Origin of the sequence: Bradyrhizobium sp. WYCCWR 12699, assembly GCF_032144035.1 — a bacterium.
Taxonomy (GTDB): Bacteria; Pseudomonadota; Alphaproteobacteria; order Rhizobiales; family Xanthobacteraceae; genus Bradyrhizobium.
Map to the genome: position 1 here is coordinate 766792 of NZ_JAVTJN010000032.1, position 57671 is coordinate 824462.

At 64.3% G+C, this 57671-nt stretch carries 51 protein-coding genes (1 of these 51 running past the window's edge); 23 read left to right on the plus strand and 28 right to left on the minus strand.

Annotated features, from left to right (window positions below; all coding sequences use genetic code 11):
- Positions 1–923, minus strand: a 923-nt coding sequence (locus RPS27_RS18450; RefSeq protein ID WP_313754152.1) for a DUF5939 domain-containing protein, incomplete at its 3' end; no start/stop codon positions are given.
- Positions 924–1328: 405 nt separating this feature from the next.
- On the opposite strand from RPS27_RS18450, the gene RPS27_RS18455 reads away from it, so the two are divergent.
- Both RPS27_RS18455 and RPS27_RS18460 read left to right on the plus strand, forming a co-directional pair.
- Positions 1329–2912: a hypothetical protein gene (locus RPS27_RS18455; RefSeq protein WP_212065838.1), complete on the plus strand. Its 1584-nt coding sequence runs from the start codon at positions 1329–1331 to the stop codon at positions 2910–2912.
- 16 nt (positions 2913–2928) lie between these two features.
- Positions 2929–3321, plus strand: a complete 393-nt coding sequence (locus tag RPS27_RS18460; RefSeq protein ID WP_212065837.1) for a hypothetical protein — start codon at positions 2929–2931, stop codon at positions 3319–3321.
- 362 nt (positions 3322–3683) lie between these two features.
- Here RPS27_RS18460 and RPS27_RS18465 read toward each other — a convergent pair whose 3' ends face one another.
- Complete coding sequence (locus RPS27_RS18465; RefSeq protein WP_212065836.1) at positions 3684–4421, minus strand: HugZ family protein; 738 nt, start codon at positions 4419–4421, stop codon at positions 3684–3686.
- 241 nt (positions 4422–4662) lie between these two features.
- Here RPS27_RS18465 and RPS27_RS18470 point away from each other — a divergent pair, with 241 nt between their 5' ends.
- From RPS27_RS18470 to RPS27_RS18490, 5 genes are all read left to right on the plus strand, one after another.
- Complete coding sequence (locus RPS27_RS18470; protein ID WP_008542552.1) at positions 4663–5364, plus strand: response regulator transcription factor; 702 nt, start codon at positions 4663–4665, stop codon at positions 5362–5364.
- A gap of 203 nt (positions 5365–5567) precedes the next feature.
- Positions 5568–7364: a sensor histidine kinase gene (locus RPS27_RS18475; RefSeq protein ID WP_212065835.1), complete on the plus strand. Its 1797-nt coding sequence runs from the start codon at positions 5568–5570 to the stop codon at positions 7362–7364.
- Between the two features lie 26 nt (positions 7365–7390).
- The gene (locus RPS27_RS18480; protein WP_212065989.1) at positions 7391–7915 is read left to right on the plus strand and encodes an HPr kinase/phosphorylase; all 525 of its coding nucleotides are present in this window, start codon (positions 7391–7393) and stop codon (positions 7913–7915) included.
- Positions 7916–8048: 133 nt separating this feature from the next.
- Positions 8049–8450: a PTS sugar transporter subunit IIA gene (locus RPS27_RS18485; RefSeq protein ID WP_007597752.1), complete on the plus strand. Its 402-nt coding sequence runs from the start codon at positions 8049–8051 to the stop codon at positions 8448–8450.
- Entirely contained in the window at positions 8447–8764 is a 318-nt protein-coding gene (locus RPS27_RS18490; RefSeq protein ID WP_097657200.1) for an HPr family phosphocarrier protein, read from the plus strand. Before RPS27_RS18485 ends, RPS27_RS18490 begins: the two co-directional genes overlap by 4 nt.
- Positions 8765–8840: 76 nt before the next feature.
- On the opposite strand, the gene RPS27_RS18495 is transcribed toward RPS27_RS18490, so the two are convergent.
- Complete coding sequence (locus RPS27_RS18495) at positions 8841–10478, minus strand: glycosyltransferase family 39 protein (protein ID WP_212065834.1); 1638 nt, start codon at positions 10476–10478, stop codon at positions 8841–8843.
- 114 nt (positions 10479–10592) lie between these two features.
- Between RPS27_RS18495 and lepA the strand changes: the two genes are divergently transcribed.
- Positions 10593–12404: a translation elongation factor 4 gene (gene lepA / locus RPS27_RS18500; protein WP_194405732.1), complete on the plus strand. Its 1812-nt coding sequence runs from the start codon at positions 10593–10595 to the stop codon at positions 12402–12404.
- 189 nt (positions 12405–12593) lie between these two features.
- On the opposite strand, the gene RPS27_RS18505 is transcribed toward lepA, so the two are convergent.
- The 6 genes from RPS27_RS18505 to RPS27_RS18530 are packed head-to-tail and all read right to left on the minus strand — an operon-like array spanning position 12594 to position 19090.
- On the minus strand, positions 12594–13832 hold the full coding sequence (locus RPS27_RS18505) for an efflux RND transporter periplasmic adaptor subunit (RefSeq protein ID WP_211418778.1): 1239 nt from the start codon (positions 13830–13832) through the stop codon (positions 12594–12596).
- 2 nt (positions 13833–13834) lie between these two features.
- The gene (locus RPS27_RS18510; RefSeq protein ID WP_211418779.1) at positions 13835–16198 is read right to left on the minus strand and encodes an ABC transporter permease; all 2364 of its coding nucleotides are present in this window, start codon (positions 16196–16198) and stop codon (positions 13835–13837) included.
- 4 nt (positions 16199–16202) lie between these two features.
- On the minus strand, positions 16203–16910 hold the full coding sequence (locus RPS27_RS18515; RefSeq protein ID WP_211418780.1) for an ABC transporter ATP-binding protein: 708 nt from the start codon (positions 16908–16910) through the stop codon (positions 16203–16205).
- A gap of 29 nt (positions 16911–16939) precedes the next feature.
- Positions 16940–18130 (minus strand): OpgC family protein, encoded by a 1191-nt coding sequence (locus tag RPS27_RS18520; RefSeq protein WP_259215414.1) that lies wholly within the window; start codon positions 18128–18130, stop codon positions 16940–16942.
- A 31-nt stretch (positions 18131–18161) separates the two neighbouring features.
- Complete coding sequence (locus RPS27_RS18525; RefSeq protein ID WP_212065832.1) at positions 18162–18836, minus strand: methyltransferase family protein; 675 nt, start codon at positions 18834–18836, stop codon at positions 18162–18164.
- On the minus strand, positions 18836–19090 hold the full coding sequence (locus tag RPS27_RS18530) for a DUF2933 domain-containing protein (RefSeq protein WP_259215411.1): 255 nt from the start codon (positions 19088–19090) through the stop codon (positions 18836–18838). Before RPS27_RS18530 ends, RPS27_RS18525 begins: the two co-directional genes overlap by 1 nt.
- A 163-nt stretch (positions 19091–19253) precedes the next feature.
- Between RPS27_RS18530 and RPS27_RS18535 the strand changes: the two genes are divergently transcribed.
- Complete coding sequence (locus RPS27_RS18535) at positions 19254–19502, plus strand: hypothetical protein (protein WP_212065830.1); 249 nt, start codon at positions 19254–19256, stop codon at positions 19500–19502.
- A 117-nt stretch (positions 19503–19619) separates the two neighbouring features.
- Here the strand turns inward: RPS27_RS18535 and RPS27_RS18540 are convergent, their stop codons facing one another.
- Entirely contained in the window at positions 19620–20030 is a 411-nt protein-coding gene (locus RPS27_RS18540; protein WP_212065829.1) for an SRPBCC family protein, read from the minus strand.
- 157 nt (positions 20031–20187) lie between these two features.
- Positions 20188–21441, minus strand: coding sequence for a serine hydrolase domain-containing protein (locus RPS27_RS18545; RefSeq protein ID WP_249131570.1), 1254 nt, complete (start codon positions 21439–21441; stop codon positions 20188–20190).
- A 233-nt stretch (positions 21442–21674) separates the two neighbouring features.
- On the opposite strand from RPS27_RS18545, the gene RPS27_RS18550 reads away from it, so the two are divergent.
- Complete coding sequence (locus RPS27_RS18550; RefSeq protein WP_211418784.1) at positions 21675–22904, plus strand: MFS transporter; 1230 nt, start codon at positions 21675–21677, stop codon at positions 22902–22904.
- Positions 22905–22915: 11 nt separating this feature from the next.
- On the opposite strand, the gene RPS27_RS18555 is transcribed toward RPS27_RS18550, so the two are convergent.
- Positions 22916–24697 (minus strand): alkaline phosphatase D family protein, encoded by a 1782-nt coding sequence (locus RPS27_RS18555; RefSeq protein WP_212065827.1) that lies wholly within the window; start codon positions 24695–24697, stop codon positions 22916–22918.
- Between the two features lie 218 nt (positions 24698–24915).
- Between RPS27_RS18555 and RPS27_RS18560 the strand changes: the two genes are divergently transcribed.
- Entirely contained in the window at positions 24916–26082 is a 1167-nt protein-coding gene (locus tag RPS27_RS18560; RefSeq protein ID WP_313754153.1) for an acyl-CoA dehydrogenase family protein, read from the plus strand.
- A gap of 6 nt (positions 26083–26088) precedes the next feature.
- On the opposite strand, the gene RPS27_RS18565 is transcribed toward RPS27_RS18560, so the two are convergent.
- Together RPS27_RS18565 and RPS27_RS18570 are read right to left on the minus strand one after the other, a co-directional pair.
- Positions 26089–26814, minus strand: a complete 726-nt coding sequence (locus RPS27_RS18565) for an RDD family protein (protein WP_212065825.1) — start codon at positions 26812–26814, stop codon at positions 26089–26091.
- A gap of 77 nt (positions 26815–26891) precedes the next feature.
- Complete coding sequence (locus RPS27_RS18570; RefSeq protein ID WP_212065824.1) at positions 26892–29054, minus strand: bifunctional diguanylate cyclase/phosphodiesterase; 2163 nt, start codon at positions 29052–29054, stop codon at positions 26892–26894.
- A 446-nt stretch (positions 29055–29500) separates the two neighbouring features.
- Between RPS27_RS18570 and mepA the strand changes: the two genes are divergently transcribed.
- From mepA to modC, 4 genes are all read left to right on the plus strand, one after another.
- Positions 29501–30445: a penicillin-insensitive murein endopeptidase gene (gene mepA, locus RPS27_RS18575; protein WP_212065823.1), complete on the plus strand. Its 945-nt coding sequence runs from the start codon at positions 29501–29503 to the stop codon at positions 30443–30445.
- A 188-nt stretch (positions 30446–30633) separates the two neighbouring features.
- Positions 30634–31419, plus strand: a complete 786-nt coding sequence (gene modA, locus RPS27_RS18580) for a molybdate ABC transporter substrate-binding protein (protein WP_212065822.1) — start codon at positions 30634–30636, stop codon at positions 31417–31419.
- A gap of 13 nt (positions 31420–31432) precedes the next feature.
- The gene (modB, locus tag RPS27_RS18585; protein WP_212065821.1) at positions 31433–32128 is read left to right on the plus strand and encodes a molybdate ABC transporter permease subunit; all 696 of its coding nucleotides are present in this window, start codon (positions 31433–31435) and stop codon (positions 32126–32128) included.
- 2 nt (positions 32129–32130) lie between these two features.
- On the plus strand, positions 32131–32793 hold the full coding sequence (gene modC, locus RPS27_RS18590) for a molybdenum ABC transporter ATP-binding protein (protein WP_212065820.1): 663 nt from the start codon (positions 32131–32133) through the stop codon (positions 32791–32793).
- Between the two features lie 118 nt (positions 32794–32911).
- Here modC and RPS27_RS18595 read toward each other — a convergent pair whose 3' ends face one another.
- A complete protein-coding gene (locus tag RPS27_RS18595) occupies positions 32912–34705 on the minus strand; it encodes a potassium/proton antiporter (protein ID WP_211418792.1) in 1794 nt (597 codons plus the stop codon).
- A 206-nt stretch (positions 34706–34911) separates the two neighbouring features.
- Here RPS27_RS18595 and RPS27_RS18600 point away from each other — a divergent pair, with 206 nt between their 5' ends.
- Both RPS27_RS18600 and map read left to right on the plus strand, forming a co-directional pair.
- On the plus strand, positions 34912–36228 hold the full coding sequence (locus tag RPS27_RS18600) for a mechanosensitive ion channel family protein (protein ID WP_211418793.1): 1317 nt from the start codon (positions 34912–34914) through the stop codon (positions 36226–36228).
- A 122-nt stretch (positions 36229–36350) separates the two neighbouring features.
- Positions 36351–37172 carry a type I methionyl aminopeptidase gene (gene map / locus RPS27_RS18605; protein WP_212065819.1) on the plus strand — a complete coding sequence of 274 codons (822 nt, stop codon included), beginning with the start codon at positions 36351–36353 and terminating at the stop codon, positions 37170–37172.
- 74 nt (positions 37173–37246) lie between these two features.
- On the opposite strand, the gene RPS27_RS18610 is transcribed toward map, so the two are convergent.
- Positions 37247–38305, minus strand: coding sequence for a hypothetical protein (locus tag RPS27_RS18610; RefSeq protein WP_212065818.1), 1059 nt, complete (start codon positions 38303–38305; stop codon positions 37247–37249).
- 48 nt (positions 38306–38353) lie between these two features.
- Entirely contained in the window at positions 38354–39340 is a 987-nt protein-coding gene (locus tag RPS27_RS18615) for a hypothetical protein (RefSeq protein WP_212065817.1), read from the minus strand.
- A gap of 192 nt (positions 39341–39532) precedes the next feature.
- Between RPS27_RS18615 and radC the strand changes: the two genes are divergently transcribed.
- The gene (gene radC / locus RPS27_RS18620; RefSeq protein WP_212065816.1) at positions 39533–40246 is read left to right on the plus strand and encodes a RadC family protein; all 714 of its coding nucleotides are present in this window, start codon (positions 39533–39535) and stop codon (positions 40244–40246) included.
- A gap of 15 nt (positions 40247–40261) precedes the next feature.
- Here the strand turns inward: radC and RPS27_RS18625 are convergent, their stop codons facing one another.
- The 6 genes from RPS27_RS18625 to RPS27_RS18650 form a co-directional block, all read right to left on the minus strand.
- Positions 40262–40636 carry a hypothetical protein gene (locus RPS27_RS18625; protein WP_211418802.1) on the minus strand — a complete coding sequence of 125 codons (375 nt, stop codon included), beginning with the start codon at positions 40634–40636 and terminating at the stop codon, positions 40262–40264.
- Positions 40637–40734: 98 nt separating this feature from the next.
- Complete coding sequence (locus tag RPS27_RS18630) at positions 40735–41427, minus strand: AprI/Inh family metalloprotease inhibitor (protein ID WP_211418803.1); 693 nt, start codon at positions 41425–41427, stop codon at positions 40735–40737.
- Positions 41427–42416 carry a 2-hydroxyacid dehydrogenase gene (locus tag RPS27_RS18635; protein ID WP_194405707.1) on the minus strand — a complete coding sequence of 330 codons (990 nt, stop codon included), beginning with the start codon at positions 42414–42416 and terminating at the stop codon, positions 41427–41429. Before RPS27_RS18635 ends, RPS27_RS18630 begins: the two co-directional genes overlap by 1 nt.
- Complete coding sequence (locus RPS27_RS18640; protein WP_212065815.1) at positions 42416–43225, minus strand: ABC transporter permease; 810 nt, start codon at positions 43223–43225, stop codon at positions 42416–42418. Before RPS27_RS18640 ends, RPS27_RS18635 begins: the two co-directional genes overlap by 1 nt.
- Positions 43222–44037: an ABC transporter ATP-binding protein gene (locus RPS27_RS18645; protein WP_212065814.1), complete on the minus strand. Its 816-nt coding sequence runs from the start codon at positions 44035–44037 to the stop codon at positions 43222–43224. The genes RPS27_RS18640 and RPS27_RS18645 overlap by 4 nt, the downstream gene beginning before the upstream one ends.
- Positions 44038–44047: 10 nt before the next feature.
- Positions 44048–45070, minus strand: coding sequence for an ABC transporter substrate-binding protein (locus RPS27_RS18650; protein WP_212065813.1), 1023 nt, complete (start codon positions 45068–45070; stop codon positions 44048–44050).
- 153 nt (positions 45071–45223) lie between these two features.
- Between RPS27_RS18650 and RPS27_RS18655 the strand changes: the two genes are divergently transcribed.
- From RPS27_RS18655 to RPS27_RS18665, 3 genes are all read left to right on the plus strand, one after another.
- Positions 45224–46030 (plus strand): creatininase family protein, encoded by an 807-nt coding sequence (locus RPS27_RS18655; protein WP_212065812.1) that lies wholly within the window; start codon positions 45224–45226, stop codon positions 46028–46030.
- Positions 46031–46170: 140 nt separating this feature from the next.
- Complete coding sequence (locus tag RPS27_RS18660; protein ID WP_194405702.1) at positions 46171–46434, plus strand: hypothetical protein; 264 nt, start codon at positions 46171–46173, stop codon at positions 46432–46434.
- 399 nt (positions 46435–46833) lie between these two features.
- Entirely contained in the window at positions 46834–48804 is a 1971-nt protein-coding gene (locus tag RPS27_RS18665) for a carbohydrate porin (RefSeq protein ID WP_313754154.1), read from the plus strand.
- Between the two features lie 107 nt (positions 48805–48911).
- On the opposite strand, the gene RPS27_RS18670 is transcribed toward RPS27_RS18665, so the two are convergent.
- Positions 48912–50987, minus strand: a complete 2076-nt coding sequence (locus RPS27_RS18670) for a methyl-accepting chemotaxis protein (RefSeq protein WP_212065810.1) — start codon at positions 50985–50987, stop codon at positions 48912–48914.
- 241 nt (positions 50988–51228) lie between these two features.
- On the opposite strand from RPS27_RS18670, the gene RPS27_RS18675 reads away from it, so the two are divergent.
- Entirely contained in the window at positions 51229–52524 is a 1296-nt protein-coding gene (locus RPS27_RS18675; RefSeq protein WP_212065809.1) for a hemolysin family protein, read from the plus strand.
- A gap of 36 nt (positions 52525–52560) precedes the next feature.
- On the opposite strand, the gene RPS27_RS18680 is transcribed toward RPS27_RS18675, so the two are convergent.
- The 3 genes from RPS27_RS18680 to RPS27_RS18690 form a co-directional block, all read right to left on the minus strand.
- Positions 52561–52800 (minus strand): PilZ domain-containing protein, encoded by a 240-nt coding sequence (locus RPS27_RS18680; protein WP_194405698.1) that lies wholly within the window; start codon positions 52798–52800, stop codon positions 52561–52563.
- Between the two features lie 100 nt (positions 52801–52900).
- Positions 52901–54619, minus strand: a complete 1719-nt coding sequence (locus tag RPS27_RS18685; RefSeq protein WP_212065808.1) for an FMN-binding glutamate synthase family protein — start codon at positions 54617–54619, stop codon at positions 52901–52903.
- Positions 54620–54900: 281 nt separating this feature from the next.
- Positions 54901–55674 carry a ferredoxin--NADP reductase gene (locus tag RPS27_RS18690; RefSeq protein WP_194405696.1) on the minus strand — a complete coding sequence of 258 codons (774 nt, stop codon included), beginning with the start codon at positions 55672–55674 and terminating at the stop codon, positions 54901–54903.
- A gap of 385 nt (positions 55675–56059) precedes the next feature.
- Here RPS27_RS18690 and RPS27_RS18695 point away from each other — a divergent pair, with 385 nt between their 5' ends.
- Positions 56060–56860: a RimK family alpha-L-glutamate ligase gene (locus tag RPS27_RS18695; RefSeq protein ID WP_212065807.1), complete on the plus strand. Its 801-nt coding sequence runs from the start codon at positions 56060–56062 to the stop codon at positions 56858–56860.
- Positions 56861–57059: 199 nt separating this feature from the next.
- Here RPS27_RS18695 and RPS27_RS18700 read toward each other — a convergent pair whose 3' ends face one another.
- Positions 57060–57671: the 3' portion of an amino acid ABC transporter substrate-binding protein gene (locus RPS27_RS18700; RefSeq protein ID WP_212065806.1), read on the minus strand. The gene runs 342 nt beyond the window's last position; the window shows 612 of its 954 coding nt (coding positions 343–954); its start codon lies beyond the right edge, outside the window; the stop codon is at positions 57060–57062.

Sequence of the window (57671 nt, forward strand, 5' to 3'; positions counted from 1 at the left end):
GCTTCATCGACGCGCTCCGAACGGAAGAGCTTGCGGAACGTCTGGCGCGTCAGCAGCATGCCACCCGAGACGTAGGGATCGAATTGGAGCGTCGGCTTTTCAGGCATCGCTAGGATTTCAGGCGGCCAGTTGATCAGGAGCAGCGAACCGCGCCTGGGACCGGTGTTGCTGATCTCGAAGAGCACGGGGCCCGAAGGGAGGGCCGAAACAGCTGGCGTGAACCGTTGCCCGTCATAGGCGATGCGAACGACCGTTTGAGTCTTCGGAACCTGCTCGGCAGAGGGAGCGAGCACGACCGGAAGCATGAAGCCCGCCTGCGTCTGGACGTTGACGCCGGAGAGTGCGCCCGGCTCGATCTCGGCCTGCAGCGTCGTCGTCAGGCCGGATGGCAGATAAGTCATTCCGCGGAGGAGGCCGCGCAGGAAATCGACAAATCGGGTTTGTCCGCCAGGCAGACGCCCGCTGTTGGCGAACATGAGCTTCCAGTGCAGATCTTCAATCGAAAGATTATCGATGTCATACAAAGCGAGGGGTCGGACTTGCGGCGAGACGGAGAAGGAAACCTCGATGAAGTCGTCCAGCTCCGTCTCGCCCTCGATATCGCACAGCCCGCAGACAAAATGGCTCCGAAGCGCACGGAGCCTCCCAAAACTCTCCAGCACCAGGCCCGAGTGGGGGCAGAGAATGTCCCAATGCATGTCGACCAGCCCGACACGAGCGGCGTGAAGAAATAGATCGATCGACTCCGGCTCAGCCACGCTGCGATCGCGGGCGAACGCCAGCGGATTGGCACGGTACAGGCTGACCTCGTCACCGCTACGGATCAGCGTTTCGAACTTGGAGATGACCCGCGGGCTCCAACTGCGGGCCTGCTCGATCTGGGTCATCTTGCTTTCGAGAAGCCGTTCGTCAATCAATGTCATTGATCGGCTCCTGGTGATGCAATCTGCGCCGGGCCGTCCTGAGCAACCGCTGCCCACGGGACATTGTATGGCAAGACTTTCAATCCTTCCATGTCGCTTATGGGTCAGAATGCGAAGAACTCAGGTTGAGCAAATCTAGTCCGCCGAGCACCAATGAGCGGACCTCCATTAGATGAGGCGCGACTTCGCTGATGGGCCACCTTCGGACGTGGCGCGGCGGAGGCGCTAATATCGGTCTTGATCGTCTCGGCTTCTGAGCACAACAAGCGTAAATCTCGCTGACATGCCTTGGAGTCCAAGTAGACATGGAGAGTGCCAGGTAGAAAAGGGTAGCTGGCCTCATGAAATCGGCATAACCTTTCAGTTCGCTCTGTTGGAATTCGAATGCTGCCATGGAGCTGGATCATGAAAAACAAATCATTCGCGGTTGCCGCCATAGCGGCGGCTGGACTTTCGCTCCCGCAACCAGCAATGGGACAATCGGACGACAAGCTCGGTACGGTGAATTTCGAAACATCGTGCAAACCGGAAGCGCAGAAGCTTTTTAGCCAGGGAATGTTGTACCAGCACTCGTTCTGGTACCGCGCCTCGCAAAAGGTTTTCGAAGATGCACTTAAGGCCGATCCCGAATGCGGCATTGCCTATTGGGGCATCGCGCTCAGCCTGTTGTGGAATCCGCATGTGCCGACGCCTGCGAAGAACCTCGCCGAGGGCGGGGCCATAATCGCGAAAGGAAAGAGTGTCGGCGCCAAGACTCAGCGCGAGCGCGACTACCTCGATGCGCTGGGCGTTATGTATGCCGACTACGACAAGGTCGATCACCGTACGCGCATGCAAGCTTACGCCAAGGCCATGGAGCAATTAGCACAGCGCTACCCCAATGATGACGAAGTGCAGATCTACTATGCGCTTGCCCTAAACACCTCGGCTTCGCCGGCCGACAAAACCTACGCCAACCAGCTCAAGGGCGCGGCAATCCTAGAGCCGATCGCAATACGCCAGCCGCAACATCCTGGCGTGGCGCATTACTTGATTCACCTTTACGATTATCCGCCGATCGCCGAGAAAGGCCTTGATGCCGCCCGACGCTACGCCAAGGTCGCGCCAGCGTCAGCTCATGCCCAGCACATGCCATCACACATCTTTACGCGCGTCGGTTACTGGAAGGAGTCGATTGCCTCCAACGTCGAATCATCGCGTGTCGCCAGCGCGGACAACGAGGGCCATGATCAGCTGCACGCTATGGATTATTTGGTCTACGCCTATCTACAACTTGGGCAGGATGAGAAAGCCGCAGCCATTATCGACGACATGAACGCGGTCACCGGCTTCACCGAGACTTTCATCGCCGGGCCATACGCGCTGGCAGCTTCGCCGGCACGCTACGCAGTGGAGCGCGGCGATTGGAAGGCTGCGGCGGCGCTTCAGGTTCGCCCTAGTCCGCTGGCTCACGTCCAGGCGATCACTCATTTCGCGCGAGCGCTAGGCGCAGCCCGGTCGGGCAATCCTGAAGCCGCCAAGGCTGACATCGCAAAGCTCGCTGAGCTGCGCGATAAGTTGCGCGATGCCAAGGACGCATATTGGTCGCAACAAGTCGACATTCAGCGGCAGGTCGCCACCGCCTGGCTGCTCTACGCCGAAGGCAACCGCGACGATGCGCTGAAGGCGATGAGTGCCGCTGCTGATGCCGAGGACAAGACCGAGAAGCATCCAGTGACGCCAGGCGTGCTCAGACCGGCGCGCGAACTCTATGGAGCCATGCTGCTCGAGAGCGGCAATGCCAATGAAGCACTTGCCGCCTTTGAGGCAACCCTGAGGAAGGAGCCAAACCGACTCGGCGCCTATGTGGGCGCGGCCAAGGCCGCAGAAAAGTCCGGTGACTCCGCCAAGGCCCGGGACTACTACGGCCAGGTCGTTGCGATCGCCGATGCTGCCGATAGCACCCGGATCGAGCTTGCCGAGGCGCGTGCGTTCCTGACGAAGCGCTGAGAAGCCGGCGAAAGCCATGAAACACACCGTGAGAGCAGCCCTTCTGCCGATCGTTCTGGGCATCCTTGCGAGCCCGGCCAGCGCTCAATCGCTTCAGGTCGTAGGATATTCTGGCCATTTGGGCGAGTGGGAGTTGACCGCCACCGTCACCGAAACGGTTTCCGGCCACACGAAGGAATACTCCGGGCCATTAACGATGAAGCACATCGGGGTGTGCACTCAGGATGGCCCGGAGGAGAAGACCGGTGAAATGCGTTTTCAGGTATCGGACTCATCATCCCAATTGAACGCGACATTCTCGGTTGCCGGCGTCGAATGCACCTACAGTGGACGACTGTCAGGCTCCTATACGGGCACCATGAAATGCCCCGATCGTCAGGCGGTTCCGCTCAAGCTGTGGCTGAGATAATTGCCTGCCAAGAAACATTCTCCTGGATAACAAGCGCCGAGAGCTGCGGACCATAAGCGAGCCAAACGAGATCTTGTGGGCGCCGGGTCCGTTCAGTCCGCATCAGCGGATACGCGCTAACGTTGGCACGTCAGTTTGCCGCCTGTCGCAGACAATTGCAGCGCGGCTCCGGCGGAGCGGATGACAGGAACGGTCGCGCGTTTAACGGCGCTCTCGCGCAGTCCCGTCCACATGGCGAATGACGGCGTCACATGTTGCGAGCGCTGCGACTTCCGGTCCGGGTCATCAGCAGTACTGCTCCACCCAATCAGAAAACTTCCGCTCGGCGCTCAGAGCCGACCTCGATTTCGGGAGTACACGCCCTAGTCGCCCACCTTGCCGCGCGCTTCGCCAGCGAGACGCACCAGCATCTTGCGCAGCGAGGTGCCGTCCGTGACCCGCTCCGGAAAGTCGAGCCGCAGCGCGATCTGGCCGTCCTGCATGTCGAGACCATCAGGATCGCAGCCGGTGCAGCGCCAGTCGCCCGCGGCCGCGCCCAGCAGCTTGGTCGCGTAGAGGCCCATGGCCTCGCGATGGTCGGCATTCATGTGGTCGACAGCGCCCTCCTCCGCCGCCAGCAGATCCTCGGCGCCGGTGAGGTCCGTGAGGAATCGCTCGGGCTTGAGGTCGACGATCCTGCCGAAACCGGCGACCAGATGGGTTCCCGTGGGGCGGATCCGGAAAAAGGAGAAATCCTTAAAAGAAACAAAGCCTTCCGCAGACGGATGGGCATTGAGATACCGCCGCTGCAGCAGTTTCCTTTCTGAATCCGCCTGCTCCGCCCGGCCGGACAGCATGATTCGCGCGCCTTCCAGCGGATCGCCTGCCGCTCGCTCGTCCAGCATCAGCGAGACCCGGCTGTCCGCCAGGATGTTCCTGGTGTGCACGGCAAGGCCCGAGATCAGCAAAATGGGCGAGCCGTCGGGGTGGCTGGCCAGATTGACCAGGGAACAATAGGGGTCGCCGCTGCCGGCCATCAGGGTTGCCAGCGCCCCCTGCCGCGATCGCCGCAGCAGGGATTTGGCGAGCTTTGAGGGGTCGAAATCAGGGGTCGGTTGCATCGGCTTTCTCGGCTCAGGTGGTTGCAAGGGGGGCCTTTTTTCGGGTAAACGGGGGCCTGGTTATGGGTCGACATGCGGCGAATCTGCTGCATTTCGTGGAACTTGGTCACACTTCAGCCCAGCTTGCATTGCTCGGTGACAAGGTTCGAACGCCGACTTCGGCACCCATGTATGCGGCGCATCAGTGGATTGCTCGCCGTTTCAAGCCACGACCCAAACGGACAGCAGAAAGCAGAGGCTCATGCCCACAATCGCTTTGGTCGACGACGACCGCAACATTCTCACATCCGTCTCGATCGCGCTGGAAGCCGAAGGCTACCGCATCATGACCTACACCGACGGCGCCAGCGCGCTTGACGGTTTCCGTACCACCCAGCCCGACCTCGCCATCCTCGACATCAAGATGCCGCGCATGGACGGCATGGAGACGCTGCGCCGCCTCAGGCAGAAGTCCGACCTGCCGGTGATCTTCCTGACCTCCAAGGACGAGGAGATCGACGAGCTGTTCGGCCTCAAGATGGGCGCCGACGACTTCATCCGCAAACCGTTCTCGCAGCGCCTTTTGGTCGAGCGCGTCAAGGCGGTGCTGCGCCGCTCGGCACCGAAGGACCCGACCGTCGCGCCGAAGGAGAACGACGCCAAGGCGCTCGACCGCGGCCTGCTGCGCATGGATCCGGAACGGCATACCTGCACCTGGAAGAACGAGCCGGTGACGCTGACCGTCACCGAATTCCTGATCCTGCAGGCGCTGGCGACCCGTCCCGGCGTGGTGAAGAGCCGCAACGCGCTGATGGACGCCGCCTATGACGACCAGGTCTATGTCGACGACCGCACCATCGACAGCCACATCAAGCGGCTGCGCAAGAAGTTCAAGGTGGTCGACAACGAGTTCGAGATGATCGAGACGCTCTACGGCGTCGGCTACCGTTTCAAGGAAGCCTGAGGCGGCGGGCGCCTTCGCAAAACACTTACGAGCATCTCCGGTTCTCGTTCCATCGGGACCGGGATTGCTCCAAGCGCGATGAGATCATCGCACGTTGGATTATTTCTTGAGCATGATCCTTCGGAAAACCGCTGCACACTTTTCCGGATCATGCTCTAGGATGCAGGGACCCTCAAAGAGCTGTCCTAACGCAGGCGTAAGCATTGCTGGACCGAACGCAGCCTGATCCAAACCGGAGCGCCGGGGATGTCACATCCGACGGCGTTCAGCAGCAATTTGCCGAAGACAAGCCGCAGGGCTTCCGGCCGCTGAACTGGCTGAAGCGCGCCGGTCAGTTCTTCTTCGCGCTGTCCTTCTCCAGCCTGACCCGCCGTATCGTCTCGCTCAACCTTGCCGGCCTCGTCGCGCTGGTCGCCAGCATCCTCTATCTGTCGCAATTCCGCGCCGGCCTGATCGACGCGCGGGCGCAGAGCCTGTTGGTACAGGCCGAGATCATCGCCGGCGCGATCGCGGCCTCGGCCACGGTGCAGACCAACGCCATCACCATCGATCCCGACCGGCTGCTCGACCTCAAGCCGGGCGAGACCTATGGCGGCTCGGACGAATATTCGCCGCTGGACTTCCCGATCAATCCGGAGCGGGTCGCGCCGGTGCTGCGCACGCTGATCTCGCCGACCAAGACGCGGGCCCGCATCTACGATCCGAACGGCAGCCTGCTGGTCGACAGCCGCAACCTCGAAAACGTACTGCGCTACAATCTGCCGCCGCCGGCCGAAAAGCCCGGCATCGTCGAACGCGGCATGGTCGCGGTGCGCACCTGGCTGAACCGCGGCGACCTGCCGCTCTATCGCGAGCTCGGGCCCGAGAACGGCAACGGCTATGCGGAGGTGAGCGATGCGCTGCAGGGCCAGAAGCGCTCGATGGTGCGGGTCAATGTGCGCGGCGAGGTGATCGTCTCGGTCGCGGTCCCCGTGCTGCGCTCGCGCGCGATCCATGGCGCCTTGATGCTGTCGACGCAAGGCGACGACATCGACCAGATGGTCACCGCCGAGCGCCTCGCCATCCTGAAGGTCGGCGGCGTCGCCGCCACCGTCATGATCATGCTGTCGCTGCTGCTCGCGAGCACGATCGCCGGGCCCGTGCGCCGGCTCGCCGACAGCGCCGAGCGCGTCCGCCGCCGCATCAAGGCCCGCATCGAGATTCCCGATTTCACCCGCCGCCGCGACGAGATCGGCCATCTCTCGGGCGCATTGCGCGACATGACGAGCGCGCTCTACAGCCGCATCGAGGCGATCGAGATGTTCGCCGCCGACGTTGCGCATGAGCTGAAGAACCCGCTGACCTCGCTGCGCTCGGCGGTCGAGACGCTGCCGCTGGCCCGCAACGAAAACAGCCGCGCCCGCCTGCTCGAGGTTATCGAGCACGACGTCAAGCGGCTCGACCGCCTGATCTCCGACATCTCCGACGCCAGCCGCCTCGATGCCGAATTGCAGCGCCAGGATGCGATCCCGGTCGATCTGCGCCGCCTGCTGACGACACTGGTGTCCGTTGCCAATGAAACCAAGCTCGGCCACGACGTCGCGGTCGAGACCCGCTTCGAAGGCCGCAGCCCGACCGACACCTTCGCCGTGACCGGCCACGATTCACGGCTTGGGCAGGTGGTCTCCAACCTGCTCTCCAACGCGCAGTCGTTTTCCGAGCGCGGCAACAAGGTGCGCCTCACCTGCCGCCGTGTGCGCGGAGAGATCGAGATCGTGGTCGACGACGACGGCCCCGGCATTCGCGACGACGCGCTGGAGCGCATCTTCGAGCGCTTCTACACCGATCGTCCGCATCAGGGCTTTGGCCAGAACTCCGGCCTCGGCCTCTCGATCTCCAAGCAGATCATCGACGCCCATGGCGGACGGATCTGGGCCGAGAATCGCGCCGGCCCGCCGGATGACGAGGGCGTGCCCACAGTTGCCGGCGCGCGCTTCGTGGTGAGACTGCCGGCGCTATGAGCCAAGGTAGCTTGAACGAAGGCAGCTTGAACGATGGCGCGCCCAGCGTGCACGCCACCGCGGTCAAGGTCGGGCCTCTGGCGGTGCTGATCCGCGGGCCCTCGGGCTCCGGCAAGTCGCGCCTTGCCTTTGATTTGATCATGGCGGGACGTTCGGGCGTGGTCGACAGGGCCGTTCTGGTCGGGGATGACCGTGTCCATCTGGCGACAGTCGGCGATGAAATTGAGGTCCGCCCCGCGCCCCGTCTTGAGGGCCTGATCGAGATCCGGGGTCTCGGGATCCGCCGCTGCGACTTCGTGGAGCATGCGACCGTCGGTCTCGTGGTCGATCTCGACGCCGCGGACGCCGAGCGCCTGCCGCCGCCGGAATCCCTAAAAATCAGCATTTCCGGTGTCGAAATACCGCGAATCCCTGTCGGCCGCGACACTTCACCCCTCCCCCTGGTTGTTGCGGCCTTGACCACTACCAAGAGTTCATCTTCCGTTAACCCTTCAGGCGATTGTTTGAAGGGAAATGGTAACCATATGAACCCCACTATCGCGACCGAATAGACCGGCGCAGCTCCCCTCATCCATCCGTCTAGATTCAGGGAGATACGCAACATCCCCTCTTGCGCAGGGGCTCTGGATGGTCAAAGTGGCGCGTTCGTGCGGTGCACCAAAAGCGCCCGCGAGGAGTTTTCCGATGATTGGTCTAGTACTTGTGACCCACGGGCGCCTTGCCGACGAATTCAAGGCAGCGCTTGAACATGTCATGGGCCCACAAAAGCAAATCGAAGCGATCACGATCGGCGCCGAAGATGATTCCGATCTCTGTCGAAGCGACATCATCGAGGCGGTTAACCGCGTCGATTCCGGCGATGGCGTTGCGATCCTCACCGACATGTTCGGCGGCACACCGTCGAACCTTGCAATATCCTGCATGAGCCGGCCCAAGGTCGAAGTGCTCGCAGGCATCAACCTTCCCATGCTGGTGAAGCTCGCCAAGGTCCGCGAGGAGCGTCCCCTGCCGGACGCGATCGCGATGGCCCAGGAAGCGGGCCGCAAATACGTCACCATCGCCAGCCGGGTGCTCGCCGGCAAATGAGCGACGACGCGCCACAAGCGGGGACAGGCGTGCCCGCGGGCGCGATCTCCAAGGATCTCCTGATCATCAACAAGCGCGGCCTGCATGCGCGCGCCTCGGCGAAGTTCGTCCAGGCCGTCGAGCGCTTCGACGCGCAAGTCTGGGTGACGCGCGGCGGCGAGACCGTGGGCGGCACCTCGATCATGGGCTTGATGATGCTCGCCGCGGGACCTGGCACCACCATCACCGTCGCCGCCGCCGGCACCGACGCCGAGGCCGCGCTCGCGGCGATCACCGAGCTCGTTGAAAGCAAGTTCAACGAGGAAGGGATTTAGCTGCCCGTTGTCATTCCGGGTCGATGCGCAGCATCGAACCCGTTCACGCTTGGCGTGCCCCGGAACGACGACAACCTCACTTCCCCGGCGGCGCGATGTAGATGTTCCAGCTCATCGACGGGCCGGCTTTGCCGTGGGTAAAGCGGCGGGTCGTCATCACGATGCGCTCGGCGTTGGGCGCGGTCTCCGACACCCATTTCTCGAATGCAGGCAGACGGCCGTCGGTCGGATCGAACACGCCGATGAAGCCGTACTTCTTGGCATCGTCGCGCGAGGTCAATCCGGAATCCCAGGCCTCCAGCGGCAGCAATGCCGACGGATGATCAGGACTGTAGAAGACCAGCGGCTGGATCTGCTCCATCGTGCCGGCAACGACGGCCCAGCGCGAGGCGAAGCGGCTGTGCCAGGCTTGCGTCAATTGGCGCGCGAGCTCCGAGCGCGCGCCGTAGATCTGCGCGTTGCCGGCATTGGCCGCCATCTCGCGCGCGGCGATCCAGGGCGAGGCGGCGAGCGTCGCGACGCTGAGCACGAGCCAGATCGCGGTGATGTTGAACAACACTGCGCTCTGCACCCGCAGCGCCGGAATCGCGACCAGTGCCAAGGGCACCAGGAAAAACAGCGAGATGCCCCAATCCGTCTTCATGTAGATGCTGAAGGCGAGTGCACCGAGCGGCGGGCCGACCGCAACGATGACCTGCACGATCCAGACATTCAGCGCCTGCGAAAGGTTGACGCCCGGATTGGCGCCGCGCGCCCAGGCGCGCGTGACGATGCGCGAGGGCGCGCGCAGCAGCAGCTTGAACCACGGCGGCACCCACGCCATCGCCAGCGCGGCGAGCGCCACCGGCAACGCCAGCAGCGCAATGTTATGCAGGGCATAGCCGGCCACGAGCTGATGCAGAAGACGGTCGTCATGGAGACTGTAGGTGTCGCCGGCATAGGTCAGCGGCACGAAATGCGCCTCCGCCAGCCAGACGATGTGCGGGATCATCGCCGCGACCATCGTCGCGATCGCCACCCACGGCGCCGGCGAGGCGAGGAATTTCAGCCGCTCCGGATGGATCAGCGCGGCAAGGCCGATGGCGCCGATCATGGTCAGCACCCAATATTTGGTCATCAGCGCCAGCGCGCCGGCAAGGCCGAGCCAGAGGCCCGATTGCCAGCTGCGCTTCTCGAACGCGTTGAGATAGGCGAGCACGAGCAGCGGCAGCGTGACGAGCTGCAGCAGGTCCGGATTGTACTTGAAGCCCTTGAAGTTGAAGATCGGATAGAGCGCGACCATCACCACGGCCAGGAACGCGCGCCGCGCATCCACGACGCGCAAGGCCACCAGCCAGCAGATCACCATGCCGAGGCCGACGGTCGCCATCGCCAGCGCGTAGGTCGCCCAATCCGTCGCCGGGAACGCCGTGAACCAGAGGCCGGCGACCCAGCCCGACAGCGGCGGATGCTTGCCGTAACCCCAGAGGAATTTCTGGCCCCAGCCCCAGGCTTCCGCGACGTCCATGTGAACGTCCTGCGCGGCCTTGAGATTGATCAGGATGAAGGTCCAGAGCACCGCATGCAGGATGGCGAGCTCAATCACCAGCCACAATCTCGCCTCGGGGCGGATTGCGCAGGCGACCAGCCAGGCCCGGAAGCGGTCGAAGCTCAGGCGGGTTTTCGCGCGTGCCTTGGGACGTGCCTTGGCGGTGGGGAGAGACGTGGTCGACATAGGCCGTTGCCTAGCGCGTTTTGGGCGATGGTGGAATCAGCTTGGCGTGAACAAAGGCCCTGAAATTACAGCAATATGGTTGCCGCACGGGGATGTGAGTGGTATCCCGCGCCCATGACGACCGTCCCCATTTCGAACATCCGCAATTTCTCCATCGTCGCCCATATCGACCATGGCAAATCGACGCTGGCCGACCGCCTGATCCAGATGACCGGCGGCCTCTCCGACCGCGAAATGGCGGGCAAGGAGCAGGTGCTCGATTCCATGGACATCGAGCGCGAGCGCGGCATCACGATCAAGGCGCAGACGGTGCGCCTCGCCTACCGCGCCAAGGACGGCAAGGACTACATCTTCAACCTGATGGACACGCCCGGCCATGTCGACTTCGCCTACGAAGTCTCGCGGTCGCTGGCGGCCTGCGAGGGTTCCCTGCTGGTGGTCGACGCCAGCCAGGGCGTCGAGGCGCAGACGCTCGCCAACGTCTACCAGGCGCTCGACAACAATCACGAGATCGTCCCGGTCCTGAACAAGGTCGACCTGCCCGCGGCCGAGCCCGAGAAGATCAGGCAGCAGATCGAGGACGTCATCGGTATCGACGCTTCCGACGCGGTGATGATCTCGGCCAAGACCGGTCTCGGCATCCCAGACGTGCTGGAAGCCATCGTCACCCGCCTGCCGCCGCCGAAGGGCGACCGCGACGCGACCTTGAAGGCGCTGCTGGTCGACAGCTGGTATGACGTCTATCTCGGCGTCGTCGTTCTCATCCGCGTCGTCGACGGCGTCATGAAGAAGGGCAGCCGCGTGCGCATGATGGGCACCGGCGCTGCCTACGACGTCGAGCGCGTCGGCTTCTTCACGCCGAAGATGCAGCAAGTCGACGAGCTCGGCCCCGGCGAGATCGGCTTCATCACCGCCGCAATCAAGGAAGTCGCCGACACCCGCGTCGGCGACACCATCACCGACGACAGGAAGCCGGTCACCGAGATGCTGCCGGGCTTCAAGCCGGCGATCCCCGTCGTGTTCTGCGGCCTGTTCCCGGTCGACGCCGACGACTTCGAGACGCTGCGCGCGGCGATGGGCAAGCTGCGGCTCAACGACGCCAGCTTCTCCTTCGAGATGGAAACGTCGGCCGCGCTCGGCTTCGGCTTCCGCTGCGGCTTCCTCGGACTTCTGCACCTCGAGATCATCCAGGAGCGGCTGTCGCGCGAGTTCGACCTCAATTTGATCGCGACCGCGCCGAGCGTCATCTACAAGATGAAGCTCACCGACGGCACCGAGCTCGAGATCCACAATCCCGTCGACATGCCCGACGTGGTCAAGATCGAGGAGATCCAGGAGCCCTGGATCGAGGCGACGATCATGACGCCGGACGAATATCTCGGCAGCGTGTTGAAGCTGTGCCAGGACCGCCGCGGCTCGCAGAAGGAGCTCACTTATGTCGGCTCCCGCGCAATGGTGAAATACGATCTGCCGCTCAACGAGGTCGTGTTCGACTTCTACGACCGCCTGAAGTCGGTCTCCAAGGGCTATGCCTCGTTCGACTATCATCTGACCGACTACAAGCCGGCCGATCTCGTCAAGATGCAGATCCTCGTCAATGCCGAGCCGGTCGATGCGCTCTCCATGCTCGTGCATCGCACCCGCGCGGAAGGGCGCGGCCGCGCCATGGTCGAGAAGATGAAGGAGCTGATCCCGCCGCACATGTTCCAGATCCCGATCCAGGCGGCGATCGGCGGCAAGGTGATCGCGCGCGAGACGGTGCGCGCGCTGCGCAAGGACGTCACCGCGAAATGCTACGGCGGCGACATCACGCGCAAGCGCAAGCTTCTGGAGAAGCAGAAGGAAGGCAAGAAGAAGATGCGGCAGTTCGGCAAGGTCGACATCCCGCAGGAAGCTTTCATTGCCGCGCTGAAGGTGGATAGCTGAGGCGGGGCTGGCGACGCGCCGGCCCGACCTCAGTACCCGGCCAAACAAAAAACACGAAAACAACCCCATGCACAGTAGCCGCCCCCTTGGCGGCATTGGGTTTTTTCGATTGCTTTACGAAGCCGGATTGCCCCGTCGGGCAAAACAGGGGCATGATGCGACCATCGAATAGCGTTGGATAGGGACCGCCTAATCTTCACCCCTCTGCGCGATCCTGACCCCATCGCTGATCCGGTCGCTCGGATGCAGCACGACCCTGGCACCGGCGGCGAGGCCAGAGACGATCTCGGCGACGCGGTTGTTGCGGTGGCCGATCTTAACGAGAGTCGTCTTGGCGCGACCGTTTTCGTCGACAAAGACAGCCCATTGGTCGCCTTTCCGGAACAAGGCGCTCACCGGCACGGTCAAGGCGTCTTGTGCACTCCAGGTGGTGACGTGAACGACCACACGATAGTCGTGTCCGAGTGAGGCCCACGCTTCGGGCGGATCGCTGAAGTCGATGGTCACGCGGACCCGCTGCTCCTCGATGCCGAGCGCGGAGACTTTCAGGAAGCCGGCGGGGTCCACGCGTACCACCTTGCCCTTGATGGGCTGTCCGCCCCAGCCGTCGATCCGGACCGGCGCGCCAACCTTGATTTGGACGGCGTCCGTCGAGAGCAAGTCGGCGACGACCTCGAGATCGGTGGGATGCCCGATGTCGATCAGCGGCGCCCCGGGCGCAACGGTGGCCTCGCTGTCCTGAATGATCCTGAGCACCCGTCCGCTCGCCGGCGCAAGCACCCGGACGCAGCATGTCGGCTCCGCCGACGAGGCGGCGTTGGCGGGGTCCATCAGACGCGCGGCCAGACTGGTGCGCACCGCGCGACGCATGTCGATCTGAGCCTTCGCGCTCGCCAAGGCGGCCTCGTTGGTGGCGACTTCGAACTTCGCCTTATCGAACGCCTGAGCGGAAACGGATTGCGTACGCAGCAACGTCTGCGCCCTCTGGAATTCGGTCCGAGCAAAGTCCAGCGCGGCTTCGATCCGCTTCACCTCGGCTTCCTGTTGCTGGATGGCAGCATCCGCAGCCAGGACTTCGGCCTGGAGCTGGTCGCGCGAGCGAACGTCGATGAAGCCCGGCAGCGTCGGCTGCATCAGGGCGATGACGGTCTGGTTGGCTGCGACCTCGTCGCCGACGTGGAGCGAGGGCCCGTGCTCGCCGAGCGGATGCGAAATCCTCAGCACTTTGCCGGCGATCGGCGCCGACACGGTGTAGACGTGGCGAACGTGGGTCTTGCCGTCGTCGTCGGCCGTGACTTCTATCGGCCCCTTCGCGATCGTTGCGAGATCCACCAGGACCGGCCGCGGCCAGGCGAACCAGGCCAGTCCTGCCGCGATCGCCCCCAAGGCCGCGGCACCGATGATACGTTTGGTCCAGTTTCCCGGCATGGCTAATCCCGCGTCTTGAGGACCGCGACGAGGTCCAGTCTGTCGATTCGCTCGCGAATGACGAAAGCTGAGGCGATGGCGGCCAGAACCACCACGGCGGTGGCAACCACGTAGGTCGAATGTTCGACGACGAGGCGAACGCGCATCAGTTCGCCGGCGAGGTTCGTCTTCATGACCCACGCCAGCCCATATCCCATCAGCCAACCGGGCGGCTGCGCGATCAGCGTCAGGATGGCGAGCTCCAGCAGCAATATCCGCAGGACTTCGCCGCGCGTGAAGCCAAGCACCCGCAGGCTGGCCAGTTCGCGCGCGCGTTCGGAGAGCGAAATCCTGGCGTTGTTGTAAACGACGCCGAACGCAATCACGGCGGCGAGCCCGGTGTAGATGCTCGCCATTGTGGTGACGATCAGCGCCACGGTCTTGCGGAAATTTGCCAACGACACGCGCTGCAGCGCCACGCCGCCGACCGTCGGCATGGACTTCACTGCGGCGTAGAAGTCCTCCTTGCGGGTCTGGTCGAGGCTGAGATTCACGCTGTTCACGACGGGCGCCTCGCGCATCAGCTTCCGAAGCGCCTCGATGTCCATCATTCCCCGGATGCCGAAGTAGTCCTCGACGGTGGCCACGATCGGCATCGTCACGGTGCGCCGGGCTCCCTCGAGCAGATCGAGCTCGACGGTGTCGCCGGCTCCCACCCCGAGAATCTGACCGAGCATGCTGGAGATCGCGAGGCCCGTCTCCGGAAGCACGACGGGCCGGAGGTCGGCGTCGATGATGCGCCGGAGATCGGCACCCGCGGGCCGGCCGCTGATCGCAATGCGCCGTTCGACGTTGCCATGGCGGATCCGGACAGGCACCTCGCGGAATGGCTCGGCCGCAAGAACGCCCGGCAGCCGATTCACTTGCTGCACCACGTTCTCGATCCGCTTTTCGGCGAAGCCAATGGTCGCGTCCTGCCGGTCCGCGAGGAAGTAGGTTACGTCGATCAGGTGCTCCATCGAGTCTCGCGTGAACAACGAGACGACCAGGATGGCGGTCGCCAGCGCCATCCCAAGCGCCGTAAACGCGGCGCGGACCGGGTGCCGCGCGATGTTGCGGATCATCATCAGCGTCGGCTGCGACACGATCTGGTCGAGCTCGATGCTCGCCGGCAGCAGCCGCCGGTAGACCGGCGGGGCCGGCGGTTGCATGGCGACGGCCGGCGGTAGCTTTACCACTTCGCGCAGCGCCCGGAACGCGCCGACGGACGCAGCGGCCGCGCTAAGCGCGCCCGCGGTGACGTACAGATCCGGAGCCTTCGCGAACACCAGGAACGGGAAGTGGAAGAAGTCCCCGAACAGCGCGGTGACGCGCAAGCCGAGCCAGGTGCCGGCGATGCCCCCGATGATGATGCCGAGCGCGACGATCAGGGCGACGAACTTGAAATAGTGCAGCACGATGCTGCCTTCCGCATAGCCCAACGCCTTCAGGAGACCGATCTGCTCGCGTTCGAGCGCGACCAGGCGGGTCAGGGTGAGATTGACCAGGAATGCGGCCACCAGCAGGAAAATCGGCGGCAGCGTGCGGCTCATGTTGTTGAGCATGTCGAGCTCATGATCGAGCCAGGCGTGCGAGGTCTGATCCTTGCGGCCGTGGGCCGCCTGCCCGCCAAAGGGATCGAGCAAGGCGTCGAGCCGAGCGATCACCTCGCGCTCGGAAGCGCCCGGCTGCAGCTTGACCGACACGGCCGAGAATGCGCCGTCGAGATCGTAGACACCGGCGAGCGCCTTTTCCGACATCCAGACGATGGCGTAGCGGCGATCATCCGGCATCAGGTCGCCGGGGGCGACGGTGTAGACGAACTCGGGCGACAGCGCCGTACCGACGATGACCAGCTCGCGCTTCTTGCCGTTCAGAATGGCCGAGAACCGCGCACCTTCCGCAAAGCCGTGGGCGCGGGCGAACGGCTCGTTGACGATCACTTCCTCCGTCCGCCCCGGCTCGGGAAGTCGCCCTGATCGCACATAGAGCCGATTGAGGTGCGGCTCGCCGTTGTCGGGCAGCGATACGAAATGGGCGCTGGCCGGCTCGGAGAAGCCGGGAATGTCGAGCAGCGCCGGCTTGGCGATGCGGGTATCGACCGCAGCGACGCCGGGTATTTCGCCGATCCTGCCGGCGAGCGCCTTGGGTGCCCGCTTCGCTTGGGCGAAGACGTCGGCAAAGCCGTAGCGTTCGTAATACGCGATCCTGGTCTCCTCCAGCGATCGGTGCGAGCCGACCGCGAGCACGAGCGTCGCGACGCCGCCACCGACCACCAGCGCGACGGCGAGCACCTGCGCCCAGAGCCGCCTGACGTCCCGGAACAGCTTGATGTCGAGCGCTGTCATGCCGTCACCAAGTGAGCTCGGCGGCTTGCCGCCGGCTTTCGTTGTTGCGGATGCGGGAGATCCGGCCGTCGGCAAAGAACAGCACGCGATCGGCGACCTCTTGGATGCCGGCGTTGTGCGTGATGATCACGGTGGTCGTGCCGAGCTGACGGTTGACGCCAAGCAACGCCTCGATGACGCGAATGCCGGTCTTCGAGTCCAATGCTCCCGTCGGCTCGTCGCACAGCAGCACCGCCGGGCGCTTGGCGATCGCGCGCGCGATGGCGACGCGCTGTTGCTCGCCGCCCGACAGTTGCGCAGGAAAGTGATGCATCCGCTCTTCGAGCCCGACGAGTGCAAGGGCCTCGGCCGGCCGCATCGGGTTCTTCGCGACCTCGGTGACCAGCGCGACGTTTTCGAAAGCCGTGAGGCTCGGCACCAGATTGTAGAACTGGAAGACGAAGCCGACATGGTCGCGTCGGTACTTCGTCAGCTCACGATCTCCGAGATTGGTCAGATCGAGATCTCGGAACAACAGCCTGCCGCTGGACGGCCGGTCGAGACCGCCCATGATGTTGAGCAACGTCGTCTTGCCGCTGCCGGAAGGGCCGAGCAACACGACGACCTCCTTCTCGGCGATGTCGAGATCGACCTCGTTGAGGGCATGCACCACCACCTCGCCGGAGACGTAGGTCTTGGTCAATCCCTTCGCGGTGAATACGGCATCTCTCATGGAATTTGCCTGCGCATTCGCGTTCAAAATTACAACGGCCGAAGGTTAGGAAGCACGCCGCGATCGATAGCGGCGAGCAATATCGCTATCGCGCTCAGCAGGCCGAGGCCCACGAGCGTGATCACCGTCTGCGATGCCATTCCGCTCCAGCCCAGGCTGAGCACCGCATGAGCCGCAAAGGACAGCAAGACACCGATACAATAGGTCGCAAGCGAGTATTCGCCGCATCTGATCAGCGGAAGCAGTGCTCTGGTCTTCAAAATGGCGGCATTGCTCGGCAGAAGGCGCCAACAGAGCAGTGCAAGCGCGACAAAATGCAACAGCCGCAAGACGTCGAGATTGGTCTTGTCGATCGGATAGATCAGCCGCGACAACCATCCCGGCACGTAATCTTCAATGGCGTGGATCTGCCAGCCCAAGGTGATCACGAACGAGAACAGGACGAAGCTCGCCGCCAGCACGGCAAGCGCCCGGGATTTGAGAATAGCAAGCTGCCAATCGCCGCGGTTCGCACCCCACCAGACGCCGATGACGAACAGCAACTGCCAGTTCAGCGGATTGAAATAGAGTTGCCCTTTTGGATAGGCCGGAATGTACCAGTCAAACAGATGGGCGAGAACGTAGATAGCAACGGATCCGGTCAACGCCAGCGGCCAGGCGCCTATCGCGAGCGGCAGGATCAGGACGAGCGCGAAGTGCAGGATGACCATCAACAACAGAGGGTCCAGGTTGACCGGAGAATAGCGCAGCATGGCCGCCTGAAGTAGTGTTTCTCCGGGCTGTTGCAGCAGGATGGCCAGGTTGGCGTGATCGAACATGTCGGGCTGCCATGTCGCGATGTAGGACACTTCCGCCAGCAACAGGACGACCGTCAGGATTTGCGCGATATAGATCTCGCACGAACGCCTCAGCATGCGTAAGCTCGCAACCCCAAAGCCGGAGCGGCGAAACAGGTCGCCGTAGACGATACCGGACGCCAAGCCCGACAAGAACACGAGAATCTCTGCCGCGTCGCTGAAGCCGAAATTCTTGGGCGTGAACCTGTTCAGATAGCTTTCTGGGATGTGATTGATGAAGATCCACCACAGGGAAAACCCACGGAACAGGTCGATCCGGAGATCGCGCTTCATCAAAGCGGGCGGTATGGTCGCAATCGGTTTCACTCTTGCGCGCTGTCTCTCCTGATGGGTGCACCTCCTTGCATTGGCAAAGTGCTTCACGGACCGACTCCTGTGAGCTGATCGTCCGGAATCAGCCGCGACGATAGATGCCGGCCGAGCCCTGTCGGAGGATTCGGCTCAGGCGCGGTATGAAACCGGGGACATCAGCAGCGTACTTCGCATAGGCCTCGCCGAATTCCACCCTGGCATCCCTCTGCTCGTCCCTGGCGAGCTTCACGTACATGACGGTCAAGACCGGAAACATCGCCAGCGTGAGGATAGTGGGCCATTGCAACACGAAGCCGAGCATCACCAGGATGAAGCCGACATATTGCGGATGCCGGACGTAGCTGTAAGGCCCGGTGGTTGCGAGGCTGCGGATCTGCTGCGCGTCGTACCACACCCTCCAGGCCGCTGAGATCAGGATGAACCCTGCACCGATGAAGATGAAGCTCAGAATGTGGAACGGACCCCCGTGCGGATTGGTCTTCCAGCCGAACATCATCTCGAGCAGGTGGCCGGCGTCGTGCGAGAACCAGTCGATGTTCGGGTAGCGTGACTGCAGCCAGCCGGACAGGAAGTAGATGGTCAGCGGGAAGCCGTACATCTCCACGAACAGCGCTACCAGAAAGGCGCTGAAGGCGCCGAACGAACGCCAGTCGCGCGACGTCTGCGGCTTGAAGAAGCTGTAGGCGAACAGGATGAACACCGCCGAGTTGACGATGACGAGGCTCCACAGACCATAGGCGGCCGCCGTGTCGTGCATCACACGCTCCCGGGATCGTTCGGCCGGCCGCCGCCGTGGTGGTGGTGACCGTGTCCGTGCATAAAGAAGTGCATCAGGGGACAGGCCAAGAGCGGCAGCCAGACAAACAGTCCGAGAACATGAGCCCTGTGCTCGGTGAACAAAAGTATGCCGGCGATGACGAGGAAGCCGGCCAGAACCAGGCCAGCCTTGGCTTTGGTCGACATATCCGACTGCAGGCGCTCTCCATCCCGGGCATCGTGCGCTACGGACATCGGCACGCTCCTATGATCGTTGCAGCATAGGAGGGCCGCTGCCATCGCTGTTGAGGTAGATCAACGACTCTCTGGCCGCGCGGCGGAGCCTCTTGACATGTATCAAAGCCGGCATGGGGCGGACGGCTGAGATCAAACTTCCGCAAGGTCCGGAGATTTGAACATGACCACCAAAATGCTCCTCGCCACCATCGGCGTCGTGTCCCTGCTGGCCGCTCCCGCGATGGCCCAATCGACCGACAAAGAGCAGAACGGCCATCACTACAGCGGCGGCCCGAAGACCGAGGTCCCGCACCACATGGGCAAGAAAGAGACGACCGGCCGCTCAACGAAAGCTGCGTCGGGCGGACATCATTACACCGGCGGACCCAACTCGTCCGCGCCGCACCACATGGGTGACAAGACCAAGTGAAGCGCGACGTCCGCCGGCCAAGGCGTCCGGCGGATCATCATTGTGCGAGCTGTTGAAGCACGGCGAGCCACAGCGCAAGCGGCGCCTTGAGGGTTGTTGGTCGCGATCCCTGATCGATCACGCCTTCTTCGCCGCGACGTACCGTGCGAAATTGTCGAGGATCGCCTGCCAGCCGCCGCGCTGCTGCTCCTCCGAGTGCGTGGTTTCGCCATCGAACGCGACGCGGACGACAACGCCGTTCGGACCGGGCACGAACTCCACCTCGGCCTTGCGATCGCCGAAAGCGTATTCGATCCGCTTGTGCTCGACGATCTTGGTGTAGGTGCCGGCGAAGTCGAAGCCCATGCTGCCGTCCTTGGCTTCCATCCGCGACGAGAAGGCGCCGCCTTCGCGCAAATCGACCGTCGCCCTGGTCGTGTGCCAATCGTCGGACGCCGCATTCCACTTCACGATATCGGCAGGCGTCGTATAGGCCTGCCAGACCTGGTCGATTGGGGCGGCGACGCTGGTTTCGACGGTGATCCTCATGGGCATTGCTCCAGTTCATTCCTGCAGTCGAGGTGCGACATCACATCCCGCGTGCCGGGCCATCCGAGGCAGTTTCCGGGATCTGTGACCCAAGGACGATCGCCCCCCGTCCGAGCCGACATGGTCCTCGCAAATATTTTACGGCGACGTCAGGCCCTCATTGTCCGAGCTGCTGAAGCACGGCGAACCACAATGCGAGCGGCTCCCTGAGGGCGCCCGGCTCGGACGGCTTCTGGCGAACGGCGGTGTGCACCATGACGAGCTTGGAGGCTGGATCGACGAGGATGACCTGACCGCGGATGCCGAGCAGCGCAAATCTGCGCGGCTCACCGGGCAGCAGCCAGACCTGATAGCCGTAGCCGAAATAGGATGTGGCGACGCCCGGCGCGAGATGGCCATCGCCTGGTCTGACGGTCGTGGCATCGAGCAGCCATTGCCGGGGGATCAATTGGCGGCCTTCCCAGGCGCCGTCATGTGCGAGCAACCGGGCCAGGCGCGCATAATCGCGCAAGGTCGCGTTGAAGCAGCAAAAGGCAATCTCCTGCCCGCTGCCGTCGATCGCCCAAGACGCATCGGCCTCTGCGCCGATGGGGTCCCAGATCCGGTCGTGAAGATAGTCGGCAACCGGCGTGCCCGTGGCGGCGCGCAGGACCATGCCGAGGATCTCGGTTTCAACGCTTGCATAGTGCCATTTGGTGCCCGGCGGCGCGCTTCGGGTGTTGAATTGCGCGACGATTGCCGCGGGGTCCTTCGGCTCATCGACGAACAGCGCCCGCCCAAGCCGGGCGATGTCGTCGTTGCCATCGTAGACTTCCGAGAATTCGACGCCCGACGACATGTTCAGCAAGGCGCGGATGGACGTGTTTCCATATTCCGTCCCTGCAAGACCGGGGACGTAGGTCGAGACGAGGTCGTCGATCGACTTGATCCGTCCCTCCGAGACCGCGATGCCGACCAGCATGGCCACCAGCGTCTTCGCCATGGATTGCGAGACAAAGCGATCGCGGTCGGTCCGCGCATATTGATAGTGCTCGTACAGGATGGTGTCGTCCCTGGCGATCAGAAGTCCCGTCGCCGGGTTGCGCTTGAGGTAGTCCGCGATGCTCAGTCGCTCGTTACCGAAACTGTAGGCAATCGACGGCTCCGGCGCGCGCTTGAATTGCCATGGCGCCGCCGCGCGACCGATCGCGCGCGAGCGGTATAGCTCGTCGAAATGGCTGTAGACCCCGACCAGCTTGTCGATCTGGGGGGCGCCGCCCCGCGTGCCGACCGGGTAACCCTGAGCCGCGCCATAGAGTTCGGCATCGGGGCCGCTCTCGGAAAAGACCGGCCCCGGATCGCCGGAGGAGCTTTTGCCGTCCTGTGCGTATGCTGGCGGTGCCGCGACCGCGGCAGCAAAAATGATGGACAAGACAAGCCAGCGGCAACCGCGCGGCCTGCAGAGTGCTCCCCATGTCATTGAACTTGCCTCCTCACACGTTCCTGTGTGTGCGCTTGCGAACGCGGGCCAGTGACGAGCGTCATGCTATCATGACGGGCAGACGGTGTCAGCGTGCGGTCGCAGCCTGCCTTGCCCTTCACCGCCCAATGGGCCACCATCGCCGCGCGCAGCATCAACAAAACCAAGAGCGCCGAGGAAACGCAATGAGCAAGCCATCACGCTTCGACTATGGCTGGGTCGTCGTCGCAGCGGGAGCGCTGATGACCTGTGTCGGGTTCGGCACGATGCTGTCGCTGGCGGTGTTCCTGCAGCCGATCTCGGATGCGATGGGCTGGTCGCGCGCCGGCGTGTCGGCGGCGGCGACACTGGATTTCCTCTGCATGGGATTTGCCGCGTTCCTCTGGGGCGCGCTGTCGGACCGGTTCGGCACCCGCATCGTGGTGCTCGCGGGAAGCCTCTTGCTGGGCCTCGGCCTGGTCACCGCGAGCCAGGCGACGAGCCTGTGGCAATTCCAGCTTTGCTTCGGCGTGCTGATCGGCATTGCCGCCGGCAGTTTCTACGCACCGATGATGGCGCTGGCGAGCGCGTGGATCGAAAAGAACCGCAGCCTCGCGGTGGCGCTGGTCTCGGCCGGCATGGGCGTCTCGCCGGTGACGATCGCGCCGACCGCGAGCTGGCTGATCACCGCCTATGACTGGCGCACCGCGATGCTGGTGATCGGCTGTGCTGCCTGGGTGCTCCTGATACCCGCCTGCTTCCTGGTGCGCCCGGCGCCGGCGGCGGCAGGCGCCACGAATGCAGACGCTCCGCCTGATGTCGAGCTGACCGCGGCGCAGGCGTTGCGCACGCCGCAATTCGTCGCGCTGGCGGCCGCGCATTTCGCCTGCTGCGCCGCGCATTCCGGCCCGATCTTCCACATGGTGTCCTATGCCATGGTGTGCGGCATCGCCCCGCTCACGGCGGTGACGGTCTACAGCGTCGCCGGCGTTTCGGGCCTCGGCGGCCGCCTGCTGCTGGGTGCGCTCGCCGACCGTATCGGTGCAAAGCCCGTGCTGGTCGGCGGCCTCTTCGTGCAGGCAATGTGCATCGCGACCTATCTTGCGGTCGCCCAGCTCGGCGAGTTCTACGCGCTCTCGGTGGTGTTCGGCCTCGCCTATGGCGGCGTGATGCCGCTCTATGCGGTGCTGGTCCGCGAGTTCTTCGGCGCGCGCATCATGGGCACCGTGTTCGGCGCGGTGTCGGCCTTCGCCAGCCTCGGCATGGCACTCGGGCCGTGGGCCGGCGGGCTCGTGTTCGACAATTTCCAGCAATACACCTGGCTGCATGCCGGATCCTTCGCGATCGGCCTCGCCGCCGTCGCGGTGGCATTGAGCTTTCCGACCAAACGACGCGAGCCCATGGATCTCGGCCGCGGCGCGGCCGTCGCACGGTGAGATTTCCGTGGCTAAGTCCAGGGCTCCAGTTGCAGGTCGGTCTCCAGCGGAACGTTCTTGCCTGAAGCGACCTCGGTGTTCACGACCGGTTTGCCGTTGCGATCGAACACGCGAACCTTGAGCTGCGATTTCGTCCTGTCGATCTCGAGGCGCGCGAAATTGTCGTCCTGGGTAAAGCCCCATGATTTGTAGTGCATGCGCGTCTTGCCGTCCTTGAGCGGAAACGCGTCCCATTGCTCGGGCAAGCGGGAATCGTGCACATACCCGTTCGGGTCTCCATCGGCGAACGGAAACGGCCAATAGAACGCCGATGACGTGACCGCGAATGCCCTGAGAGGCAGGACTCTCTTCCTCTGGCCCTGATCCCGCTCGAAGGAGATTTCGGCGACGTTCGAGCAGTGAATGTCGCCGGAGAGGAAGACGACATTCTGAATGGCTTCGTCGACGATGTGGTCGAGCAGTTCCTTGCGCGTCTGCGGAAATGCCGGCCAGCTGTCGCTGTCGTCGCGATTGTTTCCGTTGACGTCGAACAGCAGGGTATCGAGACCTTTCTTCGTCCGGTCGTCGATCCGTTCGTCCATCGCATTCGGAACGAACACGCTGGATGAGACGATGAACTTCGGGACGTTGTTGCGATCCTTCTGCATCTGCGAAAGCCAGTCTTTCAGCCTGCGCATTTGTCCGGGATGATGCTCGTCGATGGTGGGATAGCCGAGCATGTAATTGTCGCGCAGTCCGTTATCCAACGCGCGGTCGTTGTTGTTCTTGTAACGCTGCGTGCGGGTGTCGAGAACGAAGAACGGATAGCCGCCGCAATCGAACGTATAGTATAGCAGACGCCCCCAGGTGCGCGGACTGTGGCTCCATTGGTAGTTCATGTAAGCGGTGACCGCGTAGTTGAACACCATGTGCTTGCCGGGATCGCCCCTCAGCCGGTCCTGGGTCCAGTTATCCTCGATCTCGTGGTCGTCGAGGATCATGTAGGTGCTCGATCGCTGCAGCAGATTGCGCAGGTTCTGCGCCGAATAGGCCGTCGTATAGCGCTCCTGAAATTCGTCGTACCGCTCGGCTCGCAGGATCGGAACGAAGCGATTGAGCATGTCGGCGTAGATCTGATCGCCGCACATCATGGTGAAGGAAGCCGCCGGGCCGATCGGGCTATCCTTGAAGTGCTGGGACATCGGCCCGAAGATCTGGTCGGCCTCCTTGATCTTCCAAAGCAGCCCCGGATAGCGGCACGACCCGAGCAGGAATGCGAGAGTGTCGGCGATCTGCCCCGCAGGCGGGAAGGTGCGGAACGTCGCTTCGCATTTCGACCGGTCGAGCCTCAATAGATCGTTCTTGATGATGTCGATATCAGGCAGGATCGCGATGAGATTCAGATCCGACGTCCGGGACGTGTTCGGCGTGGGATCGTCGACCGTAAGCACGCCGACCAGAACGGTGTATGCCGTATTCGGCGTGAGCGGCTTTGCCGGCACGTTTTTGTTCAGGTTTACCGCGACTGCGACTTCTTCCACGCTGTCGAGGTCGATCGAGTCATAGTATCCGAGCTGGACGTCCGAGCCGAGGACGAAGGTCCCCGTGCGGTCAAATTCCCGGTTGAGCCGGAAGTACCAAGCGAAATTGATCTTGCCGTCTTCCAGGATCCCGATCACGCCAATGGTGCGGCGATTTTCGTCGAGCTGCGCCCTGTCATCCGCGGGATCCGAGGCGCGGACCCAAATCCTGGCCGTCGTATCAGTGGTGTGACCGACAATCGGTCCCAGTCCCGGCTCGCGCAAACTGACCATGAAAATCTCCCCGTGCTGAAAACGGTCAGTAAAGTTCAGGACGGATAATAATGCAACCGGAAGGTGTTTGCGACGGTGAGGCCGGATGCCGCGATGGCGCTAGCATCCTGCACGCGGCTGATTTTCGCCGCGGGCGCGGAATTCTTGATCGGACCCGACGAATGGGTCACCATCCGCCCGCCCACCGAACAGCAATCAAGAGGGGCACGGGAAGAGACATGACAAAGGCCTCGACCATCGACCTCGTCGAACGGGCCCGCGCCATTGCGCCGCTGATTGCGCGCGAGGCGGACGAGATCGAGCGGACGCGGCGGTTGACGCCGGCGGTCGTCGCCGCGCTGATCGAGAACGGGCTCTATCGCGCCCTCCTCCCGCAAAGTCTCGGCGGCACCGAGGCCCCGATCGAGATCTTCATGCAGATGCTGGAGGAGATCGCGAAGGCTGACGCCTCGACCGCCTGGTGTCTCGGCCAGTGCAGCGTCTGCGCGATGATCGCGGCGTCGCTCGACCCCGACACCGCGCAGGAGATCTTCAATACACCGCCCGGCATCCTGGCCTGGGGTGCGATCGCGCATGAGGCGCGCAGTGTCGAGGGCGGCTATCGCGTCACGGCGCGGTGGGATTTCGCCTCGGGCTCGCGGCAGGCGAGCTGGCTCGGGGCCCATGTGCGCATCCTCGGGGCCGACGGCAGCCCGCGGAAGAATGCCGATGGCTCGCCGGAGATGCGCACCATCCTGTTCCCCGCCGCGAGCGCGGTGTTGCACGACGTGTGGCAGGCGATCGGCCTTGCCGGCACCGGCACGGATTCCTACGAGGTGGCCGACCTCTTCATCCCCGAGCGCTTCACGGCCTTTCGCGACGTGGCCTCGGCGCTGCGCGAGACGGGCCCGCTCCACAAAATCGGCACCGGCTCTGCCTTCAGCCTCGGCTTTGCCGCGGTCTCGCTCGGCATCGCACGCGCCACGCTGGATGCCGCCATCGCGCTGGCGCGCGCAAAGCACCCCTCACTGGCAGGCGGCGCCATGCGCGACAATCAGGCTGTCCAGGGGCTGATCGGCCGCACCGAAGGCGATTTGCGCGCGGCCCGCGCCTATCTCTATGCCACCGCGCATGCGATGTGGCACGATCTCTGCGTCGCGGGCGAATTCAGCGCGGCCCATCGCAGCGCGGTCCGCCTGGCGGCGACCTGGACCATCCATCAATCGGGACGCGTGGTCGACGCCGCCTATCACATGGCGGGCGCGACCGCGGTGTTCCGAAAGCATCCGTTCGAGCGACGGTTTCGCGACATGCACGCCATCGCGCAGCAGATCCAGGCGCGGGACAGCCATTATGAGGATGTGGGCAAGGCGATCCTGGCGGAGGGCTCCGGCGCCAAGGGCTGAATTCGCCTACGCCTTGCGAGCACCGAGCAGCCGGCCGCGCCAGCCCATGACGATAACCAGGGCAATCATCAGCAGGAGGGCCACAGCGGCGGCGGAGTCGACGATGTGGTCGCTTCCGTTGCAAACGTCCTGGTAGAGGCACGCGCGCGACAGGACGCCGGCGCGGACCAGGACCGCGAGCACACCGAGATAGAGGAAGACACCGAGCGCCAGATATACCATTGTCACGAGCGCACGCCGCAGGCGCGAGGGCATGGTTGGATCGTCCTCGCGCCGCTCCGTGACGAACTGGCCGGGCTTCGCCTTGGCGGGATCGCGGATCTGGACGGTCGAATGCGTCAGCAGATCGTGCACCGCCTGGTTACGGCGCGTGGCAGCCAGGATCACGAACGAATACCAGCCCAGAATGCTCTTGACGGCAAAGCGCGCCAACGCCTTGGCGAAGCTCAGAATGCCGCCGTGGTCGTCGACGACGCGCAAATTGGTCCAGATATGCCCGAGCGTGCCGCCGGCGCGCCAGACCAGCACCGGCTCGTAGAGCAGCAGGATGACGACGACCGCGACGCCGAGACTGCGGCTGAGTCCATCGCTCGCGACATTGCTGGCAACCGCCAGGGCGCCGAACAGCAGGGCCGTCGCCACCATCCAGTCCAGCAGGACGGCCTTGAACCGGCGCGAGAAGCGGGCATAGCGCGGGCCAGGCAGCGGCAGCGGAGGCGCATCAGAGATCATGGGGCCGCATCCGTTCGATCGATCCAATCATGAGACGCCGGCAGCGCGCGGCAGGTTCGATTGCCCCGCGGCAGCGCCTACGCCACCAGCGCGGCCTCGCCGCCGTCGATGCCGCGCTGGGCGGCGAGCAGGCTGACGATCTCGATATTGGGCCGGGCCTTGCTGAACAGAAAGCCCTGGCCTTCGTCGCAGCCTTCGGCCCTGAGGCAGCTCAGCTCGGCTTCGGTCTCGACGCCTTCGGCGGTGATGGTGACCCCCAAGCCCTTGCCGAGGCTGACGATGGAGCGAATGATCGCCTGCGCCTCGCGGTTGGCGCCGAGATCGCGGACGAAGGACTGGTCGATCTTGATCTTGTCGAAGGGGAAGCTGCGCAAATAGCTGAGGCTGGAATAGCCGGTGCCGAAATCGTCCATCGAGATGCGCACACCCAGCGCGCGCAAGGCATGCAGCGTCGCCAGCACCTGCGCGCTCTTCTCCAGCAGCAGCGTCTCGGTGATCTCTAGCTCGAGCCGGCGCGGCGGCAGGCCGGAAGCTTTAAGCGCCTCCGTCACCATCGAGAGCAGATTGCCGCTGCGAAACTGCAGCGGCGACAAATTGACGGCGACGCGGACGTCGTCCGGCCAGGTCGCGGCATCGAGGCAGGCCCGGCGCAGCATCAGCCGGCCGAGCGGATTGATCAGGCCGGTGTCCTCGGCCACCGGAATGAACTCGGCCGGCGAGACCATGCCGCGCTCGGCGTGCGGCCAGCGCACCAGCGCCTCGAAGCCGGTAATGCGGCCGCTCTGGAGATCGATCAGCGGCTGGTAATACGGGCGCAGCACGTCGTGCTGGATCGCATCGCGCAGCTCGACCTCGATCTTGCGGCGGCTCTGCGCCCTGGCGTCGAGCGCGGCCTCGAAGAACGCGAAGCTGCCGCGCGCATCCTGCTTGGCGCGCGACAACGCCATGTCGGCGCTCTTGAGCAGCTTCTCGGACTCATCGCCGTCGCCCGGCGCCATGGCGATGCCGATCGAGGCGCCGATCACCACGGAATGACCGTCGAGCAGATAGGGATCGGCGATGGCCTCGAGCAGGCGTTTTGCCAGGCCCACCGCGTCCTCGGGCCGCGTCAAGCCGCTCTGCAAGATCGCGAATTCGTCGGAATTGAGCCGCGCCAGCGCGTCTTCCTCGCGCAGCGTCGAGCGCAGCCGCTTGGCGACGCCGCGCAGCAGCTTGTCGCCGACCGCGTGCCCCAGCGTGTCGTTGACCGCCTTGAAATTGTCGAGCCCCAGCATCAAGAGCGCGACCTTCTCGGCGCTGCGCCGCGTGTGCAGCAGCATCTCGTCCATCTGCTGGCGCAGCAGGGTGCGGTTGGGCAGGCCGGTCAGGGCGTCATGCTGGGCCATGAAGGCGAGCCGCGCCTCGGCGCGCTTGCGCTCGGTGATGTCCATCAGCGCAAGCAGCACCGCCGGCCGCTCGGCATAGGTCAGTTCGCGGAAATAGATCGCAAGGTCGATCAGCGCGCCGTCGGCCTTGACGTGCTTCCAGGTGCGGCCGGCCTGCTCCTCGCTCGAACGGTCGGCGATCCAGGGCGGCTCGCTGTCGAAGGCCTGCAGGGCGCGGATCGTCAGCCGCTCGAACTCGGCGCGGCTGTAACCGTAATGTGCGACCGCGGCATCGTTGACGCCGAGGATGCGCTCGTCTTCCAGCGCGCAGACGATCATGGGGACGGGATTGCCGTCGAACAGCAGGCGGAACGAGGCCTCGCGCTGCTTCAACTCGGTGATGTCGACGCGGAGGCCAACCACGCCGCCGTCATCGGTCAGGCGCTCGTCGATCAGGATGACGCGGCCGTCCGACAGCTTCTGCTCGTGGCGCGCGCCGGGCTGATAGAGCCGTCGCAGACGCGCGGCGATCCACTCGTCCTCGTGGCCCGCCGCCTCCGGGTAGTCGCCGCGGGCAACACCGATGCGCAGCGTGTCTTCGAGGCGCGCGCCCTCTTCGAACAGATCGGCGGTCTTGCTGTAGATCTCGGCGTATTTCTTGTTCCAGAGCACGTAGCGGCCTTCGGCATCGAGAAACACGATGCCCTGCGGCAGGATGTCGACGGCCTGGCGCAGGCGCTCATGGGATTTGCGCGCGTCCGCGATCGCGGCTTCCGCCTCGGCGCGGCTGCGCAGGACTTCGTCGCGTCCGGAAAGGGCCTGCTGCCTGCGCGCGAAGCGCAGCTTGCGCGGCGATTGGCCGGTCCGGACACGCACGCCTCTGTTTCGCTTTGTTGCTTTTCGAGACTTCAAACCCAACTTCACTCGTCCCAATCGCGCCCCGCGGCGCAAGTCTTGAGGCAAGTGTCTGAAAGAAAAGTAATCTTGGGCGGCCGCGGTCCGCGCCCGGCGGAGCTTGCTGCCTGTTTGCGTGGCGCCGTTGCGGCGGCCGGCGCCGTCAGACTGGGCCCAGCGCCGCAATCGATGATCGATTTGCCGCAAAATTGCGCGCACGCTTGAATCAGTTCCGAAATCTCGTGCGATTGCATGCGACCCGCGGATTTTTCTCACCCCGCGCACGAATTTTGGTCAATGCAGGATACGGTTATTGCCCCCTTAAGAAACGCCGTTCGAGACACGATTTGGCGAGCCGCGTGAGCCGGTGGCCGGGCCCAGGCCTCATTCTTAACCCTGATGTAGCATTGGGCTATAAGGACATCTTCATGAGTCGCCGCTGCATTGTCCTCCTCCTGCTTGTCATGACGTTCCTGTCCGCCGGCGACGCGCCGGCCCAGGACAAGGGCAGCGTGAATCCGAAGCCGCTGCCGCCGCTCGTCAACCCGAACGACCCGGACCTCGCCGCGAAGGAACTATTCGCGCGAAAGCTGCTGCCGTCGAAGGGACCGGCGCATGTCATCGGCTCCTACACCAAGGGCTGCATCGGCGGCGCGGATCAGATGCCGGTCAACGGCGATCATTGGCAGGTGATGCGGCTGTCGCGCAACCGCAGCTATGGCCACCCCGAGATGATCGCGCTGATCAAGCGGCTCGCGGCCAGGGCGCACAAGGACGCGGGATGGCCGGGCATCCTGGTCGGAGACATCGCCCAGCCGCGCGGCGGCCCGGCGCTGTCGGGCCATGCCAGCCACCAGATCGGTCTCGATGCCGACATCTGGCTGACGCCGATGCCGGACCGCCGCCTTTCGCGCGAGGAGCGCGAAGACATGTCGGCGGTGATGATGGTGCGCCAGGACCGGCTCGACATCGACCCCCGCGTGTTCACGCCCGGCCATGTGCTGGTGCTGCGCGATGCGGCGCGGGAGCCGGCGGTGCAGCGCATCTTCGTCAACGCCGCGATCAAGAAGGCGCTTTGCCGCGAGGCCAAGGGCGACCGCGCCTGGCTCTCGAAGATCCGCCCCTGGTGGGGCCACGACTACCATTTTCACATCCGCATGCGCTGCCCGGCCGGTGCCGGCGAGTGCGAGGGCCAGCCGTCGCAGTCCGAGGACGAAGGCTGCAAGCCCGCCGATCTCGCCTATTGGTTCTCCGACGCGGTGCTGCACCCCAAGCCGCCGCCGGAGCCGCCTAAGCCGAAGCCGCCCATGACGCTGGCGCAGATGCCGGCGGCCTGCAAGGCCGTGCTGCATGCGGTGGATGCGAAGCCGTAAGCCTTGGTCAGCACGCCGCCCTTTGACCTCCGGCGTCAGCCTGCTATCTTCGCAATTGCGATATCCCAGCCGGCCGTAAGCCGCCGCCGGGTCCCGTGGAGCAGCGCTTCCACCCGTCGCTAACGACCCCACCAACGCCAGTCCTGTGCGCGCATCCTGCGCGCGCGGATTCGCAGGGAGCGCTGCCCATGTTACGCATTTCAGGACTTTTCGCCGCCTTCGTGATCCTCGCGGGCGCAAGCCTTTCGCCGGCCGCCGCCGAGGACAAGACCATCACCGTGTTCGCCGCCGCCTCGATGAAGAACGCGCTCGACGAGGTCGACGCGGCCTACACCGCCAAGACCGGCATCGGGTTCTCGGTCAGCTATGCCGCGAGCTCCGTGCTGGCGAGGCAGATCGAGCAGGGCGCGCCGGCCGACGTGTTCGTCTCGGCCGACACCGACTGGATGGACTATGCGATCGCCAAGAAGACCATCTACGAGGCGTCCAGGGTCAACCTGCTCGGCAACAGCATCGTGCTGATCGCGCCGAAGGATTCCAAGGTCGACAACGTCACCATCGCGCAAGGTTTTGACCTCGCCAAGCTCGCCGGCGACGGCAGGATCGCGACGGGCGACGTCAAGTCGGTCCCCGTCGGCAAATACGCCAAGGCGGCGCTGGAGAAGCTCGGCGCCTGGCAGGCAGCGGAGCCGAAATTCGCCATGGCCGAGAGCGTGCGCGCCGCGCTGACGCTGGTCGCCCGCGGCGAGGCCGCGCTCGGCATCGTCTATTCCACCGACGCCAAGGTCGATCCCTCCGTCAAGATCGTCGGCACCTTCCCGGCGGACTCGCATCCCGCGATCATCTATCCGGTTGCGGCGACTACGACCGCCAAGGCCGGGACCAGCGACTATCTCGCCTTCCTGCGCTCCTCGGCCGCCAAGACCATCTTTGAAAAATACGGCTTCAAGTTCCTGGTCAGCCCGACAATCTGATATTGACGACTTGATGTTCGATATCTCTCCCGCCGAATGGACGGCGATCCTGCTCTCGCTCAGGGTCGCGATCATCGCAACGCTGGTGGCGACGCCGTTCGGCATCGCGCTGGCTTGGCTGCTGGCGCGGCGCGATTTCTGGGGCAAGTCGGTGCTGGATGCCGTCGTGCATCTGCCGCTGGTGCTGCCGCCGGTCGTCACCGGCTATCTGCTGCTCCTCAGCTTCGGCCGGCGCGGCCTCGTCGGAGGATTTCTCGCCGATTATCTCGGCATCGTGTTCTCGTTCCGCTGGACCGGCGCGGCGCTCGCCTGCGGGGTGATGGCGTTTCCGCTCCTGGTGCGGCCGATGCGGCTGTCGATCGAGGCGATCGACCGCCGGCTCGAGCAGGCCGCCGAGACGCTTGGCGCGGCACCGTGGAAAGTGTTCTTCACGGTGACGCTGCCGCTGGCGCTGCCCGGCGTGCTCGCCGGCATGGTGCTGGGCTTTGCCAAGGCGATCGGCGAGTTCGGCGCCACCATCACCTTCGTCTCCAACATTCCCGGCGAGACCCAGACGATTTCGTCGGCGATCTATTCGTTGATCCAGACACCGGATGGCGATGCCGCAGCCGGCCGGCTCGTGATCGTCTCGATCGTGCTGGCGCTGGGCGCGCTGATCGCTGCCGAATGGTTCGCCCGCCGCGCCACGCAGCGCCTGCACGGGAACTGACCATGCTGCGGGTCGACATCGAAAAGCAGCTCGGCGAGTTCTCGCTGTCCGCGTCCTTCGCCAGCGAGGGTCGCGTCATCGGCCTGTTCGGCGCGTCGGGCGCCGGCAAGACGTCGCTGGTCAACATGATCGCAGGCCTGTTGCAGCCCGACCGGGGCACCATCGTGATCGATGGTGAGACCGTCGACGACATTGCGGCCGGCATTCACGTGCCGACGTATCGCCGCCGCATCGGCTATGTGTTCCAGGACGCGCGACTGTTCCCGCATTTCAATGTCGCGCAGAACCTGGACTATGGACGGCGGATGAACAGCCTTGCGCCCGATCCGGCGCAACACAAGCGCGTCATCGATCTGCTCGATATCGGCGCCCTGCTCGACCGCCGACCCGGAAAGCTCTCCGGCGGCGAGCGTCAGCGCGTCGCGCTCGGACGCGCGCTGCTGTCACGGCCGCGCCTGTTGCTGCTCGACGAGCCGCTCGGCGCGCTCGACGAGGGCCGCAAGCTCGAGATCCTGCCCTATCTGGTGCGGCTGCGCGACGAAGCCAATGTCCCCATGGTCTATGTCAGCCACGACGCTGCCGAGCTGCGCCAGCTCGCCACGCAGATCGTGATGCTGAAGCAGGGCCGCGTGACGAGTTTTGGTGGGGTGAAGGTGCTGGCGTGAGGGACCCGCACAGCTCTCTCCGCGGTCATTGCGAGCGTAGCGAAGCAATCCAGACTGCCTCCGCAGTGGCAATCTGGATAGCTTCGTCGCAAGAGCTCCTCGCAATGATGAGGAAGCACTAAACCCCCGCCACCGAGGCCCACACATCCGAAAACTTCTTGCGCAGCGCCTGGGCGCGCGTCAGCGGCGGCGGCGTCTCGTCGTCTTCCGGCAGGCGCAGGCCGACGACGTTGACGCGTCCGCCGGAGATGCTGCGCGCGACCAGCACGATCTCGTCGAGGGCGAGCTCGGCGCCCTCCTTCGGCGCGCGGTCGAGATGGACGTCGAAATAATCGGCGAGCGTCAGCTTGCTCTCGTCCTCGCCGACCTTCACGCCGTAGATCTCGGCGAGCTCGGCGAGCGTGTGCTCGCCGGAGACCATGAAATCGCCGAGCAGATGCGGATCCGGCGCCGAGCTCGGCTGCATGTCGACGAAGAAGCGGTCGAGCGATTCGGCCTTTTCCGGCGGCGCCAGCAGATAGATGTAGTCGCCGGGCGCGATCGGATCGGCCTCCAGCGGCGTCAGGATGTTCTCGTTGCGGATCACCAGCGTCGGCTTGGACCAGGACGGGATCAGCCCGCGGCGAAAATAAAGGCTCTTGGGCCGCACCGGATAGCCGACCAGCTGCTGCTCGAGCTGGCCGGGCAGATCCAGCTCGACACGCCGCGGACCACGCTCGGCGCGCGGCAGCGCCACATGCAGTTTTCGCGCGGCCGGCGCCAGGGTCCACCCCTGCAGCAGCAACGAGATGATGACGACGACGAAGGCGACATCGAAATAGAGATAGGCCTTGGACAGACCGACCAGCATCGGGATCGACGCCAGGAAGATCGCGACCGCGCCGCGCAGGCCGGTCCAGGCGATGAAGATCTTCTCACGCCAGTTGAAGCGGAACGGCGCCAGGCACACGAAGACGGCGATCGGCCGTGCCACCAGCATCAGCACGAAGGCAACGCCGACCGCCGGCAGCACGCTGGTGCCGAGCCGGCTCGGCGAGACCAGGAGGCCGAGCAGCACGAACATCACGATCTGCGCCAGCCAGGTCGCGGCATCGAGGAAGGCCACCACCTGGTTATGCGCGCGCGTCGGCCGGTTGCCGATGATGATGCCGGCGAGATAGACCGCGAGGAAGCCGGAGGCGTGCATCATCTGCGAGCCGCCGAAGATCACCAGCGCGGCCGTGGTCACGAACGGCGCGTGCAGGCCCTGCGGCAGCGCCACCTTGTTGAGCGCCATGACGACGAGACGTCCGCCGATGACGCCGACGATGGCGCCCAGCACCGATTCCTGCACGAACTCCATCAGCACGTGGCCGGGCGAGCTCGAGCCGATCGAGATGTACTCGACCAGCATCAAGGTGAGGAAGATCGCGAAGGGGTCGTTGGTGCCGGATTCCGCCTCCAGCGTCGCGCCGACGCGCGGGCGCAGGCGCAGGCCCTGGGTGTGCACCAAGAGGAACACGGCGGCCGCATCGGTCGAGGCCACCACGGCGCCGACCAGCAGCGATTCCGTCCAATTGAGGTCGAGCGCATATTTGGCGAACGGCGCCGTGATCAGCGCGGTCAAGAGCACGCCGGCGGTGGCCAGCACCACGGACGGCGCAAGCACGGTGCGGATGCTGGCAAAGCGTGTCCTGAGGCCGCCATCGAACAGGATCAGGGCCAGCGCCACCGAGCCGACCAGATAGGTGGTGCGGACGTCGTCGAACTGGAGCTGGCCGGGACCGGAATCGCCGGCGAGCATGCCGACCGCAAGGAAGACGAGCAGCAAGGGCGCACCGAAGCGGAGCGCAAGCAGGCTCGACAGGATGCCGGCCATGACGAGGACGGCGCCGAGCAATATGGCGAGGCTGACGGAGTCGAGAGAGGCCATCCACCTTCCGGGTCAAAGCAGCGGGAAAGGCATCCTTATCGTCGGCAGACTCGCGCGCCAACCCATTTTCGCCTCTCGCGGCAATCTGCCCGTATTATACGGCCTTAACCTCCATCACTTAGCGGTGTATCGATGGCCCGGCCGCGTCCCTTGTGGGATTCTGCGGCTCCCTCGAATCAATTCCTCCCCGCTTGCCGACGAGACCGATGGACATGGACCTCAAGGACTTCATGGAGTTCGTGCAGACCACCGCGCGCAGCGTCGGGGCGGAAATCTCCTCGCCCTGGTTCTACCTGCAATTCGGCCTCATTCTGGCCGCGGCCGGCATCGCCTATGCGGCGGAGGCCGCCGTCCGCAACCGGGTCGACATGACCTCGCTGGCGATGCGCTGGCCGCTGCCGCTCCGGCACTTCGCCCGGGTGATGGTCTCCAGCGCCTCGACGGCGGTGTTCACGCTGTCCGTGATCCTCTCGCGCGTCGTGATGTACCACGCGACCTGGCCGAGCCGCTCCTACCTGCTGATGGTCGCCGCCAAGCTCGGGCTGGCCTGGCTCGCGATCCGGCTCGTGACCTCGGTGCTGCGTAATGCCTTCATCGTCAAGCTGGTGTCGATCACGGCGTGGTTCGTCGCCGCGCTGTCCATTCTCGGCCAGCTCGACGCGACCGTCGACCTGCTCGATGCCTACGCGATCGTGCTCGGCGGCCTCCGCCTGACCCCGCTGCTGGCGCTCAAGGCCGGTGCGCTCCTCCTCATCGCGCTCTGGGCGACCAACATCGCCAGCAATTTTGCCGAGAGCCGGATCAATGCCACCAGCGACCTGACGCCGTCGGTGCAGGTGCTGCTGGTCAAGATCATCCGCATCGGGCTTCTCGCGGTCGCCATCGTGATCGCGCTCGGCGCGGTCGGCATCGACCTGTCGGCGCTCGCGGTGTTCTCCGGCGCGGTCGGCGTCGGCATCGGTATCGGCCTGCAGAAGATCGTCGCCAATTTCATCTCGGGCATCATCCTGCTCGCCGACAAGTCGGTGAAGCCCGGCGACCTCGTCACCATCGGCGACAATACCGGCCGCATCAGCGCGATGAAGACGCGTTATATTTCCGTCGCCGCCGGCGACGGCCGCGAGTTCCTGGTGCCGAACGAGGATCTGGTGACGCAGAAGGTCGTCAACTGGACCTATACCGACAAGAACACGCTGGTGAAGATCGCCTTCGGCACCAATTACGACGCCGACCCGAAACTGGTCTGCAAGCTCGCGGCCGAGACCGCGGAAGCCCATCCGCGCGCGCAGAAGGGCAAGCCGCCGACCTGCATCCTGACCGAGTTCGCCGAAGCCGGCATGAAGTTCTCGCTGACCTTCTGGATCGCCGACCCTGATGGCATGGACAAGGTCAAGAGCGACGTGATGCTGGCGCTGTGGGACGCCTTCAAGCGGGAGGGCATCCGGGTTCCCTACCCCGTCCGCGAAATCCGCATCCGCGGCGGCGCGCTGCCGGTGGAAACCACCGTAGAAGTCCCGAATTAGGCCGCTTTCGGACACGAGGGCGGAAGGCTCGGCTTGCATGAATGCCGGCAATCATTAAATTAGGGCCTGAAATCAAGCCTTTCCGCCGACAATCGCGATCAGCCCGAAAAGACCGCACAAGCATGAGCTACGTCGAAGCCACCGATACCTCGCTGCGCAAGACCGGACAGATCAAGCTGCATGGGCCGGCCGCCTTCGCCGGCATGCGCAAGGCGGGCGCGCTGGTGGCGAAGTGCCTGGACGAGCTCACCGACATCGTCGGACCGGGCGTTCCGACCGAGCGCATCGACCAGTTCGTCCGCGACTTCGCCTTCAGCCATGGCGCCTATCCGGCGACGCTGATGTATCGCGGCTATCGCTACTCGACCTGCACCTCGCTCAACCACGTGGTCTGCCACGGCATGCCCGGCGACCGTCCGCTCAAGGAAGGCGACATCGTCAATATCGACGTCACCTTCATCGTCGACGGCTGGTACGGCGATTCCAGCCGGATGTATGCGATCGGCCCGATCGCCCGCAAGGCCGAGCGGCTGATCGAGGTGACGTATGAAGCGATGATGCGCGGCATCGCCGCGGTGAAGCCCGGCGCCACCACCGGCGACATCGGTCATGCCATCCAGAGCTTCGTCGAGCCGCAGGGCATGAGCGTGGTGCGCGATTTCTGCGGCCATGGTCTCGGCCGCATGTTCCACGACGAGCCGAACATCATCCATATCGGCCGCCCCGGCGAAGGCGTGCAGCTCAAGCCCGGCATGTTCTTCACCATCGAGCCGATGATCAATCTCGGCAAGCCGCACGTGAAGATCCTCTCCGACGGCTGGACCGCCGTCACCCGCGACCGCTCGCTCTCGGCACAATTCGAGCACTCCGTCGGCGTCACCGCCACGGGTGTCGAGATCTTCACGCTGTCGGAACGGCACGGCGAGAAGCAGGTCGGGGCCTGATCTACGACCGTTGGGCGGTCCCCAAAGATGCCTGAACTGACGGTCGGCGTTCCCTGTTCCGCGACGAGCGGAGCTCAGCGTCCTCCCGAGACGCCACTTTCACGATTGCGCATCGCAGGACCATAGGACGTTCGCGGCGGGGCAGTGTAGGACGGGCCCCCGCCGCCCCCACTGCTGCCCGCGATGGCTCCCGCGACGCCAATCGCAGCACCCAAGAGTTCGGCGGCATTGATCGAGCTGGTCGGACTGGCGTGTCCAGAGCCACCCGACGAGCGGGTAGGAACGCCGGTAATGTCGTGCGCATGGACTTGTCTGCTGCCGCATGCGGCACAACAATCGGAGCATGACGCCCTGTTGTGCATCCCGACGCCCCATTGATCCGTCGAACTCAAGGACCACGCTCCCACACAGATCGTTTCGCCCGGCCGGCAAGACAGTCGATACTTCCTGACCGTTCGCTCGACCCCATAGGCCTTGCTGCCGCCGGGCCAGGCCCGGTCGGCGCCTTGTGCATAAAACGAGGCCTGCACCTCGTAGGGGAAGCTGTTCCTCAGCGCGAAAACCACCACGTCGGGCCCGAACTCGCTACGCGCCCGCTCGGCTTCTTCGCGCCGTTGCCGCGCGCTTTCCTTCTCGAGCCGATCTGCCTCTTCCTTCTTGCGCTTCTGCTCGTTCCACTGGCCCTCCAGCCGATCGAGTTCACTGCTCAATCGCGCGATCTTGGCGTCGTAATCCCGGGCCTTCGCTGAACTCCCACCATCGTCGCTGAGGCGGTTGCCGTCACGCGTGTCCAACATCATCGAGATGCATCGTTCGATGTCCGGAGGGTTCGCGCGGTCACAATATTCCTTCATGCGCTCGAACCATTTCTGCCGGCCTTCAACGACATTCTTCCGGTCCTCCGGCGTCAGCGACGCCAGGATTGGTAGCATTCTCCCGTCGAGCAGATCGAGACGCGCCTTCAGCCGCGCATTGGAGCAGATCGCGTTCTCGACCGTGCCGTTGGCCTGACCGCAATCGAAGGGACGGTAGCCAGCCGCCAATGCCATGCCGAGATGGTCCTCGGCCGCGGAAGCGGGGGTGAATTGCGCCGCGCCAAGAGCGACAGCAGCGGCCAGAAACCACCGCGACATAACCCTCTGCCCTGGACACCGGAGAGCCCAAGAAGGTGCCAGCATGGATTACTCCTCGCAGTATTTGGATTTGGCATCACACCGGATATTTGCGAGAGCCTCTTCGTAGCTGTCGTAAATCCGGCAGGACGTTGCCGACTGGAGGCGATGCTCGCGCACCACGCGGAGCAGGTCCTCATTCATCCAGATCATTCGATCGCGGCGGGAATAGCCGGTCAATTCGCAACTGTTCCTCGAGCGGATCATGAATTGGAGGGACGCTGAGCGTATTTGAACGCCCTTATAGTAGATGGTTTCTTCGCGCAGGAGACTCACCGTGTTGCCGTCGGTTCGGCAAGTCAGCGTCGCGACGCCGTCTGTCGCGCTCTTGTCGAAATGGGGGGCATATGTCTTGCCGTTCTTCTTGCAGTCCAGATTGTCGAAGCGATAACCGCCCCTGAGGATGGAGACTAGCGCAAAATGGTCCGCGCACCGTTCCGTGGGCGAGGACTCCGACAGCGTCAGCAACGAACATCTGACCATCTTGAGCAAGATCGCCTTCCCGGCCATGTCGTTTGACGCATTTGCGGATCGCGCATCGTCTTTCGGAGACGATTGATCGGCGCTGTCGGACGGATTTCGGCTGTCGCTCTTCGCAATGACGGCAACATTTCCCTTGGCGAGGGTCGTCAGATAGGACTGACGCTCCTCGAACTTGCGGCGGATGCACTTGTCAACTTCATCAGACAGTGATCGCTCGCAATCGGTTCGCAACCGGCTGCGCCATTCCTTTCTTGCCGCAACGGATTGGGTTTGGGCTTGCTTATCCAGTCTTTCAGCGATCTTCACCCACTGATCTTCGAGCTTCTGATCCATGTCCCTCAGCTTCGGCAGCGTGCAGAGCATGGTTTCAGCAGCGCCGGAAACCTTCTTGCAATCCGGGGAAGGCCCGTACGCAACCAGCTCGGCAATCCCATACGGATCTCCGCCGAAACATGGGCTGCCCGCTGACAGCACAAATGAGACAGCGATCACGAGCGCTTTGGACAGTCGCATGGAAAGTCGGCCCCTCAACCTGGCATTCGAACATGGCAAATCAGCCGACAGGAACCATGACCCAAATGAGCTATGCGGCAACCCCATCCTAGCTCGCCCAGCGGCCGCGGACGGGCGCAATCTTCTCCACGCAGCGGGGGAGCAGCACGATTTTGGGTTGCAAAATTCCGCTCGCACGGCACATTTGAGCCGATGCCCGAGAAGACAGCCCCCAAGGACGGCTCCGCTGCCGAAACGCCGCACTATCACGGCCACCGCGAACGGCTGCGCGAGCGCTTCTACAATGCCGGAGCGGATGCGCTGAGCGACTACGAACTCTTGGAGATGGCGCTGTTTCCGGCGCTGCCGCGACGCGACACGAAACCTCTCGCAAAGACGCTGATCAAGATTTTCGGCTCGTTCGCCGAGGTCGTGCATGCGCCGGTGGCGCGGCTGCGCGAGGTCGACGGCATCGGCGAAGCCGCGATCAACCAGCTCAAGCTGATCGCGGCCGCCGCGAGCCGCGTGACCAGGGGCGAGGTCAACAGCCGCAACGCGCTGTCGTCCTGGAACGAGGTGATCGACTATTGCCGCTCCAGCATGGCGTTCGCCGACAAGGAGCAATTTCGCCTGCTCTTCCTGGACAAGCGCAACCAGCTCATCGCCGACGAGGTGCAGCAGACCGGCACGGTCGACCACACCCCGGTCTATCCGCGCGAGGTGATCAAGCGCGCGCTGGAATTATCGGCGACCGCGTTGATCCTGGTGCACAACCACCCCTCCGGCGATCCCTCGCCCTCGCAGGCCGACATCCAGATGACGAAGGCTATCATCGACATCGCAAAACCGCTCGGGATTGCGGTGCACGACCACATCATCGTTGGCAAAGGCGGACATGCGAGCCTGCGCGGGATGCGGTTGATTTAGGGGCCACGACCTCTCTCACGGCTCCACCCAGCGCTGCACCGCTTCGGCGGTGTCGGCGGGCGTGGTGTTGAAGCAGATCGCTGCATCCGGCGCCAGGCGGTGGACGAGGTTGAGCACTTTCTCGAACAGCAGCAGGCGCTCCTTCGGCTCGCGCAGGCCAGCGCCGATCACGATGCAGTCGAAGTGCTCGTCGCGGAAGGCCGCGGTGACGGCGGCCTCGGCCGTCGCATCGAGATCGATCAGGCAGCTCGTGACCTCGAAGCCGAGGCCGCGCAGACGCAGCAGCTGGGCCTCGATGTAGCTGCGGACATGTTCGGGCGTGAGCTGCGGGAACGCGCTGTAATCGGCATTGCCGGGCTCGATGCCGATCGCGAGGATGCGTTTGGCCATGCCGGACCTCCAGAATCACCTCATCCGTCAACGGAATGCCCTGTCGGCGGGTTCCGCCTGGGAGCGTCGCCGTTCGGCAGCGGTGACTGCGCGGATGCCTATTGACGCAGCATGATCAGGGGATCGGCGGTGTCGGGGACGCGCCGCCATTGCGCGTTATCGTCGGCCTCGAACTGCCAGGCCGCGCCCGATTTCGACATCAGGACGATCTGGCCGCGTTCGAGCCGCCATTGCGTCGGGTTGAACTGCGCGATGGTCGCGTCGCATTTCGGCTTGAGGAAGACCTGGAAATTGTCGGGGCTCGCCTCGGTGTTGGTCAGCGTCAGCGCGCACACCGGCTGGCCGTTGCCGCGCACCATCGACCAGTCGCCGATCATCTGGTCCATCGACTTCGCCATCGAACGGGCGGCGGCGAGATCCTGCAGGATATAGACGCCCTCACCCTGGCGAAGGCCTTCGAAGATGCCGGCCTCGACCTCGGTGAAGTCGATCACGGCTTCACCGGTCGCGTCCTGCAGGCGAACGATATCGAGGCCCCTGACGCTCCAGGCGACGATATCCTTGGTGAAGGGCAGCGCCGTCTTGCAGGCCGGCTCCAGCTCCAGCTTGAAAGCCTGGCCTGCGGCGTCGGCCTTCATCGTGACGACGCAGGTCTTGCTGCGCTCGGTGGTCGAGAGCTCCCACTGGCCGGGCATCGACTTCTTCAGGCTCGTTGCATCCTGCGCATGCGCAGCGCCGATCGCGGCCAGCGAGGCCGCGACGGCGAATGCAACGACCTGAAGGCTTCTCATCAGCGCCCCCTAAACGGCGTTTCGGCAACCGGCGTCAACGGCGCCTTGCCTGAGAACCATGATTTGAGGTTGTCGACGACGAGCTGGTCCATCGCGTTGCGCGTCACCACCGAGGCCGAGCCGATATGCGGCAGCAGCACGACGTTCTGCATGGTCTTGAGCTCGTCCGGCACCGTCGGCTCGGCCGCGAACACGTCGAGGCCGGCGGCGAGGATCGTGCCGGATTTCAGCGCCTGCACCAGCGCCGGCTCGTCGACTACCGAGCCGCGCGCCACGTTGATCAAAACGCCGCGGGGACCGAGGGCCTTGAAGACCTCGGCATTGATCATCTTGTTGGTCGAGGCACCGCCGGGCACGATCACCATCAGCGTGTCCACCGCCTTCGCCATCTCGATCAGGTCAGGATAGTGCTTGTAGGAGACGTCCTTGGACGGATTGCGCGAGTGATAGACCACCGGCACCAGCGAGGCATCGAGCCGGCGTGCGATGGCCTGGCCGATCCGGCCCATGCCGACGATGCCGACCTTGCGGTCGCGCAGCGAGCCGACGCTGAGCGGATAGTTCTGGGTCTGCCAGAGCCCGGAGCGCACATAGCGATCGGCCTTGATGAACTCGCGCAGCGTGGAGATCAGAAGGCCCATCGCGACGTCGGCGACCTCCTCGGTCAGCACGTCGGGCGTGTTGGTGACGATGATGTTGTGCTCGGCGGCATATTTGGCGTCGATATGGTCGTAGCCGACGCCGAAGCTCGCCACCATCTCGATCTTGGGCAGTTGCGACAGCGAGTCCTTGTCGGCGCGCACCGTGTGATAGGTCACGGCGACGCCGCGAATCTTCTCGCGGATCGCCGGCGTCAGCCGCTCGAGGTCGCCGCGCGTCTCGGCCTTGTGCACGACGAAATGATCGGAAAACCCGTTCTCGAGGATCGGCCGCACCGGCCCATAGATCAGAAGGTCGATCTTTTCGGACGAAATCGAACCGGCAGCCATCAGTTTTCCTTTCCAAGCGCGCTCTCGTGCCAGCGCCGTAAAACGAGGTGCGAAACTAGCGCCAGCACCCCATAGATGACAATCCCGGCGAGCGACAACAAAAGCAGCGCTGCGAACATGCGGGGTATGTTCAATCGATAGCCTGATTCCGCGATCCTGTAGGCGAGCCCGGAGCCGGCGCCCGCCGTTCCCGCAGCGATCTCGGCCACGACCGCGCCGATCAGCGACAGGCCGCCGGCGATGCGCAGGCCGCCGAGAATATAGGGCAGTGCGGCGGGCAGCTTCAAAAACCGCAGGGTCTGGGGCTTTGATGCGCCATAGAGCTGGAACAGGCCGGTGAGGTTGCGATCGACCGAATTGAGCCCGAGCGTGGTGTTGGACAGCACCGGGAAAAAGGCGACGATGAAGGCACAGACCACGACCGCCGTCTGCTGTTCCAAATAGATCAGCAGGAGCGGCGCAATTGCGATCACCGGGGTGACCTGGAGGACGATCGCGTAGGGAAACAGCGAGTATTCCACCCATTTCGACTGGTTGAACAACAGCGCCAGCGCGATGCCGCCGATGCTGGCCGCGATAAAACCTTCGAGTGTGGTCAGGAGCGTGGTGACAAGCGATTGCGACAGCACGGCCCAGTCCTTGATCAGCGTCAGGACGATGATCGAGGGCGCCGGCAGCACGTAAGGCGGGATCTCCTTGACGCGGACCACCAGTTCCCAGGCGATGAGACCGGCGGCGAACACGATGACGGGCAACACCAGGCGCAGCGCGCCTTGCGGCTTCGCGGTGACGGGGGCTTGCGCGCTCATAGCAGCGACTGCCCCGAATAGGACGGCGCCAGCGCGCCCGAGACCTTGCGGCAGTAGTCGCCGTAAGCAGTCGACGTGCGAAACTCTTCGCCCCGCGGCTCGACCGTCTCGATGCGGATGTCGGCCTGGATGCGGCCCGGCCGCGCCGTCATCACCACCACGCGCTGCGACAGGTAGACGGATTCGAACACCGAATGGGTGACGAAGATGACGGTCTTGCCGAGGGCTCGCCACAGCGCGAGCAGGTCGTTGTTGAGGCGGAAGCGCGTGATCTCGTCGAGCGCGGCGAACGGCTCGTCCATCAGCAGGATGTCGGGATCGGTGACGAGCGCGCGCGCCAGCGACACCCGCATCTTCATGCCGCCGGAGAGCTCGCGCGGAAAGCTATCTGCGAAATCGGCGAGCCCGACGCTGGCCAGCGCAGCGTCCGCACGCGCGCGTCCCTCGGACTTCGGCACACCGCCAAGCCTCAGCGGCAGCCGCACGTTCTCGCGCACGCTGGCCCAGGGCATCAGGGTCGGCTCCTGAAACACGAAGCCGATGCCGTGCCCCGGCTGCGCCTCGCCCTCGTGGCGCGCCACCCGCACGATCCCGGAGGACGGCGCGCTGAGCTCCGCGATCAGCCGCAGCACCGTCGACTTGCCGCAACCGGACGGGCCCAGCAGCGAGATGAACTCGCCCTTGCGGACCGTGAGGTCGAACGGGCCGAGCGCCGTGATGCCGTTGTCATAGGTCTTCGTCACGCCGCGCAGGCTGACGGCGAGATGCGACAGGCCGGTCTCGACGGCGGACGAGGTCTTGACTGAAGACATCGACCTTGCGCTACGGCTTGTTCGGACGCAGCTCGACGCCGACGCCCTTGTTGACGAAGCGCAGCGTGTAGGACTTGCGGAAGTCGAGATCCGCCTTCACGACGCCGGCCTTGACCATCTTGTTGAAGAAGGAGGAGTAGCGCTCGTCGCTCATCGCACCGATGCCGTTCTTCAAGCTGTCGCCGGAATCGACGATGCCGTGCTCCTTCATCTTGGCGACGGAATAGGCCAGCAGATCGTCGGTCATCTCCGGATTGAGCTTCTTGATCATGGCGTTGCCGGCGGAATTGTCGCGATAGATGTAGTTGTACCAGCCGACCATGGAGGCATCGACGAAGCGCTGGACGAGATCGGGCTTCTTCTCGACGATGTCGCGGCGCGTCTCGATCAGGGTCGAATAGGTGTTGAAGCCATAGTCGGCCAGCAGCAGCACGTTGGGCTTGAAGCCCGCCGCTTTTTCCACCGCGAACGGCTCGGAGGTGACATAGCCCTGCATGCCGCTCTTGGGATTGGCGATGAAGGGCTGCGGATTGAAATTATAGGGGCGGACGTTCTTCTCGCTGAAGCCGTATTCGGACTTCAGCCACTGGAAATAGCTGCCCATGCCCTCCTTGGAGACGAACAGCGTCAGCGGCTTGAGGTCCTCGAGCTTCGCAACCTTGGCATCCGGCTGCGTCAGCATCACCTGCGGATCCTTCTGGAAGATCGCGGCGATGGTCACGACGGGAACGTTGTTGGCGACCGCGTCGAACGACATCAGCGTGTTCGCGGCCATGAAGAAATCGATCTTGCCGGCGATCAGCAGCATCCGGTTGTTCTCGTTGGGGCCGCCGGGAACGATGGTGACGTCGAGCCCGTATTTCTTGTAGGTGCCGTCGGCCACCGCCTGGAAGAAGCCGCCGTGCTCGGCCTCGGCGACCCAATTGGTGCCGAAGGTGACCTTGTCCAGCGTCTCCGCGCGCGCCGGGATGCTGCAGACGAAAGCGGCCAAGAGGCCCGCAATGAGCGTTCGCCGCATGTGAATGGGGGGCATAATGGCACTCCGTCGATCGCTTAAAACCCAATCGCATCTGGCTCATATGAACGCAACGCGATAGAACCGCATGACATCAGGGGACGCGAACCAGCCGGGTCCGCATCCCCTGATAGCGCAAATTACGTGACAAATTCGGGCAAAGAAACCTTGATGACGCCGTCCCGCGACTGGACCGCAATCCGCTGGGCCGATGCGCCCGCCGCGGAGACGGCACGCTGGATCGCGGTGCTGCCGCTGGCGGCGACCGAACAGCATGGCCCCCATCTGCCGCTCACGACGGACGTGCTGATCGCTGACGCCTATCTGGCGCGCGTGCGCGAGCTGTTGCCGGGAAGCGTTCCAGCGACGTTCCTGCCGGTTGAACCGGTCGGGATCTCCACCGAGCATATCGACTATCCGGGCACGCAGACGCTGCCGACCGAAGCGGCGCTGAAGCGATGGACCGGGATCGGCGAGGACATCGCGCGGCGCGGCGTGAAGAAGCTCGTCATCATCACCAGCCATGGCGGCAACAGCGCGGCGATGATGCTGGTCGCGCAGGATCTGCGCGCGCATCACAAGCTGTTCGTGGTGACGACATCGTGGTCACGGCTGTCGGGCGCGGATCAATTGTTCCCGGCCGAGGAAGTGCGTCACGGCATTCACGGCGGCGCGATCGAGACCTCGATCATGCTGGCGCGCTATCCCGATCAGGTGCGGAAAGATGCGATCGCGGATTTTCCCGCGAGCAGCGTCGCGATGGCGAAGCAATATCGCTGGCTGTCGACGCAACGGCCCGCGCCCTTTGCCTGGCAGGCGCAGGATCTCAACGCCAGCGGCGCAATCGGCAACGCGACATTGGCTGAGCCTGCGAAAGGCGAGCGGTTGCTCGACCAGGGCGCGACGGCCTTTTGCGAATTGCTGAGCGAGGTCGATAACTTCGACGTGAACAGGCTCGCCAAGGGGCCTCTCGGCTAGCCCATATCCTGCTGGAATCATTCGAGAAAGTTCACAGATCCGGCAGCGGATTTGCCGCATTCGAACCGGACGCGAGGAGCCTCCGTCAAACTGGGCACGCGGGCCACAACGGACCGCCTCAACCTCGGATGGAGTTTCACATGTCGATCAAGACCAAGATTGCCGCCGTCGCTCTCGCTGCCCTCGCCGTCACCGGCAGCATCGTGTCCACCACCTCCTCGGCCGAAGCCAAGCAGCCCGGTTGGGTCTGGGGTGTCGGTGCCGGCATCGCCACTGCCGCCGTCGTCGGCTCCGCGATCGCCGCCAGCAACGACCCCTATTACTACGGCTATCACCGCTGCGGCTGGGTCGCCCAGTACAACGCCTTCGGCCAGTACGTCGGCCGCGTTCGTACCTGCTACTGATTTGAGTACCTGAGGCCGATCTCTCGTGGATCCTGCGTCCGACACGGGCGCCTCATCCACCCCGTGTCGTGCCCCCGACCCCGCCCGGCTGTCCCCCCGGGCGGGGTCATTCATTTGTGGCACTTGCCGGAATCGTTGCAGCCCCGTCACACAGCGGTGCGAACCATCCTCTGCGGCAATGCGCACCAGTTGCTATTGCGAATTAATCGCAATAAGATCTCGGTCAAGCTGAGGGGCTGGGAAGAACCCGCGTCGAGCCGAGATCATCTCGGCGGTGCGCAGGCACTTTAAGTCCTGATGACAGAGGCGCCGCGAATCGGCAGGGATATCGCGGCGGATGGGATTCATTCGCGTTTGGGGGCGTGCGTTTTGGCGTTGAGAGATCACAGACACCGTTGCTTGCGAACGGCCGCGGCGATTGCCGCGGGCGTGCTGGCTTTTCCCGCCGCCGGCCGCGCGGCCGATCTGCCGCTGAAAGCTCCGGCCCTGAAAGCGGTCTACGACTGGACCGGCCTCTATATCGGTGCGCATGCCGGCTATGGCCGCGGCTCGTCGCACTTTGCGCTCAACGACGGCACGGCGATCAACGACAGCGGCGTCTTCAGCGGCATGATCGGCGGCGTGCAGGCCGGCTACAATTACCGGCTCAACTCGGGCTGGCTGGTCGGTGTCGAAGGCGATTTCACGTTTCCCAACTACATCACCTCGAACTCGATCGTCTCGTTCCTGACGACACCCGGCAACACCGTCACGCAGCAATGGGACTACACCGCGAGCCTGCGCGGCCGCGTCGGCTACGCCAGCGGGCCATGGCTGCTCTACGCCACCGGCGGCTTTGCCTGGATGGGCGAGCGCTATTTCGACGCGCCGGCCTCGGGCGCTGAAATCCCGAAAATCCTGAACACGCGGCCCGGCTGGATCGCAGGCGCCGGCGTCGAGTACGGCTTCGCGCCGCATTGGAGCGCGCGGCTCGAATATCTCTACAGCCGGTTCGACGGCGCCAACGTCGCTTTCTCGACGGGGGCCCAATACACCTCCTCGTCGCTCGACTTCCAGCAGGTCAGGCTCGGCCTCAACCGCAAGGTCGATTGGCCGGGGATGCCGAGCTATGATCCGAAGAGCTCGCTGATCGACACGGAATCGGATCGCTGGGAGATCCACGGCCAGAGCACCTATCTGCCGCAAGGTTATCCGTCGTTCCCCGCGCTCTACACCGGGCCGAACTCGCTCACGCCGTCGCGGCAAGCCAAGGCGACGTGGAGCAACAGCCTGTTCCTGAACGCACGGCTGTGGGACGGCGGCGAGGTCTATTACAATCCCGAACTGCTGCAGGGCTTTGGACTGAGCGACACGGTGGGCGCGGCCGGCTTCCCGAACGGCGAAGCGCAGAAGTCGAACTTCCCCTATCCGCATTACAACACCTCGCGCCTGTTCGTGCGCCAGACCTTCGGCTTCGGCGGCGAGCAGGAAGAGCTCGCGAGCGGTCAGCTGCAGCTGGGGCAGAAGGTCGACGTCTCCCGCCTCACCGTGCAGGCCGGCAAGTTCGCGGTGGTCGACGTGTTCGACGGCAATGCCTATGCCAAGGACACCCGCAAGGACTTCATGAACTGGTCGCTGTGGGCACCGGGCGCCTTCGACTATTCCGCCGACAAGGTCGGCCTCACCTACGGCGTCACCGCCGAGCTCAATCAGAAGCAATGGGCGCTGCGCGGCGGCTATTTCCTGATGGTTTCCGAGCCCAATGCAAACCATTTCGACACCAGGGTCGGGGAGCGGGGCCAATACGTGCTCGAGCTCGAGACGCGCTTCTCGCTGTTTGGCCAGCCCGGCAAGCTCAGGACCATGGGCTGGCTCGACAGCGCCAACATGGGCAGCTTCCGCGAGACGTTGAACAATCCCGCGCTCAATCTCGACATCGCGCAGACCCGACGCGGCCGCATCAAGGTCGGCTATGTCGTCAATCTCGAACAGGCGATCACCGAGGATGTCGGACTGTTCGGCCGCTGGAGCTGGAACGACGGCAAGAGCGAGACGCTCGCCTTCACCGACATCAACCGCAGCCTGTCGGGCGGACTTTCGATCAAGGGCACGAAATGGGGCCGGCCCGACGACGTGATCGGCGTCGGCGGCGCGATCAACGCGATCTCGCAGGACTACCGCGACTTCCTCGCCGCCGGCGGTCTCGGCGTGCTGATCGGCGACGGTGCGCTCAACTACCGCAAGGAGCGCATCCTCGAAACCTACTACGCCTATGCGCTGAACAAGAATCTCACGCTCACCGCCGACTACCAGCTGATCGTCAACCCCGCCTACAATGCCGACCGCGGCCCGGTGTCGGTATTCTCAGGACGGCTGCACGGCGAGTTCTGAGCAGCGGCGCAAGTGCGATGAAATCAGGTGGCCGTTTCACCTCTCCCGCTTGCGGGAGAGGAAGCGCACCTCCGTTGTAGCAGCGGTCTCCGATCCCACCACGCCGTCTACGCCGCGCGGATCGCGTCGAGGAATTTGCCGACCTCCACCTTGAGACGTGTGCTTTCGCCGGACAGCGATCTCGCGGAATTGAGCACGTTGGCGGACGCCGAGCCGGTCTGGCTGGCGCCGCGCTGGACGTCGACGATGCTGGCAGAGACCTGCTGGGTGCCGCGCGCGGCCTGCTGCACGTTGCGGGAAATCTCCCGCGTGGCCGCGCCCTGCTCCTCGACCGCCGAGGCGATCGCGGACGCGATCTCCGACATGCGGGTGATGGTGTCGCCGATCGCCTTGATGGCGCCGACGGATTCGTCCGTCGCGGCCTGAATTCCCGAGATCTGCTGGCTGATCTCGCCGGTGGCCTTGGCGGTCTGCTCGGCGAGCGCCTTGACCTCGGAGGCGACGACCGCGAAGCCGCGCCCGGCCTCGCCGGCGCGCGCCGCCTCGATGGTGGCGTTGAGGGCGAGAAGATTGGTCTGGCCTGCGATCTGGCTGATGAGCTCGACGACGTCCCCGATCCGCCCCGCGGCCCTGGCGAGCTCGCCGACATGGTCGTTGGTCCGCCCGGCCTGCTGCACCGCCTCACCGGCGATGCGCGCGGAGTCCTGCACTTGGCGGCTGATCTCGTCGACCGAGGAGGCCATCTCCTCGGCCGCCGCGGCCACGGTCTGCACATTGGTGGAGGCCTGTTCGGAGGCGGCCGCGACGGTTGCGGTGACCTTCTCCGATTGATCGGCCGTGCTGGTCAGCGTGCCCGCGGATACTTCCAGCTCGGACGAGGCCGACGACACCGTGTTGATGACGTCGCCGATCATGGCTTCGAATTCGCGCGCGATCTGGTCCATGCGCTGGCTGCGCCGCAGCTTCGCCTCGGCCTCGACCGCGGCCGCCTCGTCGGCTTGCTTCTTGGCGAGCAAGGAATTCTTGAAGTGCTGCAGCGAGCCCGCCACCTGGCCGATCTCGTCATTGCGGCCCGTCGCGGGAATCTCGACGTCGTGCTGTCCGGCGGCGAGCGTTCCGATCACGTCCGCGATCCGGCCGAGCGGCGTCACCACGCGGCTGCGCAGCATCATGGTCACGCCACCGAGCGTTCCGAGCAGGGCAAGCACGGCAACGCCGGCTAGCGCCAGCATCGCCAGGGCGCCATTACGCGCAGCAATGGCACGCTCGGCCGCTTCGGCCAGCGCGGCGTCGCGCACGCCGTAGAACATCTGGATGGCGGGGACGATGACGGTCGCCAACTCCTCGGCGTTGGTGCCATACTTGCCATCGCCTCTTGCCGCGGGCATCTCCTTGTCCACGATCGGAGCTGCTTTGCCAAAATAGGATTCCGTCGCAGCCTTCAGCGCGGAGGCGATGCGGGGCGGATTGCCGAGCTGCTGCATGCCGGCTTCGATGCGCTCGCGATCGGCTTCGACACGCCCCTGCATGCGGTCCATCAGCGAGAATTCGGCCGCCACGAGCGGACGACGCGCGGACAGCGCCGGCGACAGTGTGGCGGCGCGGCTGCCGGCCGAGACACGCAGATCCTGCGCGGTCCGCGCCAGGCTCAAGAGCGCCGCGAGCAAGGAATCGGCGTTGACGACCTGCCCTTCGAGCCGGTTCATGATGGGCTCGATGTTGCTGATGACCTCGGCAACGGCGGGCAGGAAGCCCTTGACCACGGCACCGTCGCGTGCCGGCAGGGGAACGCTCATCGCGCGGTCTGCCGCAGTATAGATATCCTTCAGCCGTCGGGCGGTGCGATCCAGGGTTTCGATCATCGCTGCGCTGTCATCGAGCACCAGGATGGCGCGCCTTGCGGCCTCGAATCCGGCATCGGCCGCCTTCGCAGCCTTTCCGGCCGCTTCGCTCTGCGCCTGCGTCGCAACGCCTTCCTGGAAAATCGGCGAGATGTAGGGGGCACGAAGTCCGGCGACGTGCTGGCTGACCGTCAGCATCGCACCAAAGGCATCGACCGTCTTGATGGCGTCGGAGCGGTTCGTGAAGATGCGCGTCTGGGGTATCAGCACCTCGGCGCCGAGGATGACCGCAAAAACCGTCACCGTCAGCATCGACAGCGCGAAAAGCTTCCCGATCCGCATCTTTGGGTCCCCCAATACATTTCTGCAATCTCGAAAACCTAGCGGCGTGCCACTAAGGGGCCGTTAAGCATCGCTCCGTAGTTCCGCGGAGTGTCAGGTGGTCGCGGGCCCCCGGGACCATTGTCGCGCGTGGGTTCCCTGGGCGTTCGGATGCGGCAAAATTGACGGCATTTCCTTGCCGAATACCTATATCAAGGCGTGTGCCGTTGATCCGGCCACACTCCCTTACCTCGGAACCCCGATGCTCTCCGTCGAACTCGTCATCGTCGTCGTCCTGATCGTCATCAACGGCCTCCTGTCCATGTCCGAACTGGCCGTGGTCTCGTCCCGTCCGGCCCGGCTGTCGCTGCTCGCGGCCAAGGGCGTGCGCGGCGCCGAGCGGGCGCTGACGCTGGCGGCCGACCCCGGCAAGTTCCTCTCGACGGTGCAGATCGGCATCACGCTGGTCGGGGTGCTCTCCGGCGCGTTCTCGGGCGCGACGCTCGGGCAGCGGCTGACGCAATGGCTGCTCGAGCTCGGCCTGTCCCCCGGCGTTGCCGACATCGTGGGCGTCGGCCTCGTCGTCACGCTCATCACCTACGCCACCCTGATCGTCGGCGAGCTCGTGCCGAAGCAGGTGGCGCTACGCGACCCCGAAAGCATCGCGGTGAAGGTTGCGCCGGCGATGCACATTCTCGCGAAGGTCTCGCTGCCGCTCGTCTTCCTGCTCGACCTCTCCGGCAAGCTGATCCTCACTTTGCTCGGCCGCGGCGGCAAGTCCGAGGAGAAGGTGTCGGAGGACGAGATCCATCACCTCGTCAGCGAGGCCGAGAGCGCAGGCGTGCTCGAGCCCGGCGAGAAGGAGATGATCGCCGGCGTGATGCGGCTCGGCGACCGGCCGGTGGGCGCCGTCATGACGCCGCGCACGGAGGTCGACGAGATCGACCTGAACGACGAGTTTGCCGCCATCCAGGCGATCATCGCCAAGAGCCCGCACTCGCGCTTTCCGGTCTCCGACGGCGACCGCGACAAGCCGATCGGCGTGCTCCAGGCCAAGGACCTCCTGGTCGCCTTTATGAACGAACGCGAGCCCGATCTGCGCGCGCTGGTGCGCGAGGCGCCCGGCATCCCGGCGTCGGCAGACGCGCGCGACGTGCTGACCATTCTGAAGACCGCTCCGGTTCATGTCGGCTTCGTCTACGACGAATATGGTGGCTTCGAAGGCATGGTGACGGCCGCCGACATCCTCGAGTCGATCGTCGGCGCCTTCCATTCGGAAGCGGGACCGCCGGAGCCGGCCTATGTCAGGCGCGCAGACGATTCATTCCTGATCTCCGGCTGGATGCCGGTCGACGAATTCGGCGAGCTGCTCGGCGTCGAATTGCCGCCGCACCGCTACAACACCGTGGCGGGCCTCGTGCTGCAACAATTCAGCGCGCTGCCCGACACCGGCGATGCCTTCGACTTCGGCGGCTGGCATATCGAGGTGATCGATCTCGACGGACGACGGATCGACAAGATCTTGGCGAGCCGGTTGAGCGAGGTCGAGACGGGATGAGGCGAGCGGCGTCGCGAATTGCGCTCCAACTCCCCCTCACCCGAACCGCACGCCGATCCGCTTCTCCTTGCGCCAGACCACGGTGCAGGACAGATGGGCTCCGTCGGCCGGGACAAACAGCGTGAAATGTTCGGGGATGCCGACCGGGCTGGTGACGTCGAGCGCAGCGCCGGTGTCGGACAGGTTACGGACGGTGCAGTCGATCGCGCCGCCGCCGAACTCGATCGTTCCGGCCTTCAGCACACGATGCCTTGCCTTGTCGCGTCGTTCGTCCATGGGCACAATTTACACCCAAAGTTGAACCAACCGTTAAAAGCCCGCCCCGCTCTCGGCGTGATTGTGCGGACCGGTATCGCGGTGGGGCGAAGCGGTGCCGCTACAGCACCGGCTGGAACGTGTCCGCCCGTGCCATCCGCCAGGCATCGCTGAAGCGCGGGTCCTCGGTGCCGTCGATCAGCTCGCCCGGACGCAGTGCCGGATAGAGCTGGGCGAAGGATTGCACCTGCGTCGTCGACGTCCGTTGGCTGAAATGGATCGGACGCAGCTGCTGCGGATGCTCGAGGCCCGCGGCGGCGATCAGCTCGGTCAGCGAATGCAGCGTCGCGTGGTGATAATTGTGCACGCGATCGATCTTGAGCGGCACGTAGAGCGCGCGCGCCCGCGTCGGATCCTGCGTCGCCACCCCGGTCGGACAGCGATCGGTGTGGCAGCTCAGCGACTGGATGCAGCCGAGCGAGAACATGAAGCCGCGCGCCGAGTTGCAATAGTCCGCGCCGATCGCCATCGCCCGCGCCATGTCGAAAGCGGTGGCGATCTTGCCGGACGCGCCGATCCTAATGCGGTCGCGCGCATTGATGCCGATCAGCGCGTTGTGGACGAAATTCACGCCCTCGCGCATCGGCATGCCCAGATGATCCATGAATTCCAGCGGCGCCGCGCCGGTGCCGCCTTCATTGCCGTCCACGACGATGAAATCAGGATAGATGCCGGTCTCGAGCATCGCCTTGCAGATCGCCAGGAATTCCCAGGGATGACCGATGCAGAGCTTGAAGCCGGCCGGCTTGCCGCCCGAGAGGCGGCGCATCTCGGCGATGAACTGCATCATGCCTGTCGGCGTGGAGAACGCGCGGTGCGAGGCCGGCGAGATGCAGTCCTCGCCCATCGCGACGCCGCGGATCTTGGAAATCTCCTCCGAGACTTTTGCCGCCGGCAGCACGCCGCCATGGCCGGGCTTGGCGCCCTGGCTGACCTTGAGCTCGACCATCTTGATCTGGTCGTCGCCGGCAACGCGCGCGAACGCCTCGGGGTCGAAGGCGCCGTCCAGACGTCGGCAGCCGAAATAACCGGAGCCGATTTCCCAGATGATGTCGCCGCCCATCTCGCGATGATAGGGGCTAACGCCGCCCTCGCCGGTGTCATGCGCGAAGCCGCCTTTCTTCGCGCCGGCATTGAGCGCCCGCACTGCATTGGGGCTGAGCGCGCCGAAGCTCATCGCTGAGATGTTGAACACCGAGGCCGAATACGGCTTCTTGCAGTCGGGGCCGCCGATGGTGATGCGGAATTTCTCCTGGGCGTGCGTCTTCGGCGCGACCGAGTGATGCATCCACTCATAACCCTCGCGGTAGACGTCCTCCTGGGTGCCGAACGGACGCTTGTCGAGCTCCATCTTGGCACGCTGATAGACCACCGCTCGGGTGTCGCGCGAGAACGGCATGCCGTCCTTCTCGCTCTCGAAGAAATATTGCCGCATCTCGGGGCGGATCTCTTCGAGCAGGAAGCGGATATGCGCCGAAATCGGATAGTTGCGCAGCACCGCGTGGCTCTTCTGCAGAAGATCGCGGACACCGAGCAGCGTCAGCGCGCCGAAAATCAGGATCGGCACCAAGAGGATGTCGAAGATCTTGCGGTCGGCGATGCCGATGCCGATCAACAGCGCGGTGACGACCGCGCAGATCGTCAGCACGATGAAGCGCGGCGAGAATGGCAGCAGCAGGGTTTCCATGATCCCCTCTTCCGCCAGCGGCAGGCGCTTGGGGGATGCGTGCGGGGGGGCTGAGTGTTGGGAGGATTCCTGCGTCTTGGTGTCGTTGGCCACGATTCCGATCCTCTCGCCAGCATGAGGCGGTACGATACGCCCTCGCCTGTCATACGGATATGACGCGGCCCTTGTTTCAGGCTAGCGAATTTGGCCGAGACAAATCAATCAGCCCGATGGGCGGGGTGCGGTGCAGCAAAGGGGGATGTTCGGACGGCGGGGCCGGTACAGCGGCGTAATGGAAAGTAAGCCCGCGGCAGCCGCCACAAACGCCGGCGTCGTCCCGGGCAGCGCCAGCGCAGACTCGGGACGGCAGCTGAATTGATGGCTGCGAGCGGCGCTTATCGCTCGACGAACGCCTTCTCGATCACGAAATGGCCAGGCTTGTTGCCGCTTCCTTCGATGAAGTCGCGGCCTTCGAACATCACCTTCAGCTCTTCCAGCATCGCCGGGCTGCCGCACATCATGATGCGGTCGGTTTCGATGTCGAGGGGCGACTGCCCGATGTCGGTGAAGATCTGCCCGGAGTTGATGAGGTCGGTAATGCGGCCGCGGTTCTTGAACGGCTCGCGGGTCACGGTCGGATAGTACACGAGCTTGTCGGCGAGCAGCTCGCCGAACAGCTCATCCTCGCGCAAATTCGCGACCAGCTTCTCGCCATAAGCGAGCTCGGAGACCTGACGGCAGCCGTGCACCAGCACGATGGACTCGAACTGCTCGTAGACGTCGGGGTCCTTGATCAGGCTCGCGAACGGCGCGAGGCCCGTGCCGGTCGAGAGCAGCATCAGCCGCTTGCCGGGGATGAGGTTGTCGGTGATCAGCGTGCCGGTCGCCTTGCGGCCGACCAGGATGGTGTCGCCTTCCTTGATCTTCTGCAGGCGCGAGGTCAGCGGACCGTCCTGAACCTTGATCGAGAAGAACTCGAGCTCTTCCTCGTGGTTGGCGCTCGCCATGCTGTAGGCGCGCAGCAGCGGACGGCCGTCGACTTCGAGGCCGATCATGGCGAACTGGCCGTTCTGGAAGCGGAAACCGGTATCGCGCGTGGCGCGGAAGCTGAACAACGTGTCGGTCCAGTGCTGAACGGACAGAACCTTCTCTCGGTAAAACGCGCTCATGATTTTCGATATTCCGAATAATTGCGGTTTTAGGGCAAAAGCGTTGCCCGGCCCTGAAACGGGGCGGACACCATTGCCATGGCGGAGGATTTCGCGTGTGTGATCTACGCCATTGAGACCAATAATCAACCTCGTTTCGGGTGCAATTGATGCCGATCAAACCGGCATTTGCGGCTGAATTGGTCGCAGGATTAATGAATCTCCTGCCCGGCTTGCAGGAAGGGCAATTTCTTTTCCCTCCAGGGCTCGATTGCAGCACTTAATTTCCGTCGCGCTCGCGAGAATTTCATTAAGAATAGCTCTGATTTCCACCCCGCTTGGCGCCGATTCCCGCGTTTTTGCGGCTTTTCGCGCCAGGACTGATCGAAACGAACGGCTGAGGCAGATGGCAGGCGGCGAGCGAATCTTCGTTCAGGCAATCCGGCGCTATTGTGCCGGCCACGGCATCGCCGTCGATGTCCGCGCCGGCGGCTGGCTGATCGCGATGCGCCGGGGCAACGAGCGGCGCTTCGCCTTCGGCTACGACATCGGCCTCAACAGCGCCATCGCGCATCGTCTCGCCAATGACAAATCGGCGACATCAGAGGTGCTGGCACTCACGGGCGTGCCCTGCATCGCGCATCACCTCTTCCTCAATCCGAAGCTGGGCGGGAACGTCGTTGGCGCCGGCTGGCGGGACACGATGCTGGTTCTGCTGCGCGATCATCCGCAAGGCGTGGTGATGAAGCCGAACGAGGGAACATCGGGGCGCTCGGTGTTCAAGGTGACGAATGAGGCGGAGCTCGACCACGCGACGGGCGAGGTTTTCTCGATGTGCACCGGGCTCGTGATCTCGCCCTATGTCGCGATCGAGGACGAGGTCCGTGTGGTGCTGCTCGATGATGTGCCCCTTGTCGTCTACAGCAAGCAGCGTGGCACGGATTGGCGGCACAATCTCGATGCCGGCGCAAAGCCGGTGCTGCTGGCGGATGGCGAGACTCGTACGGCCTGCGTGAAGCTCGCGACCGAGGCCGCGCGCGCCATCGGCATTGTGTTTGCGTCGATCGACGTGGTGCGCGTCGACGGCGAATGGCGCGTGCTCGAGATCAATTCCGGCGTGATGATGGAGGCGTTAGGCAAGCTACATCCGGAGCTGGTGCAGGCGACATATGACGCGGCGCTGGATCGGGTGTTTGGTGAAAATTAGCAGAGAACTCGCTGCCCCCTCTCTCCTTCTTGTAGGAGAGGGTGGCTCACCGCGAAGCGGTGAGACGGGTGAGGGGTTCTCTCCGCGAGTCCAATTCTCATCCGAATGAGCGGAAAGATACCCCTCATCCGGGCGCTTCGCGCCACCTTCTCCCACAAGGGGAGAAGGGAAGGCAGCGAGATCGCGGCGCGAGCGTGGACTAATTATTCGCGCTCGCCGAATCGTCCATCGCCTTGAACGCCTCTTCCAGCTGCAACGAGATCGGCACGTTCAGGCGTTCGCCGGTCGGAAGCCGCGCGGTGAACCATTTGTTGTAGAGCGGGACGAGGTCGCGGTTGGAGCCGAGCTTGCGGAAGGCGCGCTCGACGACGGCGGACAATTGCGGCTCGCCTTTCCTGAACATGATGCCGTAGGGATCGTAGGACAGGTAGTCGCCGGTGACGCGGAATTTGTCCTGCGCCTTGTGGCGCGCGATCAGGCCGAAGAGCAGGATGTCGTCGGTCGCGAACGCGTCGGCCTTGCCGTCGGCGAGCATCTGGTAGGACTGCTCGTGATCGGTGCCGGCGACGATATTCAGCCCCAATGCGGACTTCTTGTCCGCCGCCTGGATCGCCTGCTCGTTGGTGGTGCCCCTGGTCACCACGATGGTCTTGCCCTTCAGATCAACCAGCGACTGCACGGTGGATGCCTTCGCCACCATCAGCTTGGTGCCGGCGACGAACATCAGCGGCGAGAAGGCGACGCGCTTGCCGCGCTCGGCATTGGCCGTGGTCGAGCCGCATTCCAGGTCGATCTTGTTCTGCAGCACGGC

What these genes read in the sequence shown, in the direction of transcription:
- RPS27_RS18455 (WP_212065838.1), top strand. Translation starts at nt 1,329, where the DNA reads ATGAAAAACAAATCATTCGCGGTTGCCGCCATAGCGGCGGCTGGACTT.
- RPS27_RS18460 (WP_212065837.1), top strand. Translation starts at nt 2,929, where the DNA reads ATGAAACACACCGTGAGAGCAGCCCTTCTGCCGATCGTTCTGGGCATC.
- RPS27_RS18465 (WP_212065836.1), bottom strand. Translation starts at nt 4,421, where the DNA reads ATGCAACCGACCCCTGATTTCGACCCCTCAAAGCTCGCCAAATCCCTG.
- RPS27_RS18470 (WP_008542552.1), top strand. Translation starts at nt 4,663, where the DNA reads ATGCCCACAATCGCTTTGGTCGACGACGACCGCAACATTCTCACATCC.
- RPS27_RS18485 (WP_007597752.1), top strand. Translation starts at nt 8,049, where the DNA reads ATGATTGGTCTAGTACTTGTGACCCACGGGCGCCTTGCCGACGAATTC.
- RPS27_RS18490 (WP_097657200.1), top strand. Translation starts at nt 8,447, where the DNA reads ATGAGCGACGACGCGCCACAAGCGGGGACAGGCGTGCCCGCGGGCGCG.
- RPS27_RS18495 (WP_212065834.1), bottom strand. Translation starts at nt 10,478, where the DNA reads ATGTCGACCACGTCTCTCCCCACCGCCAAGGCACGTCCCAAGGCACGC.
- lepA (WP_194405732.1), top strand. Translation starts at nt 10,593, where the DNA reads ATGACGACCGTCCCCATTTCGAACATCCGCAATTTCTCCATCGTCGCC.
- RPS27_RS18505 (WP_211418778.1), bottom strand. Translation starts at nt 13,832, where the DNA reads ATGCCGGGAAACTGGACCAAACGTATCATCGGTGCCGCGGCCTTGGGG.
- RPS27_RS18510 (WP_211418779.1), bottom strand. Translation starts at nt 16,198, where the DNA reads ATGACAGCGCTCGACATCAAGCTGTTCCGGGACGTCAGGCGGCTCTGG.
- RPS27_RS18515 (WP_211418780.1), bottom strand. Translation starts at nt 16,910, where the DNA reads ATGAGAGATGCCGTATTCACCGCGAAGGGATTGACCAAGACCTACGTC.
- RPS27_RS18525 (WP_212065832.1), bottom strand. Translation starts at nt 18,836, where the DNA reads ATGCACGACACGGCGGCCGCCTATGGTCTGTGGAGCCTCGTCATCGTC.
- RPS27_RS18530 (WP_259215411.1), bottom strand. Translation starts at nt 19,090, where the DNA reads ATGTCCGTAGCGCACGATGCCCGGGATGGAGAGCGCCTGCAGTCGGAT.
- RPS27_RS18535 (WP_212065830.1), top strand. Translation starts at nt 19,254, where the DNA reads ATGACCACCAAAATGCTCCTCGCCACCATCGGCGTCGTGTCCCTGCTG.
- RPS27_RS18540 (WP_212065829.1), bottom strand. Translation starts at nt 20,030, where the DNA reads ATGAGGATCACCGTCGAAACCAGCGTCGCCGCCCCAATCGACCAGGTC.
- RPS27_RS18550 (WP_211418784.1), top strand. Translation starts at nt 21,675, where the DNA reads ATGAGCAAGCCATCACGCTTCGACTATGGCTGGGTCGTCGTCGCAGCG.
- RPS27_RS18555 (WP_212065827.1), bottom strand. Translation starts at nt 24,697, where the DNA reads ATGGTCAGTTTGCGCGAGCCGGGACTGGGACCGATTGTCGGTCACACC.
- RPS27_RS18560 (WP_313754153.1), top strand. Translation starts at nt 24,916, where the DNA reads ATGACAAAGGCCTCGACCATCGACCTCGTCGAACGGGCCCGCGCCATT.
- RPS27_RS18565 (WP_212065825.1), bottom strand. Translation starts at nt 26,814, where the DNA reads ATGATCTCTGATGCGCCTCCGCTGCCGCTGCCTGGCCCGCGCTATGCC.
- mepA (WP_212065823.1), top strand. Translation starts at nt 29,501, where the DNA reads ATGAGTCGCCGCTGCATTGTCCTCCTCCTGCTTGTCATGACGTTCCTG.
- modA (WP_212065822.1), top strand. Translation starts at nt 30,634, where the DNA reads ATGTTACGCATTTCAGGACTTTTCGCCGCCTTCGTGATCCTCGCGGGC.
- modB (WP_212065821.1), top strand. Translation starts at nt 31,433, where the DNA reads ATGTTCGATATCTCTCCCGCCGAATGGACGGCGATCCTGCTCTCGCTC.
- modC (WP_212065820.1), top strand. Translation starts at nt 32,131, where the DNA reads ATGCTGCGGGTCGACATCGAAAAGCAGCTCGGCGAGTTCTCGCTGTCC.
- RPS27_RS18595 (WP_211418792.1), bottom strand. Translation starts at nt 34,705, where the DNA reads ATGGCCTCTCTCGACTCCGTCAGCCTCGCCATATTGCTCGGCGCCGTC.
- RPS27_RS18600 (WP_211418793.1), top strand. Translation starts at nt 34,912, where the DNA reads ATGGACATGGACCTCAAGGACTTCATGGAGTTCGTGCAGACCACCGCG.
- map (WP_212065819.1), top strand. Translation starts at nt 36,351, where the DNA reads ATGAGCTACGTCGAAGCCACCGATACCTCGCTGCGCAAGACCGGACAG.
- RPS27_RS18610 (WP_212065818.1), bottom strand. Translation starts at nt 38,305, where the DNA reads ATGTCGCGGTGGTTTCTGGCCGCTGCTGTCGCTCTTGGCGCGGCGCAA.
- RPS27_RS18615 (WP_212065817.1), bottom strand. Translation starts at nt 39,340, where the DNA reads ATGCGACTGTCCAAAGCGCTCGTGATCGCTGTCTCATTTGTGCTGTCA.
- radC (WP_212065816.1), top strand. Translation starts at nt 39,533, where the DNA reads ATGCCCGAGAAGACAGCCCCCAAGGACGGCTCCGCTGCCGAAACGCCG.
- RPS27_RS18625 (WP_211418802.1), bottom strand. Translation starts at nt 40,636, where the DNA reads ATGGCCAAACGCATCCTCGCGATCGGCATCGAGCCCGGCAATGCCGAT.
- RPS27_RS18630 (WP_211418803.1), bottom strand. Translation starts at nt 41,427, where the DNA reads ATGAGAAGCCTTCAGGTCGTTGCATTCGCCGTCGCGGCCTCGCTGGCC.
- RPS27_RS18635 (WP_194405707.1), bottom strand. Translation starts at nt 42,416, where the DNA reads ATGGCTGCCGGTTCGATTTCGTCCGAAAAGATCGACCTTCTGATCTAT.
- RPS27_RS18640 (WP_212065815.1), bottom strand. Translation starts at nt 43,225, where the DNA reads ATGAGCGCGCAAGCCCCCGTCACCGCGAAGCCGCAAGGCGCGCTGCGC.
- RPS27_RS18645 (WP_212065814.1), bottom strand. Translation starts at nt 44,037, where the DNA reads ATGTCTTCAGTCAAGACCTCGTCCGCCGTCGAGACCGGCCTGTCGCAT.
- RPS27_RS18650 (WP_212065813.1), bottom strand. Translation starts at nt 45,070, where the DNA reads ATGCCCCCCATTCACATGCGGCGAACGCTCATTGCGGGCCTCTTGGCC.
- RPS27_RS18655 (WP_212065812.1), top strand. Translation starts at nt 45,224, where the DNA reads ATGACGCCGTCCCGCGACTGGACCGCAATCCGCTGGGCCGATGCGCCC.
- RPS27_RS18660 (WP_194405702.1), top strand. Translation starts at nt 46,171, where the DNA reads ATGTCGATCAAGACCAAGATTGCCGCCGTCGCTCTCGCTGCCCTCGCC.
- RPS27_RS18670 (WP_212065810.1), bottom strand. Translation starts at nt 50,987, where the DNA reads ATGCGGATCGGGAAGCTTTTCGCGCTGTCGATGCTGACGGTGACGGTT.
- RPS27_RS18675 (WP_212065809.1), top strand. Translation starts at nt 51,229, where the DNA reads ATGCTCTCCGTCGAACTCGTCATCGTCGTCGTCCTGATCGTCATCAAC.
- RPS27_RS18680 (WP_194405698.1), bottom strand. Translation starts at nt 52,800, where the DNA reads ATGGACGAACGACGCGACAAGGCAAGGCATCGTGTGCTGAAGGCCGGA.
- RPS27_RS18690 (WP_194405696.1), bottom strand. Translation starts at nt 55,674, where the DNA reads ATGAGCGCGTTTTACCGAGAGAAGGTTCTGTCCGTTCAGCACTGGACC.
- RPS27_RS18695 (WP_212065807.1), top strand. Translation starts at nt 56,060, where the DNA reads ATGGCAGGCGGCGAGCGAATCTTCGTTCAGGCAATCCGGCGCTATTGT.